Origin of the sequence: Arthrobacter sp. Alg241-R88, assembly GCF_900537115.1 — a bacterium.
Taxonomy (GTDB): domain Bacteria; phylum Actinomycetota; class Actinomycetes; order Actinomycetales; family Micrococcaceae; genus Arthrobacter.
This window is the reverse complement of sequence record NZ_UNRG01000009.1, coordinates 56,133-113,279: the sequence shown is the minus strand read 5'-3', so window position 1 is coordinate 113,279 and position 57,147 is coordinate 56,133. Positions and strand designations below refer to the sequence as shown.

Here is a 57,147-nt window from a genome sequence, read left to right as displayed (position 1 = left end):
GTACGCCGATGCTGTAGGCCCGCTGCCGACAATGGCGACGTCGACGCGGGCGGGGTAGCGGCTACCGGCCATGGCCCGCTACCAGTTCCTGGATGCGCCGGACGGACTTTGCCGAGTCGATGGTCGGGTAGTACTCCAGCCCGATGGGGCCGGCGTAGCCGCAGTTCTGCAGGTCCGCGATCCGGGCAGGCCAGTCGATGGAACCCGAACCGGGTTCCCCGCGGCCCGGAGCATCGGCGAGCTGCACGTACTTGATGAGGTCCCCGGCGTTGGCCAGTTCCGCGGCCACGTCCTCGCCCTCGATGGTGGAGTGGTAGAGGTCGTAGAGGACACCGAAGTTTGGTGACCCCACTCCCCTGGCGATGTAGACGGCTTCCGAGGTCCGGTCCAGGAGGGCTCCGGGGTGGTCCACACGGGTGTTCACCGGCTCGAGGACCAGGGTGATGCCCGAACCCTCGATGTGCGCCACGCCGCGGGTGAAGATTTCGATCAGTTCGTCCAGCTGGTCCTGCCGCTTGCGGCCGCCAAAGCCGGTGCCGCTGCCCACCACAATCCGTGGGCAGCCGAGCTGCTGGGCCACCTCGACGCCGGCATCGAGGCCGGTATAGAAGGGCGCGTGGTCCTTGGGCGGGATCATGAACTGCACGCGGGGTTCGGCCAGTTGGGCGGTGAGCTGGACTCCGGTTTCCTCGAGGGCTTCCTTGAGGGCGGGAATGTCCTTGCCGGTGGGGCCCCACATTTCCACGGCGTCGAAGCCGGCGGCGGCTGCTGCGCGGACCCGGTTTGCGGCGCTGTCGCCTGCTTCTGAGAACAGGAGGTCGATATTGGGCGCAAGCTGGTACATGGATTTCTCCTTGAAGTTGAAAGTTGAGCTGAAATTTTGGGGCGTCAGCGCCCGAATCCACCGGTTTTGGGGTGTGAAAGGCCGCCGCGCAGCGTTCGAAACGCTGAGCGGTGGTCAACCGTTGTGGGTCAGCCCTTCAGGCCGCCGGAGAATCCTTGGATGAAGCGCTTCTGCGCGAACAGGAACAGGGCGAGGATGGGGATCATGGAAACGATGACAATGGCGAAGATCGAGTTCCACTGGGAGACCAGGGAGCCGATGTAGTAGTACATCGCTACCGGCAGCGTCTGGTTGGCGGAGCCGCCCAGGAAGATCAGCGAGGTGAAGAAGTCGTTCCACACGATGAGCCCGGCGAAGATGGTCACCGTGCCTGTGGCGGGAGCCATCATGGGGAACACCACCTTGGAGAAGATCTGGGATTTGCTGGCGCCGTCGATGGTTGCCGCTTCTTCGTAGTCCGTGCCGAGGCCGCGGAAGAAGTTTGCGTAGAGGAAAATCGAAAGTGGCAGGAGCATGCCCGTGTAGAGGACGATCAGGCCCCAGGCGGATCCGGTGAGTCCAAGGGCGCGTGCACCCATGTACAGGGGTACGGCGCCGAGTTGGCCGGGCAGGATGATGGCGATCAGGAAGAGGTAGTACGCGCCCTTGCTCCAGCGTCGGGTGCTCCGTGAGATGACGTATCCGGTGATGGAGCCCAGTGCAATGAGTCCCACAATGCTGCCTGCGGTGATGATGAGGCTGTTGACCAGGCCCATCACCACGTTGGAGTTGCCGGTGGCGGTCAGGACGTCCACAAAGTTGCTGAAGTCAGGGCTTGTTGGCGGAGCCAGGGCAGAGGTGGTGAACAACTCGGTGTCCGGCTTCAGGGCGGTGGTCACCAGAAAGTAGAACGGCGCAAGGAACAGCAGGGCGAGTGCCCACAGGCCGACTTCGCGGAGCAGGGTGAGTTTGGTGTAGCGGAACATGGCTTAGTCCTCAGGGTTCGAACGCGTCAGCCGCTGCTGAAGTACGGCGAAAATCAGGATGATGGCGGCGAGCACCAGGGCCAGGGCGGCACCGCCCCCAAAGTTCCCGAGCGCAAAGGCCTGCTTGTAGACCTGCGTGGCCAGCGTTTCGGTGGCCCCCGCGGGTCCGCCGCCGGTGAGCGCCATGATGGGGTCGAAGACGCGCAGTCCCTGGACGATTCCCAGCGTGGTGGCGATGGCGACGGCGGGTCGGATGGCGGGGAGGATAACGTTCCGGAACCGCTGCCACAGGTTGGCGCCATCAATGGCGGCCGCTTCCTCGACTTCCACCGGGACACCGGCCAGGCCGGCCATAAAAATCACCATGGCAAAGCCGGTTGAAGACCAGACAAGCACCACCAGGACAGTCCAGATGGCCCACTGCGGGTCGGCCAGCCACGGCTTTGCCTGGTCGCCGGCACCTATTGCCGTAAGGAAGGCATTGAGCGGTCCGTCGAAGTCGAAGATGTATTTCCAGATGTAGGCCGTGGCCAGCGGGCTGAGCACCACCGGCATAAAGAAGAGGGTCCGGAGGATGTAGCGCGTCTTGAGGACCCGGTTCAGGCCCAACGCAATGACCAGTCCGGCGATATTGCCCAGGAGAACCGAGCCAAAGGCCAGGAAAAGGGTGTTGGAGAGTGCCCCCACTTTCGTGGGGTCCTTGAAGATGGCCTCGAAGTTGGCCCAGCCTGTGATTTTGAACGAGCCGATGCCCGTCCAGTTGGTGAAGGCGAAGAATCCGCCGATCCCGGTTGCCACGTAGTGGATGGCAAACACCAGGGCGATTCCCGGCAGGGCCCACCACCAGTGTCCGAACTCCAGGCCGCGGCCCCGGGAGCGGGTGTTCTGCCCCGCCCCCGGAGTGCGCCTGCCTCGCCGGGGTGCTTCTGCTGCTTCGCTTTTCGGTTGCATCGTCGCAGTCATGGTATTCCTTGCTTGTCCCTTTGAGTGGTCGGAACGTTGATGGGAACGGCTTACTGGCCCCAGGCGGCGTCCATGGCCTGCAGGACCTGGTCAGGGCTCTTCTGGCCGGTGATGATGCCCTGGACCCCTGTGGCCAGCGCGTCGTACACCGCGGAGTTCGGCCACTGGCTGTTGGGCAGGGGGCCGTACTTGCCGTTTTTGATCAGGTCGCCGATGTTCTTGTAGGCGCCGCCTTCGAAGTCGTAGGCGTCCAGCCCGGTGACCGGAAGGGCGCCGTCGATTTCTGCGAAAGCCTTGGTCTGCTCAGGTTCAGCCGCCCAAGCAAGGAAGGCTTTGGCCGCCTCCTTGTTCTTGGCGGCCGCGTTGATGGAGAAGGCGTAGTTGGCGCTGGCGTAGACGAAGCTCTTGTCCGGGCTCTCGGCCGGGAGGGCGCGCACGCCGAATTCGGAGCCGGCAGCAGCGGACTGCAGCTGCTTCCAGCTCGTGGCCGGGATAAATCCTGCCAGAGACGTACCGCTGGCAAGGCCCTTGGTGATGGCGTCAAAACCGGCACCTGCGGCACCCTTCTGGAAGCAGCCCGCGTCCTTCAGGGTGTTGACTGCTTCGAGTGCCGATTTCCAGCCCTCGGAGCCTGCGAAGGTGACTTCATTGGCCGCGCGCTTTTCGTTCCACTGGGGGTCTTCCCCGTAAACGCGGGAGGCTGCCAGGGACATCGCGGTAAGGCCCGTGTTGGGAGGCGCTGCACCGGCAAGGGCGAAGAGGGATTTCCCCGACGATTCGAGGGTTTTGCACTGCTCTTCAAGAGCCGCAAAGTCCGCGGGGAACTCGCCGGCAGCCTTAGCCGCAGTCTCGTTCGTGACCAGGGCGGACACGGTGATGGCCGTGGCCTGGCCGAAAACCTTGCCTTCCGGGCCGAAGGTGCTGGCGCTCCCTTCAGGCAGGAGTTCCTTGGCGGAATCGTCCAGCGGCTCAAGGAACCCGGCCTCCGCGAGCGGGAGGATACTGCGTCCCTGGCCGCTGCCGGGCGAAGTCACCACGATATCGGAGGCATTTCCGGCCTGGAGCTGAGTGCGCAGGGTCTGGTCATAGGAGTCGTTGGGCTGCGGGTTGAACGTGATCTTCACGTCCGGGTTTGCCTCCATGTACTTCTCCCCCAGGACCTGGAAGGGGCTTTCGATGGTGTTGGAGGTAGCAAAGGACAGGGAAAATTCCTTCGAGCCGCCGGAGGAGGCGTTGCTGCCGGCGGGGGCCGAGCAGCCGGTAAGGACGAGGGCTGCGATGGGGACGGCGAGGGCGCCGACCTTCAGGCCCGAATAGCGACGGTGCTGTGTCATGTCCAGCCTTTCTGACTTCGTTGTCGAAAAAATATCCGGGAGCCGTGACCCCGGTCACTCATCAGTATGCAGGAGATGTGCAGAAAAAGCACATAAGTATTGCCGATGACAGACATAAGTTTCATTGGGGTCTGCGAAAGCTTCCCCTGCATTGGAAAATGTGATGCACCACACCGTTCCTATTGATGCCGCTGATACACTGGCGGGACGAAAGTTCACCGTTGAAAGATCGCCGTGCCGTGACGAATAATGTCCTGCTTTCCCGGCTCGACCTCAACCTGCTGATCTCGCTGGATGCCCTCATTACCGAGCGGAGCGTGACGAGGGCGGCCGAGCGGCTCCATCTCAGCCAGCCGGCACTGAGTGCTTCGCTGGCGCGGCTCCGGTCCCATTTTGGGGATCCCATCCTGGCCCGCCGCGGCAACGCCTACGAACTCACCCCCTTCGCGCTGCGCCTGGCGGAACACACCACCACAGCGCTGGAAGCGGCCCGGCGCGTCTTCGAGAGCCAGGCCACGTGGGAGCCCAGCGAATCCGAGCGGGAGTTCTCCATCTACGGCTCCGATTATGGCTTCACCACCATCGGGCGGGTGGTTTCCGAGCTTGCGGCCGAGCACGCCCCCGGGGTCCGGTTCCGGTTTATGCTGCACAACCCGATGGTGGTGGAGGATGCCGCCAACCGCCTGCGTTCGGTGGACGGCATGGTGATTCCGCACGGCTTCCTGACCGGACTCCCGTACCTGGACCTGTGGCGGGACGGTTGGGTCGCCGTCGTCTCTTCCTCCAATAACGCCGTCGGCGAGAAAATCACCATGGAGAACATCGCCGAGCTTCCCTGGGTAATGACCTACCAAACGCGCTCGGCGTCAACTTCAGCGGAACGCCAGATCATGCAGCTCGGCATTGAGCCCCGCGTGGACGTAGTGGTGGAGAGCTTCCAGTCCTTGCCGCACTTTGTGGTGGGGACCAACCGCATCGCGCTCATCCAGGCCGCACTGGTGCCGTTCGCACTGCGGGTGGGCGGGGTGCGGATCCTGCCGCTGCCCTTCGATGCCACACCGCTGGTCAACGCCCTGTGGTGGCATCCCGTGCATAACCGCGATTCGGAGCACGAGTGGATGCGGGACCTGTTCAAGGAGGCTGGCGAGATCGTCGCAGCGGCCGCGGCCAAGGAAGCCCCGTAAACGCCGTGAGCGCTCAAACGCCTTTTCGCCCTTAAACGCCTCAGTACCCGCCGGCTGAACGGACGGGCACTGAGGCGTTCGGGCAGGGTCAGGCTGGCGCCAGCGCCGACCGCATGCTCTTGCGGATGAGGTCGTGCTGCTTGCGGACCAGCAGCAGCGGATCCACCTCGCCGAGCTCGGCGAACGCGTGGCCCTCCCACTCGCTGGACCAGTAGCCGCGGTACCCGCCCTCGACGAATACCCGGACGAGTTCCGGATAGTCGATGGCCGGCTCGTTGCCCTGCTCGTCGATATCGTAGAACTTCGCGTGGACGTGCATGATCTGCGGCATGATGTCCGCCCAGTCCTTCGGGCTGACGCGGCCGTGCATGTTGAAGGCAAGGTGTGCGAAGGAACCGAGACGGGCCGGATCGAAGTCCCGTCCGCGGAGGTAGCCGATGAACTCCTCCTGCCGGGCCCGCATCGGTGCGTCGGTGGCCCAGATTGCCTGGAGGGTTTGGAGGGCTTCGTCGTCGAGGCCGGCTCGGCGGACGGCCCGCAGGAGCGTCGGGGACATGCTGTGCATCGTGGAGGAGAAGTCCGCCACAAACCCCAGCAGTGGTGAGTCAAGCTCAGCGTAGACGTCGCGGACCTTCATGATCTCGGGCGAGTTGGGCCCCAGCGGTGCATGGATCTCGTAGGCCAGCTTGAGCTCCAGGTCCTCGGCGAGCGGCAGGAGCCGACGCAACAGCTCCGGCTTGGCGCTCTGGATGCGGACCAGAGGGAAGCCCAGCTTCTTGGCGCCGTGGAAGAGCGTCTCGGTGAACTCATACTCCTCGTCCGGGGTCATGTCGCGGTCGCGGCGCCGGCCCATGTCCAGGTTGGCGCCGAAGGAGCTGGCGGTAAAGCCGTGTTTGTCGAAGGCCTCCTGCCAGGATCGGGCGAAGCCATCCGTCACGTGCGGATACGTGGGCAGGACCTGGGATGCCACAATTTCGATTCCCGGGCCGATGCCCAGTTCCGCCACCCGGTTCAGCAGGCCGTCAAAGTCGTACCAGCCGGCCCGGAACTCGGCGCTGGCGGAGTACAGGGTGAGGCCCAGCGAGAACGGATCGTCCGCGGCCTTTGGCGGCGGCGGCGCGACCGCCGTCGTGAGTTCCGGAACCGCGGCAGCCCTGTCCGTGACGGTCAGCTCCAGCGTTTGGTTCACAAAGTTGGGGACGTACATGCCGGGGCCGCCGTCCTGGCCCGGGGCGATCTGCATGTAAGGCAGGCGCAGCTCCCCAATGAGCTGGATGGTGTGCTGCTCGCCCAGGGCCACAGGGGTATCCCGCTTGGCGATGAGCAGGGGGTGTTCCTGCAGGTACCAGAGGGTTTCGCTTTGCGCCGGCAGGTCGGGAAGGGTGTAGCTGACACCGCCCAGTTCAAGGGACAGGTCTTCCGGGGGAACTTCCTGGCCGTCAACAGTGAGCCGCAGGGCTGAGACCGAGGAGAGCCACAGGCTCCGGTACCACGGCAGCGTCAGGGCCAGGGCAAGGCCCTCGGGATGGGTGCGGAGGCTTGAATCGTCAAGAAGTCCGTTTGGCATGGTTGTTCTCTTTGCTGGGAGGAGGAAGGGGATCAGGGAAGTTCGGACGCGATGCGGCGGATGAGGGAGTGCTGCCGCCGCACCTGCTCAATGGCACGCCAGGGAGTGCGTTCGCCTTCGTACTCACTGGAAAGATAACCGGTGTAGCCCGAGTCTTTGAGAGCTTTCAGCACCGGGCGCCACGGAATCTGCTGGTCCTCCAGCTGCTCGTTGATGTCGTGGAACTTCGCTTGGATGAACACCACGTACTGGGCGATGTCCCCGAAGTCTGCGGAATCGACGCCGATGCCGTCCAGGAACGCGGGCCGGGTTTCGCGGGTCTCCCCTTCACGCAGCGGGATAGGCCGGTCCTGGAAGATTCCCGTGTCGATGAGCAGGCCGAAGTTCTTGGTTCCGGTCCGTTCAATGAGGCCGATGTAGTCCTCCACGACGGGGTGCTTGATGGGCGTGGGCGAGTGGATCTCGGGGCAGATAATAACTCCCAGCTCGTGCGCCAGGTCGAGGGAGCGTTCCACGGAGTCGGTCCAGATCGGGTCCGGAACCAGGTCACTGGAGACAACGCCGATCTTGGGCCGCACGAAGCCGAAGCCAAGCCGGTGGGCAAGCCTGAGGTCCCGCTGCAGAGCCTCGGCACCCTCGCTCGCTGTCATGCTCCGGCCCGGGTGCAGCCGGGTGTCAATCCAGGAGCCGTAGTTCGTCGGCTCCAGGGAGTACTTCTCGAGCAGGCTGAACCAGTTGTCGATCCACGCCGGGGAAGGTTCCGGGTAGCCGGGGACGTGGCCCTCGCCGAGGATTTCGACGCCGGTGGCACCCACGTCAGCGACGGCGGCCAGCGCGGTTTCCAGGTCCATCACGGTGCCGTAATCGCCCATAAAGCTGTAAAGGGAAACGCCGTAGCGGAAGGTGCCGTCGCCGCCTTCCGGTGCCAACGTTACTTTCCGGCTGACCCGGTGGGTGGTGGGCTGGTGTTCAACCGGGATGTAGGACATCCGCAGCCGCAATTCAATGGCGAGTTCATGGACGCCCTGCGGCAGGCCGCCGTCGAGCGGAACGGTGACCACTGCCGCCTCCTCAAGGGGCCAGCGGACGCCGTCGCCCTCCCAGAGCTGCTGCAGGGTGTAGGTCCGCCCGCCGAAAGTCCATAGCGGAACGGCCGGACCGACGTCGACGATGTTGCCCACGCGGACCGCGATACCGTCGATCAGCGACGCGGCCATGCCGCGGTAGGAAGGCATCCGGACGCGGAACTGGAAGCCGGTCACACGCCCGCCTTCGGTGACGTTGCGGAAGCCGACGGACTGGATGAGGTCTCTTTCGAGAAGCATCATTGCTCACTCTCTCTAGGTGCAAAACCAGCGTAACAGCATTATGTCGGTTTCGCGCCTAAGTTTGTGAGTAATCTGCCTAACTCTCCCCCGAGGCGCCGTTCAGCTCAGCCCTGGTGGGCGGGTTGGCGCCGGGCCGTGACACCGTGACTGCTGCCGCCTTGGCAGCATGAGCCAGGAGTTCGGCCAAGCCCTCCGCGGGAAGTTCACGCAGGTCCTTGCGGTTCTGGGCGCCGTCCAGTCCGCGGTCCACCAGGCCGGAGAGCAGCGCCGCCATAAAGGAATCGCCGGCGCCGACGGTGTCTGCCACCTCAACCCGCGTGGCCTCAACCTGCGCCTCGCCCGCCCTGGTCACTCCCCATGGTCCGTCGGCTCCGCGGGTGACCACCACCATGGCCGGCCCTTCATTGCCGCCCAGGTCAAGCCAGCGGCGTGCTGCGTCCAGCACGTCCAGGTTCGGGTAGAGCCAGGCCAGGTCCTCGTCCGATGCCTTCACCACGTCCGCCAGGGACACAAACTTCTCCGCGTGGCGGCGCGCGTAATCCACATCCGTGATGATGCTGGGCCGGCAGTTGGGGTCGAAGCTGATGGTGGCGCGCGGGTGGGCGTATTCGACGGCGGCGAGGACATCCGTGGCGCCCGGCGCCAGCATCGTCGCGATCGAGCCGGTATGCAGCAGAGTGGTGCCCTGCAGCATAAAGGCAAGCCGGTCGGCGATGCCGGGGAGCTCCCAGGTGAGGTCGAACGTGTAGGTGGCGGCGCCGTCGTCGTCGATCAGGGCGGTGGCCACGCTGGTGGGCAACTCATCGGGGCCGAGCGGAAGCATCACGGAACTGGCGCGCAGGTGTGCAGCGACGGAGTCGCCGTACGCGTCCCGGCCATACCGGCCGATGAACTGCACGGGGTGGTCAAGGCGGGCCAGGCCCACCGCGACGTTCAGGGGGCTGCCACCCACATGCGCTTCAATTCCTGAGGCGCGCTGGACAACGTCAACAAGGCCTTCGCCAATAACAGTGAGCATGGTCATACTCTGCCAGAAGAGGCCGTTCGGCGGCGGTCCGTGACGTGGGCGGAACAGCCGCTTAGTGCAGGGCGCCGTCCGGCTCCATGGCCCGCCAGGCGTGGAAGGGGACGGTAAGGCCGGCCCTGGTGGGCGCACAGGTGAAGGGCCCGGCGCCGGCTTCCGCAGCCGGATCCAGCGGTACTACCCGGACCAGCTGGAGCGGCCCGCCGGCTGCCCCCGCCCGGATGGTTAGGGCATCACCGCTCCGGCTGACCCGGATGAGGACGCGGGATCCGCTCCACGCGGGCACCGGCGCCAGGGACCAGTCGGACTTCCCGTCGGTGACCACTGCCCCCAGCTGGCACGCGCCGTCCGCAAACTCGACGCCCGCTTTGATCCAGTGCCCAGCTGACACCCGCACAAAAACGCCGGCCTGGTCGAACTGCTCCGAAAATGCTGCAGTAAATTCCACCTCCACCGCCGATCCGTCCGGGAACGGCGCCAGCAGCGCATGCTCGCTGTCATGGATGAAGCCGTACGAGGTGGTCCGCCACGCATCACTGCCCTCCTTCGCTGTGACCAGCAGGTCCGTTCCGCGCTCGACGGCGGAAGCGGGCGGGTGCGTCCAGGTGCCTTGCAGCCAGGGAATGTCCATGGCCGCCACTGTACGGCAGGACAACCCGCCGCTTCTGTCCGCCGCCCGCTTAGCGCAGGAACTCCTGGACCAGTTCCCGGCACCTTAGGTATGCGGGTGCTTCGGGATCGATCAATGCGAAGTGGTCCCCGGGTACCGTGACCAGCTGAGCGGGAGTGGACCCGGTCCGGCTCGCCTCAACGTAGGACAAAGACATGCTGAGCGGCACGTCCTCGTCCTCCGTCGTGTGGATCGCGTAAACGGGAACGGTCAGGGGCAGCGCTGCCATCGGATCCGCGTACCGGTGACGGCCAGGAAAGTCCGACGACGGGCCGCCCAGCAGGTTGGCCACCGCACCGTTGCTGAGGTTGAGCCTTTCGGCTTCGGCCAGGTTGAGCACCCCGGACTGGCTCACCACCCCGGTGAGGCGGACGCCGTCAGTACTCGCGCAGGCCTCGAGGTGCTCGGCCTCCAGCCCCAGCTCGCCCAATCGGTCCCGCCCTGCCGCCCACACCGCCAGGTGCCCGCCTGCCGAATGGCCAAGCGCCACCACCCTGGTCAGGTCCAGGGAATGCGGGACCGCCAGCTCCTGCAGCTTGTCGATGCCGGCAAGCACGTCCTGGAATGTATTGGGCCAGCCGCCGCCGTTTCCCGCACGGCGGTACTCCAAGTTCCACGCCGCTAACCCGCGCCCGGCGAGGTCCCGGGCCAGCGGTTCCCCCAGCTCGGCCCCGTACCGCGAGCGCCAGTAGCCGCCGTGGATGACCACCACAACGCCGCGATGCTTCCCGCCGTCGGACAGCTCGGGAAGGAACAGCTCGCCCCACTGGCTGGGGTCATCGCCGTACTGGTACCGGTGCCGCTGGCCTGCTGCTTCGCTGATGGGGTCCTCCGTTGCTCTTTCTTGTGGCTGGCCGGTTCGCGGCACCCCTGCGCAGGCGGCGAGGCCGGCACCTGCCCCTAGGAGGAAGGTCCGACGACGGAAGCCAGTCATGAGCCGAGACTACCCGCCGTAAAGATTCAGAACACCGATGTTCGAGTAGTGAACTTTTGTGCGTGGCTTGAACATGGCTGTACTCTTGTCGACGGACGAGGGCATGCCGTGGATCACGTATGGCTGTGGCAGAACTCTCGTTCGATCGCGCTTCCCTTTTCCCAAATCAATGAGGATTCCATGACAACTTCCCCTTCCGCCCGCCCGTCCCGCTGGCCGGTGTGGCTCTGCTGGCTGGCCATGGTCCTGGACGGCTTTGACCTCGTGGTGCTCGGCACCGTCATTCCCACCTTGATCAAGACCGGCGAGCTTGGCTTTGACGCGGTGGGCGCTACTTTCGTCGCCACGATATCCCTCGTGGGCGTGGGCTTGGGAGCGCTCTTTATCGCCCCGCTCTCGGACCGCTTCGGGCGCCGGAACCTGCTGGTTGCGTGCGTGCTCTGGTTCTCGCTGCTTACCCTCGCTGTGGTGTGGGCGCCCAATGTTGCCGTTTTTGGGGCTCTCCGGCTTTTGGCCGGGGCCGGGCTTGGGGCATGCCTGCCGGCCGCCCTTGCCTACATGAACGACTATGCCCCTGCAGGTTCCGCCGGTAAGTCAACCACCCGCACCATGACCGGGTACCACGTCGGTGCGGTGGCCACAGCGTTCCTGGCGATGATCGTCATTCCTGACTGGCGCATCATGTTCGTGGTGGGCGGCGTTTCCGGCTTGGTCCTCCTGCCGTTCCTGTGGTTCAAGCTGCCCGAGACCCTGCCCGCCGCCCGGGCTGCCCGGACAGAGGAGCAGACCGGGTTCCGGAACCTGGTGAAGAAGCCCTACCCCCTGATTGCCGCGGCGATCGGTGCAGCGTCATTCATGGGACTGCTGCTGGTATATGGCCTGAACACCTGGCTTCCGCAGCTGATGGCTTCCGCCGGATACCCGGTCAGCGCAGGGCTTTCCCTGCTCCTTGTCTTGAACCTCGGCGCTGTTGCCGGACTCATCATCGCCGGCGTCCTGGCTGACAAGCACGGAACCAAACCCGTTGTGTTGCTGTGGTTTGGCCTTTCGGCGGTGTGCCTTGGCCTCTTGAGCATCAAGGTGGACAACGCGGTCCTGCTGAACGCCCTCGTCTTCGTCACGGGAGTGTTTGTCTTCAGTTCACAGGTCCTCGTTTACGCCTGGGTCAGCCAGTTGTTCCCGGCCCGCCTGCGCGCAACGGCACTCGGCTTCGCTGCCGGCGTGGGCCGCGTCGGCGCCATCGCAGGACCTGCTGTGACAGGCGGCCTAGTGGCCGCCGGCATCGCCTACCCGTGGGGTTTCTACGTCTTCGCAGCAGCGGGTGCCCTGGCCGTGGTTGCCCTCCTGGCGGTCCCGCACGCCATGGCTGCCGCTGGCACCAACGCAGGGCTCAGCAAAGACCTGTCCCGCAGTTGATCCGACCGGGTGGGGCCTTCCTCAAGGCCCCACCCGAGGGCGGCTATCTCCCGAGCAGCCGCGCCACGTCAGCCGCCTCCGGGTACGCAGCCTGCGTTCCCTTCCGGGTGGTGGCCAGGGCAGCAGCCAGCGAGGCAAAGGCAGCGGCGTCGGCGAGGGCATCGCCGGCGGCGAGCCGGACTGCAACGGCCCCAGTGAAGGCATCCCCCGCCCCGGTGGTGTCCACGGCTTTCACCTTCGTGGGCGCAATCCGGTCCACCTGCCGGCCCTCGGCGGCCAGCGAATCCAGCACCACCGAACCCTGCGAACCGAGCGTCACCAGGACCTGCCGGATCCCCCGCTCCACAAACCGCATCCGAACCTTGTCCCATTCCTCGCCCGCCGCCTCCGGGCCGGGAACGGCGGCGCCGTCGCCCAGGAACAGCGCGGCCTCGTGAGCGTTGACCAGCAGGACATCGGTGAGGGCAGTCAGCGGCTCCGGAACCTCACCGTACGGCGAGAGGTTCAGCAGAACTGTTGCGCCGGCGTCGTGCCCTGCCTGCGCCGCTGCCAGCACTGTCTCCATGCCGACTTCCAGGCAGAGGGAGACGACGGCGGCGTCGTCCAGAACGTCCGAGGCCTCCGCCACGTCCGCCGGCGAGAGCGTGCCGTTGGCACCGGCGGAGATGATGATGTTGTTCTCGCCGCTGGCGTCCACGGCGATGACCGCGACACCCGTGGGCTCATGCGACGCCCGGACATGCCCGACGTCGACCCCCGAGCCGGCCGCGGAGGAGAGCAGCATGTCGCCGTTGGGGTCCTCCCCCACCGCGCCGACAAGGCTGACGTTTCCGCCCAGCCGGCTCGCGGCGACCGCCTGGTTGGCGCTCTTGCCGCCCGGGTTCACGGCGAACCCGTTGCCATGAACGGTCTCACCCGGGAGCGGGAGGCGTTCGCAGTAGATGGTCAGGTCCGCGTTCAGGGAGCCAACAACGACGATCCGGCCGGTCTTTTCGGCAGCTGCGTTCATTCGGCAACCTCGGCTTCAACCGGCTTGGGGATCAGCAGCGAGGCAGCGAAGGCTGCCACAGTGAGGGCCAGGCCCACCACGATCACCGTGAGGTAGGAGGCCCTGGCGTCACCCAGGGCGGAGGTGGCCACCAGGACGGCGGGGAGCACCAGGAAGCTGAGGCCGGCGCCGAGGTTGAAGGCGCCGGCGTTCATGCCGGGCAGGAAGCCGGGGTTCCCCGCGGGCGAGAGAACAACGCCGAGTCCGTTGAGCATGATGTTGACCGTACCGGCGTACATGATGCCCAGCAAGACCGTGCCGGCGATCATCAGGGGCAGGCTGCCCAGGCCAAGGAACGCCATGATGGCCAGCGCCGCGATGCTGCCGAGGAGGCCGAGGCGCAGCACCTTGGTGTAGCCCAGCACGGGGGCGAGCTTCCCGCTCAGCGGCCCCACAATCCACCCCAGCAGGGCGTACGGGGTGAGGATGATCAGCGACATTTCGGTGGGCCCGATGCCGAAGCCGTCGGCCGCCTGGACGTAGGCGGGGACGATTCCGTTGATGACGGCGAAGATGCCGGTCATGGTCAGGGTGGTGGTCAGCAGCGGCGCCCAGGTGGAGCGCTGGCGCAGGTGCACGGTTTCCACCATCGGCTGCTTCGCCCGCTTCTCCACGGTCCAGAAGGCATAGAAGGCGACGGCGGACACCAGTACCAGCGCCAGGCTCAGCATCAGGGTGCCGGACGAGAAGGCGCCCACCAGCTTGGCGCCTTCGTTCAGGGCAGTCAGCAGCGCACCCACGGCAACAACGATGAAGAACACGCCAAGCCAGTCCATCCGCGTGCCGGCGGCCGGCTTGCTTTCGCCGGCCAGGCAGGCGATCAGTGCGGTGGCCACCAGTGCCAGCACCACCATGAGCCAGAAGATGCTGCGGAAGCCGAAGTGCTCGGCGAAGTAGCCGCCTACAAAGGAGTCGACGCCGGCCACGCCGCCGTTGACGGCCGTAATAAGGCCCATCAGCGTCCCGTACTTGCGGGGGTTGCTCACCGCGGAGCGCAGCATGATCAGGCACAGCGGCACGGTGGGGCCGCTGACTCCCTGGATGATGCGGCCCACAAAGAGCCAGGTGACGTCCGGGGCGAGGGCTGCGATGACCGATCCGACGGCCATGAGCAGCATCATGCCCACCAGGATCTTCTTGCGGCCCACAATGTCGCTCAGGCGGGGCAGGAACAGGGAGAACAGCGCGGCCGCGGTAAAGAACCATGTCTGCGAGAGGCCAATAACGGCCTGGTCCGTGTTGAGCTCCTCGCCCATGGTCACCAGGGCCGGGCTGAGCATGGAAGCGTTGAGCTGGAAGGCCACGCAGGCCGCCAGCAGGGCGACCATCAGTGCCGTGACGTTGCCGCGGGTTGCCTTGGTTTCGAAAATGGTGGCAGTCATTTACTTGACGCCTCCCGCGGTGAGGTGGGCAGGTACCCGGCGTTCGGCGTCGGCCGCGTTGGCGGTGCTGCCGCCCTCACCGCCGAGGGGCTCACCGATGGCGACCAGTGCGTCGGTGACGAGGTTCCAGAACCTCTCGTGGTCGAGGTCGACTGCGACGCTGGTGTGGCAGTCGGCAGGCGCCGGGGCACGGAAGTCCGCCACCGTCATGCCGAGCGTCAGGGTTCCCTGCAGCTCGATGTTTACCGGCACCTTGCGGGTGCTGACGATGGTGGGGTCAATGACATAGGCAACGGCGCAGGGATCATGGACCGGCGGGGAGTCGAAGCCCTGGGCGTCCTTGTAGGTATGGGCGAAGAAGTCCATCAGTTCCGTGACGAACTTCGCCGGCTTCGTGCCGATTGCCGCGATCTTTTCCACCACCTCCGGGGTGGCGAGCGCCTGGTGCGTCAGGTCAAGGCCCACCATGACCACCGGCCACTTTTCATTGAAGACGATATGGGCGGCTTCGGGATCGATGATGATGTTGAATTCGGCCACGGCACTCCAGTTGCCCACGTGGTAGCCGCCGCCCATCAGGACAACTTCCTTCACCCGTTCAACAATGCGCGGTTCCTTGCGTGCAGCCATGGCGATGTTGGTCAGGCCGGCGGTGGGCACCAGGGTGACGGTGCCCGGTTCGTGGGCCATCACGGTTTCGATGATGAGGTCGACGGCGTGCCGCGGGTCCAGCTCGATGGTGGACTCGGGGAGGGCGGGGCCGTCCATGCCGCTGTCGCCGTGGATGTCCGGGGCGGTTTCGATGCTGCGGACGAGGGGCCGCCCGCAGCCGGCGGCGAAGGGAACGCCGGTGATGCCGGCGATGGTGCCGACGGCCAGCGCGTTGCGGGTGACCTTTTCGAGGGTCTGGTTTCCCACCACCGTGGTGACGGCCAGCAGTTCGATGTCCGGGTTGCCGTGCGCGAGCAGCAACGCCACAGCGTCGTCATGCCCGGGGTCGCAGTCGAGAATGATTTTCTTGCGGCTTGGGGATTGCCCTCTGAAGGACTGGGCGGTGGGTTCCACGATGATCTCCACGTCATTGGGGCCCGCGCCGGGGGTATTAGCCGCAGCGCGGGGAGCGAAAGCGTTCAGGAGAGATCATGGCACCGTTAGCAGCATCACGTCAAACGCTTGACGTAGCTGCAGGTCAAGCGTTTGACGCCCGCAGTCCATTGGACTGCCGGCTCTCCTTTCGGTCCGCTTCCCGGAACGGCGTCCTACGGCTGGACAGTGCCGGCCAGCCCCACCTCCGGGTCGCCCTCAACGGCGTGATGTTCGTGCTTTTGGCGTGCTTCCTGAAGGTGGTGTTCCAACTTCTCCTCGGCGTCCCGCCGGCGCTGCCCGACGGTCCTCATCTGCTGGGTACTGGGTGCCGCGTGCGCATGCTGGTGGGGACCAAGATCGCGCGTGCCCCCTCCGCTTATATCGCTCATAAGGGCATCGTCCCACCTGGCGTCCCCCTAAGGAAGGGCTCCGTCAACCCACACTCCCCCTCCTCGCCGCGCGTTCGGTGAGTGCACTAAAGGTGCAGTATGATGCACTAATGGATAAAAGCACATCAGCCCTGGCGGCGGCGATCGGCAGCCGGGTCCGGCAGGAACGCCAGTCGCGGGGCTGGACCCTGGACCAGCTGGCAGAAGCCGCGGGAGTGAGCCGCCGCATGGTGGTCAACGTCGAACAGGGCGCTGCGAATCCCAGCGTGGGGACCCTGCTTCGAATCAGTGACGCCCTGGGCATCGGACTGCCGGCCCTGGTGGACTCACCGCAGCCCAGGCCCGTGACGGTCACCCGGAGCGGCGACGGCGCAGCCCTCTGGAGTTCTGCCTCCGGTGGCCGCGGTGTGCTGGTGGCCGGGACCGAGTCCCCCGACGTGGTTGAGCTGTGGGACTGGACCCTAACGCCCGGTGACCGGCACGAGAGCGAAGCCCACGCAGCCGGCACCAAGGAACTGCTCCAGGTCCGCCGGGGATCCGTCACGGTTGTGGTTGCCAGCGAAACCTTCGTCCTCGAGGCCGGTGACGCAGTCTCCTTCCCTGGCGACGTCGGGCACTCTTATGCCAACCCGGCCAACGAACCGGCCACGTTCTCGCTGGCGGTCTTCGAACCGGGCGTTGGCTCGGGGCACCGCCCGGAGGTTAACGCCACGGCCCCAACAACCACCGAAGGAAACTGACATGCTCAAGCGAAACGTTCCGGTACCGCCGTGGGGGCTGGCCGTCACCGCAATCCTCTCGGTCCAGCTGGGCTCAGCCCTCTCCGTAGGCCTGATCGAGGACGTGGGCCCGGCCGGCACCGCCTGGCTGCGCCTGAGCATGGGAGCGATCATCCTGCTCGCGATTGGCCGCCCGCCGCTGCGCTCCATCCGGCGTCCGGACGTGCTGCCGCTGCTCGGCCTCGGGATCACCACCGGCGTGATGACCATCGGGTTCCTCGCCGCGGTGGAGCACATCCCGCTCGGGACCGCCGTCGCCATTGAGTTTCTGGGCCCGCTGACGGTGGCCGCCATCCGCAGCCACAACCGGAAGGCCCTCGCCTGGCCTGCGCTGGCGCTGGTGGGCGTGGTCCTGCTGACCCAGCCCTGGCAGGGCGACTTCAACCTGACCGGTGTCGCGTTCGCCGCGCTGGCAGCCGTCGCCTGGGGCTTTTACATCCTCCTCACCCAGCGGATCGGCGACCGGTTTACCGGCATCGGCGCGCTCACCCTCACGGTGCCCATCGCCGCGGTGACGGCCGCCGTCGTCGGAATCCCGCAGGCCGCAGGCCACCTCAGCCTTGACATCCTTGCTGCCGCCGCCGGGCTGGCCATTCTGTTGCCCGTGCTGCCGTTCGCGCTGGAAATGCTGGCCCTGCGCAGGATGACACCCACGGCGTTTGGAACGCTGATGGCCCTCGAACCCGCCGTCGGCGTCCTCCTCGGACTGCTCATCCTGCACCAGCAGCCCTCCGCCATCCAAGTGGCGGGAATCCTGCTGGTGGTCCTGGCCGGCGCCGCGGCGCAGCGCGGTGGCAGCCGCCGTTCGTCCAAAAAACAGGCAGCCAGCCCCGCCGACCTCGACTTTGTAGGTTGAGCCGATGTTCACTGGCTTGAGCGCCTTTCCCCTCACCCCGCTGGCACATGATGCCGTGGACGAGGCTTCGTTCGTCCGCCTGGTGGAACGGCTGAGGGAGGACGGCGTTGATTCCATCACGGCGCTCGGTTCCACCGGTTCCTACGCGTACCTGAGCGGGGAGGAGCGGAGCCGTGTTGCCCGGCTGGCGGTGGAGCATGCCGGTTCCACCCCGGTGATTGTGGGGATCGGGGCGCTGCGGACGTCGCAGGTGCTCGCCAACGCGGAGAACGCCGAGCGGGCCGGCGCTTCCGGCCTGCTGCTTGCGCCGATGACGTATCAACCGCTGACAGAAGACGACGTGTTTGAACTCTTCCGGACGGTCACGGCGCACACATCGCTGCCCGTCGTCGTATACGACAACCCGGGGACCACCCACTTCACGTTCAGCACCGAGCTCTACGGGCGGATTGCCGCGCTGCCGCGGATCGCGTCCATCAAGATGCCGGGTTTACCGGGCGCCCCGAAGCATGCAGCGGCCCGGCTCCAGGAGATCCGTGCTGTTGTCCCGGCATCCGTGACCATCGGCGTCTCCGGTGATGCACACGCCGCCGCCGGGCTGGCGGCCGGGTGCGATGCCTGGTACTCCGTCATCGGCGGCATTTTGCCCGGCCTTGCTGTGGGACTCACCAGGGCGGCACAGGAGGGCCGGTTCGCCGACGCCTTGGCCGAGTCCGGGCGGCTTGCGCCGCTGTGGAACCTGTTTGCCGAATTTGGCGGGAGCATCAGGGTGGTCGCCGCCGTCGCGGAGCAGCTTGGACTGGCGCCGGAGGCCTGCCTGCCCCTGCCGATCCAGGGGCTGAGCGGGGACCAACGCCGCCGGGTGGCAGGGGTCATCAAGGAACTGGGCCTCGACGGGTAGTGCTGTCCCCCGGCTGACCTGAAGCTGGCCCATCGCCTACTACGATCAAAGTATGGAATTCGCGGAACAGTCGCACCAGCCCGCGCGTTCGCGGCGGATCACGGCGGCGATGGTCGCTGCCCGTGCCGGCGTCTCCACCGCCACCGTCTCGCTGGTGGCCAACGGCAAGACTGCCGGCCGTGTTTCCGAGGACAACGTTTCCAGGGTCCGCGAGGCCATCGCTGAACTCGGCTACGTGGTGGACGGCATCGGCAGTTCCCTCGCCAAAGGCGTGAGCTCGATCGTGATCCTGGTGGCGCCGGACATCTCCAACCCGTTCTTCGCCAAGGTGATCGCCGGCGTGCGGGAGTCCCTGGGTTCGCAGTACCAGCTGCTGTTGTCGGTCACCGAGGCGGGCGAGTTCCCTCAGGCCGACGACGTCCGGCGGCTGATGTCCCTGCGTCCGGCCGGGCTGCTGGTGGATGCGCCCAGCGCCGGCTTCCTCGAAGACCTCGCGTCGCCGTCGCCGCTTGTCCTGCTGGACGCTCCCGGGCTGGAGGCGTACGCGCCGTCGGTGAACCTGGACGTGGCCAGCGGAGCGCGGGAACTCGCGGCGCACCTTGCGGACGCCGGGCACAAGGAGGCGGCGTACGTGGACAGCGTCACCGGCACGGAAACCTTCGCCCTGCGGCGGAAAGCCTTCCTGGAGGAGGCGGCCGCCCGCGGCATCAGCGTTGGGCCGGACCGCATCATCAGCACCACCATCGACGTCGGCACGGCGGCCGCCGCGTTCGCCTCCGCCTGGCCGGGGTGGCAGCGCGAGGGGGTGACCGCCGTCGTCTGCGGTACCGATACCCACGCCTACGGCGTGCTGCAGGAGGCGCGCGTGGCAGGGGTGCGGATACCCGAGGAGCTGGCGGTGGCCGGCTTTGATGACCTCCCCTATTCGGCCACGAGCAATCCCGGCCTCACCAGCGTCCATCTGCCCGCCACTTCGCTGGGCCTGAAGGCCGGGGAGCAGCTGCGCCGCCTGATGGAGGGGAAGGCGCTGGAGCAGACCGGGGCCACGCTGGAGAGTTCGCTCGTGGTGCGCGGATCCACTGTTGCCGCGGAACGCTGACGGTTCCAGCCGCCGTCGTTCTGTCTGTGCCCGGCCGTAAGCTGGGACTATGCCGAGTAACTGGGACAGCCTGGACCCTAGCCTGCGCGAATCTGTACAGCAGAACGTGGAGATCTATGAGCGCGTCCGGCCTGCCCTGAAACTGGTAACGCGGGATGTCCTGCTGCTGATGCGGGACATGCTGAAGGACAGCGAGGTCACCCCGCTGTTCGTCACCGGGCGCACCAAAACGGTGGAATCGTTCAAGGAGAAGATCTCCCGGATCGAGGAGCCGCTGGAGCCGGGCGGCCCGCCGGTGCTGAAGTTCCCGGACCCGTTCCGGACGCTGAATGACATGGTAGGCATCAGGGTGATCACCAAGCTGCCGGCCGAGAATGCCGCCGTGGCCAACATCATCAAGCGGCAGCGGCAGCTGTTCGACTGCCGTGGGGACCGGGAGAAGGACATCGGCTCCATCGAGTCCGGCACCTACGGCTATTCCAGCCGGCACCTGATCCTGCGGACCATCCAGAACGAGGCCGTCAAAGAGTACCAGCAGGTCTTCAACCCGGATGCCCAGCCCAACGGCAGCTACTTCTTTGAATGCCAGATCCGCACGATTTTTGCGCATGCCTGGAGTGAGATCGAGCACGACATCCGGTTCAAGGCCGAGGACCCGCGCGCCTGGACCCCGCACTTCGACAGGCAGTTCACCGCCACCGCGGCGATGCTGGAAACGGTGGAAACGGCCTTCGCGGACCTGCACGAACGGTACGAGGAAGTGCGCAGCTTCTGGGACACCGAGGGCGAGGGCGCGGCGCCGCTGACACCCAACCGGATCCGCGACGTGTGGCGCACCCTGCTCCCGCACGTGGACCGCAAGGTGGATGACGACTGGGGCTGGGCCGCGGAGCTCCTCGCCGCACACGGACTTAACCAGACCATGCAGCTCGCCGGGCTGCTGAGCGCCAACCGCATCACCGAAGTCCGCAAGGCCCTGGACCACCGCTACTCCCCCGGTCCGGACCGGCTGCTCGATGACCTGCTGCTGTGGCAGTACGGCACCAAACACATTGACCTCACCGCCGAAGCTGCCGACGCCGTCCCGCACCCGCGGCGCGACAGCCTCCTGCGGCGGCTCAAACAGATCGAGCGGTACCGGCTGACGAAGGCGTAGGGCTACTCCCCAAGCGGGAAGCGGACGTGTAGAGCAGCAATAACCGTAGCGGCGTCCTGGGGATTGGCGGGGTCGAAGCCGGTGAGCTGCTCGAAGCGGGCAAGCCGGTTCAGTACCGTGTTCCGATGGCAGTACAGCTCAGCGGCAGTTTCGGACACTGACCCGGAGTGAAGGTACGCCTGGATCGTCTCGGTGAGCCGGTCCCTCTCATGTGCGCTAATGACGGCGAGCGGCCCCAGCACGGCGTCCGCCAGGACGGTTCCGTATTCTCCGAGCCGAGTGGCGGCAACAGGCCCCCAGGCATCCCGCAGTGTATGCCGGCCCGGCCGGTCTGACGTCACGACCGGTAAGGATTCCACCGCGATTCGAAGCATCCGGGGCACCTCAGCCAATGACTGGGCGGGAGGGGCCACAAAGCAGTCCAGCGGGGCGAGCCAGGGACGTGTTCCCTCCGGTTGCCGTCCCGTCCGCGCGGGAACGTCCTCAAGAATGAGGATCAGCGCTCCGTCGCGCTCGTGCAGGAACTGCTCGGCGCCGGCGCGCAGGACTCCGGCCCGGAATGCCTCTTGCGCATGTCCCGCCGCAACAGCAACGATGAAGTTGCTCTCCGCCTTCACCCCGAGTGCACGGGCGGCCTGGCCCAGCAAGTGCGGATCCTTTCCGTCCGAGGTGAGGAGCCGCGACAGGAGAAACGCACGCCGCGTCTCCTTTTCCTGTGCCATGGTGGCTAGTTCGTTGAGGTAACCCGCATGCACGCGGATGGTGTGGTATTCGACTGCTTCCCAGACACGTACCGCGTCCTTGGTGAAGTTTGGCAAAAACTCAGCAGGAACCTTCTCCAGCATCGCGGTCCAGAGCACCCGGAAGTCCATCCGTACCGCACGCAGGAGGGACTCGAGCGGCAGGCCCTGCTGGGCGCGGCGGTGACCAAGCGCTTCGGAGATCCCGGCAAGCCGGCTGGGGATTGGAAGATTGCCAACCAGCCGCAGCAATAGTTCCATCGACGCGACCGCTGTCTCCTCCAGGTCCTGGTCGACCACCAGCGAGCCCGCGTAATCGTCTATTTTCCGCACCTCAAGCAGGTACTCGTGCGCGATCCGGTCGATGTCAGTCAGGCAGTCTGCCACGACTTCCGACACCACCGACCGTGCGGCCGGCCCACGGGGCGCAGGAAGGGCGTCCGCGGAGGCTTCGCTGGGCATATGCCCATTCTAGGACCGGACTGCACTGTGTTCATCCATTGTTTACGCGAGTGATCCGGACCACCATTGAATGAACCGGTTCTGTGCGGCTGCGCCCTCTAGCCAAGAAAGACGTGCTCGACGACATGCTTGATCTGAAACTTGTCAACGCCAGCATTTATACAATGGCTGATGCCGCTCCCACGGCCCGCGCAATGGGAGTGCTGCATGGGCGGATTGTCGGGTTCGACCACGACATCCTTCACCTCCCCGCAAAGCGCACGCTCGACTGCGCCAGTGCCGTCGTCGTCCCCGGATTTGGCGATTCCCACAATCACATGGCGTGGTTTGGACAGTCCCTTGCTGAGCTGGATCTGTCGGGGTGCCGGACCCTTGACGAAGTGTACGACGCCGTTACCCGGTTCGCGCTCGACCTTCCCGAAGACGCGTGGGTAGTTGGATCCGGCTACGACGACACCGTGATGGGCGGCCACCCACACCGCACCGGCCTCGATCAGTCGGCGGCCGGCCGTCCGGTTTGGCTCAAGCACCGCTCCGGGCATATGTGTGCCGTAAACACCGAGGTGCTTGAACGCACTGGCATTGTGGATGGATCAGTGGCCGCGCCTGAGGGCGGCAAGATCGTCCGGGATGCCGATGGACCGACCGGGCTGCTCGAGGAACAGGCCCAAAAGCTCGTCACCGCACTGGTGGTCCCCTACCCTGTAACGGATCTTACGGACGCCATCGGCGCGGCGAGTGCGGTGTACGCGTCCGAAGGCCTGACGCACGTGGTGGAGGCAGGCATTGGTTCCGGCTGGATCGGCCGCTCGCCCGTCGAACTCGCCGCCTATGTGGAAGCCCGGCGGCGCGGTGTGCTGAAGACCCGCGTCCAGCTGATGGCCGCCAGCGACGCGCTGCACCCGCTACAGTCCAATTCCGCAGACGGGATCACCTTTGGCCTGGACCTTGGCATCGCCTCGGGATTTGGCGACGACCACGTGCGGCTCGGTGCCATGAAAATCTTCATTGATGGCTCCCTGATCGGCCGCACTGCTGCCGTGACTGAGCCCTTCTGCGATCACGGCCACGGAACCGGCAGCTTTCAGCTCTCCCTCGAGGAGCTGACACAACGCATCGTGGACGCCCACTGTTCGGGCTGGAACGTCGCCGCGCACGCAATCGGAGACGCCGCCGTCGACCTCGCCTTGGACGCCTTCGCTGCCGCGCAGCAAAAGCTGCCACGACCTGACGCACGGCATCGCATCGAGCACGCCGGCATGGTGCGCCCTGACCAGCTTTCCCGGTTCGCGTCCCTGCGGATCACGCCGGTTCCGCAGCCGCACTTCCTGTTTGAGGTCGGCGATACCATGGCGGCAGCCGTCGGTACCGAGCGGGAACCATGGGTGTACCGCCACAAGTCCTTCCTCGACCTCGGGGTCCGGGTTCCCGGCAGCTCCGACCGCCCGGTGGCGTCCGGGGCGCCCCTGCTCGGTATGCAGTCAATGGTGACCCGCCGTACCTCCGGCGGAACAACGCTGGGCCCCCAGGAACGCGTGGATGCCGAGACGGCCCTCCGGGCGTACACGGTCGACGCCGCCTGGACGGCTGGCGAGGAGGACCGGCGGGGCACGCTGGAATCCGGCAAACTTGCCGACTTCGTCGTCCTCTCAGCCCACCCGGCAGAGGTGCCGCCTGACGAGATCGGCGAAATCACCGTGTTGGCCACCGTGCTTGAGGGCAGCTGCGTCTTCGGCCAGGACTACCTGAATGAGCTTCTGGCCACCCATCACACCACCGTGCAATCCCCGTCCCACCTTGAGAGGCAGAAAGGCTGATCATGCAACCACATGACACAACACAGGGAGACGAAGCTGCCGTACCAGCTGTCAGCGGAGCCGATGCGGGCAAAATCGCCCGCGCGGCCTTCGTCGGCACTGCCCTCGAATGGTACGACTACTTCCTCTTCGGCACCGCTGCAGCCATTGTCTTCAACCGGTTGTTCTTCACGTCGCTGGACCCTACGGCCGCAACGCTGGCAGCGTTCGCCACGTTCGGCGTCGGCTTCGCTGCCCGGCCGCTTGGCGCAGTTTTGTTCGGCTACATCGGTGACCGTATGGGCCGCCGCCCGGCGCTGCTGATCACCATTGTCGCGATTGGCGTGGCTACTGGCCTTATCGGCGTCCTGCCCGATTTCGGCACCATCGGCCTCGCAGCCCCCATCATGCTTGCCATCCTGCGCCTGGTGCAGGGCCTTGCAGTCGGGGGTGAATGGGGCGGCGCCATGACCATCGCGATCGAACACGCCCCGATCGAGAAGCGCGGGCGGTATGCCGCGCTGGTGCAGGTCGGCTCGCCGGTCGGTACGCTGATGTCCTCCGGAGCCTTTGCACTGGTACTGCTGATGCCGTCCGAGACGTTTGATTCCTGGGGCTGGCGCCTGCCGTTCCTGGCAGCGTTCCCGCTGCTGCTGGTTGCCCTGTACATCCGGTTGAAGGTCGAGGAATCACCGATTTTCCGGGAACTGGTCAAGCTGGAGGAACGCGCGAAGATTCCGGCGCTAGATGTGTTCCGCCAGGCCTGGGGCCGCTTGATCGTTGCGATCGCTGCCGCTTTCCTCGGCGTGGGCGGGTTCTACATCATGACCACCTTCGTCATCAGCTACGGCACCGCGAACCTTGGTTTGGAGCGCGGACTCATGGTCAACGCAACCCTGATTGCCGCCGTCGTGCAGATCGGAGTCATCCTGGTCATTGGCCGTATCAGTGAGAAAGTCGGACCGGGACGGATGACCTTTATCGGCGGCCTGGTGACTGCAGCCGCAGCATTCCCGCTCTTCTGGATGATCGATTCCCGCAACCCGTTCGCCGTCGTCCTCGCCGTTACTCTCGGCATTGCTCTGCTTTCCGTGGCCTACTCGGTCACAGGAGCCCTGCTGACCGAGATGTTCCCGCCCCAGCTCCGCTACAGCGGTGTCGCTTTGGGCTATAACCTGGCCGGTGCCTTGAGCGGATTCCTGCCGCTGATCGCCGTCGCCCTGCTCGGCGTTTCGGGTGGAGCGTCCTGGACGGCTTCCCTGCTGCTGATTGTCGTATCGCTGATTACTGCTGCCGGCGGATTCTTCGGCGAGCGCCTCCGCGTCAAGGACAAAGCGATCGTACGGTAGGGAGTGCCATGCTGAACCCGGAAACAGCGCGCCGGATCACCGACGCCGTGGATGCAGCTTTTGACCGCCAGCTTGAATTCACCGCGGAACTGATCCGGCATCCCTCGCTGAGGGCAGCGGAGGCCAGCGCCCAGGACCTCATGTTCGCTGAGCTTGAATCCCGCGGGCTGTCCATGGACCGCTGGACGCTCGACGGCGAAGCCCTCGCTTCGCATGTTGGCTACGGTCCCAGCACGGTGCCCTTCGAGGACCTCACCAACGTGGTGGGCACCTACACTCCCCTGGCGGAAAAGGGCCGGTCATTGATCCTGAACGGGCACATCGACGTGGTTCCCACCGGCCCCGAGGAGACGTGGGAACGCAGCCCCTGGGATGCCGCGGTGAAGGACGGCTGGATGTATGGACGCGGCGCCGGCGATATGAAGGCCGGGCTCGCCGCCAACCTCTTCGCGTTCGACGCCATCCGGGCCGCCGGGCTGGCTCCGGCATCAACCATCCACATTCAGTCTGTCGTGGAGGAGGAGTGCACGGGCAACGGGTCGCTGGCTGCGCTCCAGCGCGGCTACACGGCGGATGCCGTCATCATCCCGGAGCCGGAAGAGAACATGCTGGTGCGGGCAAACGTGGGGGTGATCTGGTTCCGCGTGCGTGTTTCCGGCAAACCAACCCATGTGCGGGAAATGGCGTCGGGCTTCAACGCCATCGACGCCGCTTACACCGTCATGGGTGCATTGCGGGAACTCGAAGCCACGTGGAACGCCGATAAGGGCAGCCACCCGTACTTCGAGGACGTTGACCACCCGATCAACGTCAATATCGGCATGATTTCCGGGGGCGACTGGCCCTCAAGCGTGCCGTCCTGGTGTGAGTTCGACGTTCGTGCCGCTCTGTATCCGGGGATCTCGGCCTCCGACGCATGGGACGAGATCCAGGAGTGCCTCCGCACCAGCGGAGCCGGGGCATCGGTGTCGGCCGAACGGACGGGCTTCTTCTCGGAGGGCTACGTCCTGGAGGAGGGATCGGACGCCGAGGCGGTGCTGGCCTCTGCGCACCGCGAGGTGTTCGGTTCTGCGTTGCAGAGCTTCACGACGCCCGGTTATCTGGATGGCCGGGTCTTCACCCTGTATGCAGGGATCCCGGCGCTGGTTTACGGGCCGGTGTCTGAGGCGATTCACGGGTTCGATGAGCGTGTGGACATCGAGTCGGTACGTCAGGTGACCAAGACCATCGCCCTGTTCATCGCCGACTGGTGCGGCGTGACCGAGGCAGCGTAATCCTTTCTTTCCGTGCGCGGAAGGCGCCCGGCCATTGGCCGGGCGCCTTCTTCCTTATGTGGATGTCTACCGCGCGTCAAGCTCCCCGAGGCAGAGGCTGCGGACGACGTCGGTGAGCACGTGCAGCCCGCTGACGATGTCCTGGTCAGTGGTGTACTCGTGCTCGTTGTGGGAGATGCCCTCAACTGACGGGACAAACAGCATCACCGTGGGAACGACGTCCTTCAGGTTGGTGGAGTCGTGTCCGGCCAGGGTTTTGATCCGCGAGTAGGTTAGTCCGCGATCTGCCGCCATCTTCTCAGCGAGCGCCACTCCTTCCGGCTGGTAGGGGGTGACAGGCCAGCAGTGGGATCCGGTCTTGCTGATCTCCACCCGGGCCGCCGCTTCGATCTGGCCGATGCGGTCATGGAGGATCCGGTCGGCCTCGGCAAGCAGTTCCTCGTCCGCGGACCTCAGGTCAAGGAGCAGGGTAACCAGCGAAGGTACAACGACGGGCGAGTTGGGAGAAACGTCGAGCTGGCCCACCGAGGTGTGGACGGCGCCATCTGGAAAGTGGTCTGCAATTTCCCTCGCGGCGACCACGAGCATCGACGCACCAAGGAGGGCGTCGTGCCGGTCGGCGATGATGGTCGAGCCGGTGTGCGACTGTTCTCCGCGGACCTCAAACTGGTACTTATTGGCCGCCCAGTTGGAGTCGACAACGCCGATCGTGATGCCATCGCGTTCCATGCTTCGCCCCTGTTGGATGTGGATTTCGGCGGCGTAGGCGGCTTTCGGCCCGGTGCCCTCGCCGAGTGCGGCGGTGGCTTCCAGCGCCTCCCGGACGCTGATGCCTGCCGCGTCCGTGATAGCGAGGACGTGCTCGGGCGCCGCCTTTCCGGTGTAGACGGAGCTGCCCATCATTGACGGCTTAAAGCGGGAACCTTCCTCGTTAAACCAATTCACGACGGCCAGGTTGTACCGGGGAATTATCCCGTCTGCATGCCATTCCTCTGCGAGGAGGAACGCGGCGTGGGCGGCGGCGAGGACACCGTAAGCGCCGTCGTAGCGTCCGGCTGTCGGCTGGGAATCGAGGTGGGACCCTACCAGCACGTAGGGTGCACCGGGATTCAGTTCCAGCAAACCAAACTGGTTGCCGACCTGGTCGAAGGATACGTCGAACCCCTTGTCCCGAAGGATGCCGGACAGCCAGGCCCGCTGCTCCCCGTCTGCAGGTGAACCCGCCTGACGCTCGACTCCCCCGCCGGCGGTGGCGCCAAAAGTGTTCAGGGTGGCGAAGTCTTGCAGGAACAAGGCGTCGGTTCCAGTGAACTTGGAGGGATCGGGTTGGGGCACGGCACCATTGCTCATGATTGCTAGTCCTTTGTGGCTTGATCGGTGGTTTAACAATCGTTGCAGGACAGCGTGATGCAAGCACTGGCTTCGGACAACCAATTCAATTGCCTGAATTGTGGTTCTGCCCATCGGCCGGGGATCTCCGGAACGTCACCTGGATTGGTTTCCAACAGCCGGTTGCTGGGTTGCCGGTATACGACGTCGGAAATGGCCGCTTCCCCGCCGTGTCCGTAGCGTCACCGGTCTTCGACGCGCAGGGAACGCACTCCGAGGGCAACGCTCTCTCACTTGACGCGCCTTTTCCGGCAACGCTCTTGCACTGCTCCGCCTTCCCTACCCGCCGAACAGCGGTGAAAGGGAAGTCCAGAACTGGCGGATGCCCAGGACGACAAACAGCAGGGCGCACACTCCCAGCGCAATGTTGGAGTGCAGCTTGTTGGCCCAGGCCTTGGGAATCCGGCTGCCGTTGAGCAGGCCGAGCAGGGTCAGCGCCAGGAACGGCATAAACAGCGAACCCAAAGCGCCGTAGAGCAGGATCAGGCCGATGGGTTGGCCCAGGGCGAAGAGGATCATGGGCGGGAACGTGAGCCACAGAATGTAGAACTTGAAGTATTTGCCGCCCACCCGGGTATCAGGGTGTCCGGATTCCTTGCCCCGCATATTGCCCCAGAAGTCGGCGAACATCAGCGAAACGCCATTCCAGACGCCGATGATGGAGGAGAAGGAAGCGGCCCAGAAACCGACGAGGAACCCCGTTCCCACCACGTCGCCGTACTCCGCTTTCAGGACATCGTAGAGATCCAGCAGCCCTTCATCGCTTGCACTGAGGGAAACACCGGCGGAGCGGACAACCTCGGCGCCGACGATGAGCATGGCGATCACGAAGATCCCGGTCATGACGTAGGCCATGGAGTTATCGATCCGCATGACCTTCATCCACTTGGGGGTGTACCAGCCCTTTTCGCGGAGCCAGTATCCATAGGCGGCGAGCGTGATGGTTCCACCCACGCCGCCGGCCAGGGCGAGCGTGTAGAAGATGCCGCCGTCGGTCGAGGGAATCATCGGGATCAGGCCGGTGAGCATTTCCGGGATGTTTGGGGCGGCAATGATGGCCAGGCCCACTACGGTCACGAACATCATGCCCACCAGCACGGCAGTGATCTTCTCGAAGGTGGCGTACTTGCCCCACCACACCATCGCGAAACCGGCCAGACCCATCAGGATGGCCCACGCCCACAGCGGCAGGACCGGGAACACGGCCGCGAGTGGCAGGGCGGCGGAGGACATGGCAGTTGCTCCGTAGACGAAGCCCCAGATCATGATGTAGGGCCCGAAGTACCAGGTGGTCCACTTGCCGAGGGAACGCCATCCCTCGAAGATCGTCTTTCCGGTTGCCAGCGTGTAGCGTCCGGCGCCTTCAACGAGGATGATCTTCAGGACCACGCCAACGATGACAGCCCAGAACAGGCCGTAACCGTACCGGGAACCCGCCACCAGAGTGGCCACCATGTCAGCAGCGCCCACGCCGGTGGCTGCGACCACCAGGCCGGGCCCGATGATGCGCCATTTGGCGGGGCGGCCGCCGTCGTCATCAATCCGGTCGGCGTGGCCTGCCTTTGAAGCAAGCTGCTCCTGCGCGGCCGCTGCCGGCCTGTTCGTTGGGCTGGTGCTGTCCATGGCGCCGTCGCTCATGACCCCTCCTCGGTGTGGGCTGGTAGACAAAGAACTCCTGCCAACCTATGCGCCAGTGGCGTCACCACCAAGGCAACCCGCCCCGGAAGTCATAAGTAGCCTGTCAGTCGTCCTTCGCGCCTGTTTGCCGATGAGTGAGCTTGTCCAGGAGCCGATCCACCATGCCAACGCCCGGTCCCACCGTCTTATGGAACAGCTCCGAATGCGGTGCGCTTGGATGCGGCCTGGTGGGTGCCAGCTTTTTCGCTTTCTCTACTTTTTGCCCCAGATCAACCAGTTTTTCGCGGGGAATGTGCAGGCGGAGCTTCGGGAACTGCTCGGTCTCCTCGTCGCCGGCGTGGTGGGTCAGTTGCGCCTCGAGTTCCTGCACCAGTTCCATGAAGTTCTGGTCGGCCGGCTCCACCTTTTCCAGCCGCTTCATGAGCTTGACGATCTCGTCGTGCTCCTTTTTGTCGTGTTCGACTTCCTCTTTCCCGTTGGGTACGTGGTCCTCAATGGCGGGGTAGACGTACATCTCCTCGGCAACGGCATGACGCATTATTTCCGCAATCAGGGTGTCCGCGAGATCTCGGCGCTGCCTTGCGTCGGGCGTGCTGTGGATCTGCCCGATCAGTGCAATCATCTCCTGGTGGTCGCTGGTCAGGATGTCCACGACGTCCACGTTCGTTCCGGCGGAATTGGTATCACTCATGAGCTGGCCTCCTCCTGGATCGCTTCCGGTAAGCGACGTAAGAGGGTCAAAATACCATGCGGCAATAACACGATCCATAGGGAAAAATCCGCTGGGCCGCCAGGCACAGGTGCACGAGGCGCAGCAAAATGAAACCAGGGCCAGCAAGGCACCCCAGCCGGCCTGACCGCCGTCGCGCGCATCAGGCCCGGAGCCTAAACACAGCTCAAACGCAGCGGAAAGACCCGCCTAGCGTGCGTTGAGGAGGTGTTCGATGGCGAGCTGGTTGAGGCGGACGAAGGCGAAGGAGCGTTCGGCTGCTTTGTCGGCGTCGAAGTCTTCGAACGCGGTGGTGTCGTTGAGCAGGTCGGTGGCGGTTTCGCCGGCGGTGAGGGTGGTTTCGCCGAGTTCGAAGACGCCGGAGGCGGCGAGGGCTTCCTGGACCTGGGGGTCGGCGCGGAACGCGGTGGCGCGTTCTTTCAGGAGCAGGTACATGGCCATGTTGGCTTTGGCCGATTCCCAGACGCCGTCGTAGCCGTCGGTGCGGGARGGCTTGTAGTCGAAGTGCCGCGGGCCCTCGTAGCGGGGGCCGCCGTTGGGGAAGCCGTTTTCGAGCAGGTCCACGGTGAAGAACGCGCTGGTGAGGTCGCCGTGGCCGAAGACGAGGTCCTGGTCGTACTTGATGCCGCGCTGGCCGTTGAGGTCGATGTGGAACAGCTTGCCGGCCCACAGGGCCTGGGCGATSCCGTGGGTGAAGTTCAGCCCGGCCATCTGCTCGTGCCCGGTTTCGGGGTTCAGGCCCACGATGTCGCCGTGTTCGAGCTGGGCGATGAACGCCAGGCCGTGCCCGACGGTGGGCAGGAARATATCGCCGCGGGGTTCGTTGGGCTTGGGCTCCAGGGCGATCCGCAGGTTGTAGCCCTTGTCCTTRATGTACGCGGCGRCGGTGTCCACGCCCTCACGCATCCGGTCCAGGGCCGCGGAGAGGTCCTTGGACCCGTCGTAYTCGCTGCCCTCACGCCCGCCCCACATCACAAACGTTTCGGCGCCGAACTCGGCGGCGGAATCGATGTTCCGCAGGACCTTGGACAGGGCRAAGCGGCGGATGGAACGGTCGTTGGAGGTGAACCCGCCGTCCTTGAAYACCGGGTGGCTGAACAGGTTGGTGGTCACCATCGGGACCTTCARCCCGGTCTCGGCCAGGGCCGCCTTGAAGTTCTTCAGGATCAGCTCCCGCTCCGAGGCCGTGGCCTCAAACGGGACCAGGTCATTGTCATGGAAAGTAATGCCGTACGCGCCCAGCTCCGCGAGCCGGTGCACCGCCTCCACCGGATCCAGCGCCGCACGGGTSGCAACACCGAACGGGTCAGCACCGGTCCAGCCAACAGTCCAAAGACCAAAAGTGAACTTGTCAGAAGGGGTCGGGGAAAGAGTCATGATGCGTCCTTGCAGTCAAAGAGTATGGCCGGAACAGCCAATTAGTTTATGAATTGAACTATATTGTTGCGGCAGCGGTGCCGTCAAGGGCGCGGGTGACGGATTGCGCCTGGCGAGGAGGTCAGCCGCGGCGGGCAGGCCGGTCGAAGCGCCAGCCTTCGGACTGCAGTTCCGAAATGACCTGGTCCACCGCTTCCACCGTCTGGCTCCTGTCCCCGCCACCGTCGTGCAGGAGCACCACTCCTCCTGGCGTGACGCCATCCCTGATGCGGCGAACCAGTTCTGCGGTTCCCGGCGGATCCCAGTCACCCACCACCGTGGCCCAGCCAAGGGGCTGCATGCCCATGCTTGCGGCGACCTCGGGAGTTTGTCCCCAGCTTCCGTAGGGAGCGCGGAAGTAGTTGATTTTCGCCTCTGGAACGGCCTCGCGGATAACCGCACTCGTCTCTTCAAGATCCGCCCTGATGGCCTCAGCGCTCCAGCCGCCCATGTTGTCGTGATGCATCGTGTGGTTGCAGAGCAGGTGGCCCGCGTCCGCGATTTGGCGGACGATCTCCGGGTGCTGCTTCACGTGGTCTCCCCAGAGGCAGAAGGTGGCCTTGACGTGGTGCTTCTCCAGCACGGCCAACAGCTTTGGGGTGTTGACGGGATCGGGACCGTCGTCGAAAGTCAGGCTTAGGTACTTGCCCTCGTGCCTGGTCGAATCGACGATCGCGGGGGTGGCCTGGTCGGCCTGGGCAGGAGCGGCGCCCGCAAGGCCTGCCGGGACGGCAGCACCAAGTGCCACAACGGTGGCAGCGAAAGGCAGCGCCGCCTTACGCAGAAATGACGGGCGGCGAAGTGGGAAGTTCATGTCTACCTCATCGGAGTCACGGAATTTCCGGAAATTTCCGGAACGCGCTCAGCGTAGGCTTAGGCAGCAGGTGGCGTCAAGGGTGGCGCAAAGGCTTACCGTGCGCGTCAGCCGTTGCGGGGCGTCGTGGTGCTCTCCCTGACCACAAGCCTGGTGGAGAGTTCCACGCGGGGGCTTTCAACGCCCTCCCCCTGGAGCATCCGAAGCACGGTGCGCGCGGCGAGTTTGCCCATCTCCGCCAGCGGCTGCCGGACGGTGGTCAGCGGAGGAGACGCCCAGCGTGCTTCAGGAAGGTCGTCAAACCCAACCACGCTGATGTCCTCGGGCACCCGCAGCCCCTTCTTTCGCACTGCCTCATAGACTCCGAGGGCCATCTGGTCGCTCGCGGCGAAAACGGCAGACGGCGGGTGGGGCAGCTCGAGCAACGTGCACCCGACACGGAAGCCGGACTGGTAGTCGAAGTCCCCCTCCACCACCAGGTCGGGATCGAAGGAAATCCCCGCTGCGTCAAGGCCCGCGCGGTAGCCGTCCAGCCGGGCCCTGCTGCACCACAGGCCAGGGGTGCCGGCAACAAATCCGATCCGCCTGTGCCCCATTCCAGTGAGGTGCTCAGTGGCGCCGACCGCTCCGGTCCAGTTGGTGGCACCTATCGTGGGCACGTCCAGGTCCGGTACGCCGGCGGGGTCGACGACGACTGCTGGAACGTGCAGGCGCTGCAGTTCGGCCCGCAGGAAGGAATCGAGGTCGGTGGTGACAAGGATGGCACCGTCACTTGCCCTGGCACTGACGTTGTCCAGCCACTGCCGGGTGGAGGTGGGACTTGTTTTGCGGTGGATCGCGGACACCACAGTGGAGGCCCCCGCTTCGTTGGCGGCTTCCTCCACCCCACGGATGATTTCCACCGCCCAGGGGCTGTCCAGATCGTTGAAAACGAGGTCGATAAGGCCTGACCGGACTTCCGGACGTGTCCCCCGCCGCTGGTAGCCGTGGTCCCGCAGCAGGGCTTCCACCCGCTCGCGGGTCCGTGCCGAAACATCGCCCCTGCCGTTGAGCACGCGGGAAACTGTTGGCACTGACACCCCCGCTTCGGCAGCAATAGCCGAAATCGTGACTGCCGGGCGCTGGCTCTCGGGCACGCATTCCTCCTGGGTCGCTGCCAGTATAGGCCTTCCTGCCGCACCGCCCGCCACGGCTTTTTCGGCAAAACCCTTGACGCGCTCTCCCAAACGCTCCTAATCTACAACAACCAACTTCCGGAAGTTTCCGGAAAGGTCCGATCGGAATCAGGTTCCCAATCGGCTCGTACTCAAAGGAGAGCTCTTAATGAAGGTTGCACAAATGGTTGCTGCCGCTGTCATGGCGTCAGCGTTTGTCCTCCCCACGGCACTGCCCGCAGTTGCCGACGGGAATGACAAGCCGCAGCCCCCGGGCCTTGCCAAGCAGGACACCCTGCGCTGGGCCGCCCCAAAGGACGTCCGGATTGGCACGGCAGTTGCCGGCGGCGGCCACCACGAGACGATGCCCTATGCCAACCCTTTCACTTCAGACCAGCAGTACCGTGAGGTACTGGCTGCAGAGTTCAGTTCGGTTTCGCCGGAGAACCAGGCGAAGTGGGAGTTCATCCACCCCCAGCGCGATCAGTACCGCTTCGCCGAGATGGACGCCATCGTCGAGTTTGCCCAGCAGAACGGCCAGGTGGTCCGCGGCCACACGCTGTTCTGGCACAGCCAGAACCCGGCCTGGCTGGAGCAGGGCAACTTCAGCAAGGACGAACTGCGCTCCATTCTGAAGGACCACATCACCACCGTTGTTGGCCGGTACGCAGGCAAGATCCAGCAGTGGGATGTCGCCAACGAGATCTTCAATGACAACGGCACCCTCCGGACCACGGACAACATCTGGATCCGTGAACTTGGTCCCGAGATCATCGCTGACGCCTTCCGCTGGACGCACGAAGCCGACCCGAAGGCCAAGCTCTTCTTCAACGACTACGGCGTGGAAAGCATCAACCCCAAGAGCACGGCCTACGTCGGACTCATCTCGAAGCTCCTGTCCCAGGGCGTCAAAGTGGACGGCTTCGCCGTGCAGGGCCACCTCAGCACGCAGTACGGTTTCCCCGGCGACCTGCAGGCGAACCTTCAGCGCTTCGATGACCTCGGACTGGAAACCGCTGTCACGGAGATCGATGTCCGCATGAACATCGCGGCAGGGACCAAGCCGACCCCAGCGCAGCTGGCCAAGCAGGCGGACTACTACCAGCGCGCACTGGAGGCCTGCCTGAACGTTGAGGACTGCAAGTCCTTCACCATCTGGGGCTTCAACGACAAGTACTCCTGGGTGCCGGTCTTCTTCAGCGGCCAGGGCGAGGCAACGGTGATGTGGGAGGACTACACGCGCAAGCCTTCCTACGACGCACTGCAGTCCACGCTCCTCAAGGCCAACCCGGGCGGTGAGCAGCGCGCCGGCCACCACCCCGCCTACCAGCAGTAACACCGCCGGCAGTTACACATAAGAATGCGGCCCGGAACCACATGGTTCCGGGCCGCATTGTCGGTTCCTGCCACTAGCCCTTCACAGCACGGATCCGGAAGGCGAGGGAATGTGACTCACCTGGTTCAAGGGCAGCAAGGTCCTGGCCGGAATTGAAGGCATCGGGCGGGCAGGTCATGGGCTCAACGGCCAAGCCCTTCCGGCCGCGCAGCTCTCCCGAGTAGAGCTGCAGCCAGGGCGCGTCGGTTCCGCTGGCTTCCACCACCGCGGAAAGGTTGAGGGCGGGGCTGTGCAGCGTGACGTTCCAGTCCCCTCGGGGGAGGTCCGTAAAAGCGTGATCGAGCGACTGTGAACCCAGCATGCGGGCCTCGGAGAATTCAAAGTCCGTGCCTTCAGTGTCCAGGAGCCCGGCGGGCTGGAGCTTGTGGTCAGTCAGGAGGACTTTGCCGGCCCGGAAGCTCAATTCGCAGTTGTCCACGTCCTCGCCGCCCACCGTGATGTAAGGGTGCGAGCCGCAGCCGTAAGGGGCAACTGCCGTCCCACAGTTGACGGCCTGAAGCTCCACCTGGAGCCCCGTGCCCGCGTCCAGTGCGTAGCGCACGGAGAGCGCGAGCTGGAACGGGTAGCCAGGTTCTCCGTGCAGGAGATGGGAGAGTGCCACTTCGCTCTCCGAGCGCCGCGCCACCTGCCAGGCATTCCACAGCGCAAGCCCATGCAGGGCGCTGCCGGTAGAGGCCTCGTTTACCGGCAGCTCATAGCGCTGGCCGGCGAAGGTGTAGGCGCCGCCGGCCACCCGGTTGGGCCAGGGCATCAGCACCTTCCCCGCATAGGCTGGCGGCAGTTCGCACCCGGGAAAGGGCAGCACAATATCATGGCCCTGGAATGACAGGCTGACGAGTCCGGCTCCCACGCTGGTGACAGTTGCCTTATAGTCCCCCGCCTCCAGGATGATCAGCTCTCCGTTGGGCCCCGCATTGGACATGGTGTTCCTTTCAGGAAGATACTGCCCACGAATCAGTCGGGGCAGATTGCAGTACTTTGGCGGACAACAAGGGATGTTGCCAGGTCAAGGCGCAGGTTGTTGGGCCGCTCACCTTCCCGGAGCCGCAGGACCATGCGTGCCGCCTCTTCAGCCATTTCTATCAGGGGCTGGTGCACGGTGGTCAGTGCGGGGCTGGACCAGCGTGCCACCTGGAGGTCGTCATACCCCACGATGGACAGCTGGGCCGGGACGGAAATTCCCAGCTGGCGGGCTGCGTCCAGCACACCGAGCGCCTGGAGGTCACTCCCGGCGAAGATGGCGGTAGGCCGCTGCTCCCTTTGCAGCAGCTCAAGGGCGTGTTTCCGGCCGCCGTCCACGTGGAAGTCACCGTATCTGATGAGCGTCCGGTCGATGGGGATGCCCGCGGTGTTCAGGGCGGAGCTGTACCCGTCAATCCGGGCGAGGGAGCACATCATGTCCTCAGGACCGGAGATGGCGGCAATACGGGTGTGGCCAAGTTCGATGAGGTGCCGGGTTGCCATCATGCCCCCGGCCCAGTTGGCCGAACCAACCGAAGGCACATCGGGGGCAGGGTCACCCGCCGGGTCTATGATCACGAACGGGATGGATCGGGCGTCCAGTTGCTGCCGGTACTCCTGCGGCAGGTCGGAAAAGACGAGTACCACCCCGGCGGGCCGGCGGGCCATTACCCCTTCGATCCAGTCCGTTCCGGGAGCATGCCTGGTGCCGCTCTCGGTGAGGATGACGCTCATGCCGTTGGCCTTTGCGACGTTCTCTACACCGCGGATGATTTCCAGGGCCCAAGCACTCTCAAGTTCATGGAACACAAGTTCCAGGAGGGCCGATTTAGAGGCGGTGGTCTTCCGCCGCTTATAGCCGTGCTCCTCGAGGAGTTCCTCAACTTTCGAACGGGTTTTACGAGAAACATCAGAGCGCCCGTTGAGAACCTTCGAAATTGTGGACAACGATACGCCAGCCTCCTCTGCCAACTGAGCGAGGGTAACGCGCGAGTCTGAGGATACTGGGCTGGACATGACCCCAGCATAGCGGGAGTTTCGGGCGGGGATATCAAAAAAACGCGCGCCTTGCGCCCTCGGTGTAACGCAACTTACACTTGCAAACGTCAAATAACTTTCGATCAAAGTATCGAAACTTTCGAGAGGCGTTCGAAGATGAACAACCATGGATGGGTCGCCCGCACTATTGCAGGCGGTGCGGCACTTGCCCTTGGCCTGACAATGGCAGGCTGCTCCGGCGGGTCCGGCGCGTCAAGCCGGCCCGAGAATGAACTCCACGTCGCGATGTACGGCGACGCAGGCAACGTAGTTGAACAGAAGATGATCGACGCCTTCAACGCCACCTCCGAGGTTAAGATCGTCCTCGACAAGATTCCGGGTGCCGAATACCAGTCCAAGCTGCAGACGATCATGGACACCCCCACCGCCCCGGATATCTTCTTCAACTGGGGCGGCGGCAGCATCAAGAGCTTCGTGGACGCCGACCTGGTGCTTCCACTGGACGACTTCATTAAGGAAGATCCGCAGCTGAAGGATGCTTTCCTGCCGTCTGTGTTTGAAACTGCGGTTATCGACGGCAAGTCGTACGGGGTTCCCATGCGGGGAACCCAGCCGGTCATGCTTTTCAACAACTCCAAGGTCCTGGCTGACGCCGGCATCAGCAACCCGCCGGCCACCTGGGAGGAACTGCTCGAGGACGTCAAGATCCTCAAGGACAAGGGCATCACCCCCATCGCCCTGGGCGCCGGCGACCGGTGGCCCACGCTGATGTGGTTTGAGTACCTTTACGACCGCGTCGCAGGCGAGGGCCTGTTCCAGAAAGCGCTGGAAGGTGACAGCAGCGTCTGGGAATCCGAAGAAAGCCGCAAAGCGCTTGGGATGCTCCGCGAACTGGTGGATGCAGGGGCCTTCGGCACCAACTTCGACTCCGTGAAGTTCACCGACGGCGGTTCGCCTGCCCTTCTTGCCAGCGGCAAGGCCGGTTTTGAGCTTATGGGTTCGTGGGAGTACTCCACGCAGCAGAGCAATGATGCGGCGTTCGCCGCGGATGTCCTCGGCTACAGCGAGTTCCCGAAGATCGAGGGTGGAAAAGGCGACGAGGACAACCTCGTGGGCAACACAAACAACTTCTACTCCATCCACAAGAACACCCGCTATCCGGAAGCCGCCCGGGACTTCCTGAAGCTCATGTACTCGGACCAGTTCGTGCAGGAACAGGTGGCCATCGGCAACCTGCCCACCACCACGAACACGGAAAAGTTCCTCGACAAGGCTGCAGACCCCGAGTACGCCAAGTACCAGTTCAGCCTGGTGAAGGAAGCGCCGTCGTTCCAGCTTTCCTGGGACCAGGCGTACCCGCCGGAGGCAACTGTCACCATCCTCACCGCCGTCTCCCAATTCTTCAGCGGACAGATTGATGAAGACGGCTTCATCAAGGCCATGCAGAGCCTTTAGGAAAAATCATGACGACGACGCTTGCAAACCGCAGGCGCCCGGCACGTGCGGGCGGCCCTGAAAAGGGCCGTCCCACACGCCGGGGCGGCTCCACCTCGAGCCGCCCCGGCTTTGTCTGGGCCCTTCCTGCCACCATCTTCTTTGGGCTTTTCGCGCTGGTGCCGCTTGTTGCCGTAGCGGTGCTGTCCTTCACTACGTGGAGCGGCCTCGGCGATCCCAAATTCGTGGGGCTCAAGAACTGGGAGGCTCTTTTTGAGGACCCGGTGATGCTCCAGAGCCTCTGGCTGAGCCTGCTGTTTATAGCGCTCGGCATCATCACCCAGACTCCGCTGAGCATCCTGCTGGGCGTCTGGGCAGCCGGGAACCAGAAAAACCGCGCCATCCTGAGCGCCATCTACTTCGTTCCGCTGCTGTTGTCCTCGGCGGCAATTTCCGTCCTGTGGCGCGCACTCCTTGACCCCAACTTCGGCCTCCCCGGCCAGTTGTCCTGGCTGTTTGGGGACGGCAACGTCCTCGGCACCCAGACCGGCGCCATTGCCGTGCTGATCTTTGTGGGCATGTGGCAGTTCACGCCGTTCCACACCCTGATCTACCAGGGTGCCGCCCGCCAGATCCCCCCGGTCCTGTACCAGGCTGCATCGATCGACGGCGCCGGCACCGTCAGGCAGTTCTTCAGCATCACGCTGCCGCAGCTTAAGAACAGCATCATCACGTCGGTGATCCTTATGGTGGTCGGCGGCCTGACGACTTTTGAAACAGTCCTCATCCTGACCAACGGCGGACCGGGTACCGGCACCACCATCACCGCTTTCCACATGTACCAGGAAGCCTTCCGCAGGTTCGATTTCGGCACCGGCAGCGCGATTGCGCTGGTCCTCGTGGTCATCTCCACGGCGATCTCCTTCGCTGTGGTCCGCGTTTCCGGGTACGACAAGATGCGCAGTTCCATGGAGGGGCTCTAAATGAAAACGCGTCCGAACTACCTCGCCGGCGTCGGAGCCTTCATCTGGCTGGCCATCGTTGCTGTTCCGCTGTACGTCATGCTGTCCGCCACCTTCCAGACGCGGGCCGAGTTTGGCGACAACGGGCCCCTGTCCTTCCCCACCAGCTTCACCCTGCAGAACTATGTGGATGCCATCAGCAGCGGATTCGGCAGGTACTTCCTCAACACCGTTATCGTCACCCTGGGTGTGGTGGGCCTCGTCCTGCTGCTGGTACCTCCGCTGAGCTATGCCATTGTGCGCAGCCAAAGCCGTGCCGCAACGGCCATCTTCCGCCTGTTCCTGCTGGGCCTGGCGATTCCCGCCCAGGCTGTCATCGTTCCGGTGTTCTACCTGATCAACACGGTAGGCCTCTATGACAACCTGCTCGGCGTCATTCTTCCGACGGCGGCCTTCGCCCTCCCGATCTGCACGATCATCCTCAGCGGCACCATGCGGGACATCACTCCCGAGCTTTACGAGGCCATGGCCATGGACGGCGCCTCCCCCGCCCGTTCCTTCCTCCGCCTGGTGCTGCCGTTGTCCAAGGGCGGTTTGTCCACCATCGCCGTGTTCTCGGCACTGCAGGCCTGGAACGGCTTCCTCTTCCCGCTGATCCTGACGCAGTCTGAATCCACCCGTGTGGTCACGCTCGGCCTGTTCAACTTCCAGACGCAGTTCGGCATCAACATCCCCGGACTCCTGGCGGCCGTGACCCTTTCCATGGTGCCGGTACTGCTCGCCTACCTCTTCGCGCGCCGCGCGCTTGTCCAGGGCCTCATGGGCGCTGGCGGAAAGTAATCATGACAGAAACCACAATTCACAGCGCGCCCTGGCGCGACACCGCGTCCACCCCGCAGGAGCGCGCCGACAGCCTGATCGCAGCCATGACGCTTCGGGAGAAAACCGCGCAGCTCTTCGGCATCTGGGTAGGTGCTTCCACCGAGGGCGGCGAAGTAGCCCCCCACCAGAATGAGATGAACCCGGCGGTGGACCTCGATGAGATCCTGCCGAACGGCCTCGGACAGCTCACCAGGCCGTTCGGCACCGCCCCCGTGGATCCGGCGTTGGGCGCCCTGTCGCTTCAGCGCACCCAGCAGCGCATTGCCGCCGCCAACCGCTTCGGCATCCCGGCTTTGGTCCATGAAGAATGCCTGGCGGGCTTCGCCGCCTGGCAGGCCACCGCCTACCCCGTGCCGCTGGCATGGGGCGCCACCTTCAACGCTGAACTCATCCGTACGATGGGTGCCTCGATCGGAGCCGACATGCGCTCCGTCGGCGTGCACCAGGGCCTTGCCCCCGTCCTTGATGTGGTCCGCGATGCCCGCTGGGGCCGCGTGGAGGAAACCATCGGCGAGGACCCGTACCTGATCGGAACCTTGGCCACCGCCTACATCCAGGGTTTGGAAAGCAGCGGCATCGTCGCCACGCTTAAGCACTTCGTTGGCTACTCGGCCTCAAAGGCAGGCCGCAACCTTGCCCCCGTCTCCGTTGGCGCCCGCGAGCTGGCAGACGTCCTGCTTCCGCCCTTCGAGATGGCCGTCCGGGAGTCGGGCGTACGCTCCGTGATGCATGCCTACACCGACCTGGACGGTGTCCCCTCCGCCGCCGACGCTTCCCTGCTCACTGACCTGCTGCGCGACACGTGGGGCTTTGACGGCACTGTGGTCGCTGACTACTTCGGCGTCGCCTTCCTGAAAAACCTGCACGGCGTCGCCGGGTCCCTGGGCGAAGCCGCAGCAGCCGCCCTGGCCGCGGGGGTCGACGTCGAACTTCCCACCATGCACGCCTTCGGTGAGCACCTTTTGGCCGAGGTTGAAGCCGGGCGCGTTCCCGTCAGCCTCATCAACCGTGCCCTGCGCCGGGTGCTCGTGCAGAAAATCGAGCTGGGCCTGCTGGATGAGGACTGGTCGGCGGTTCCCCCTGCCTTGCAGGACACCGATTTGCAGAACAGTGCCGGGCTGGAGGGCAGCGTCACCCTTGACACCACGGCCAACCGGAAGCTCGCCGCCCGGATTGCCGAAGAGTCGATTGTCCTGGCCAGCAACAACGGCATCCTGCCCCTGCACAACCCCGGCCGCATCGCCGTCGTCGGGCCCAACGCCGACAACACCGCGGCTTTCCTCGGCTGCTACTCCTTCCCGGCACACGTCGGCGGGCAGCACCCGGACGTTCCGGTTGGCATCGAACTGCCCACCGTGGCGCAGGCCCTGCGGGCCGAATTCCCGGACAGCCCCATCACGGTGGCGGCCGGCTGCTCCATTGATGGCCTGTCCACCGAGGGATTTGACGACGCCGTTGCTGCCGCCAGCGAGGCCGCCGTGGTCATCGCGGTGATGGGTGACCGCGCCGGCCTGTTCGGCCGGGGAACCAGCGGTGAAGGCTGCGACGTGGAATCCCTGGTGCTCCCGGGCGTCCAGCAGCAACTGCTGGACCGGTTGATCGAAACCGGAGTCCCCGTGGTGGTGGTGCTCCTCACCGGCCGCCCCTACGCTGTGGGATCCGCCGTCGAAAACGCCGCCGCAATCGTGCAGGCATTCTTCCCCGGCGAGGAAGGCGGGCCGGCCGTGGCGAAGGTCCTCAGCGGCAGCGTCAACCCCAGCGGCCGCCTGCCGGTAAGCATTCCCGCCCGGCCAGGTGCCCAGCCTTCGTCATACCTGGCTTCTCCGCTGGCCCAGGCCAGCGGCGTTTCCAACATCGATCCTGCCGCCGCCTACCCCTTCGGCCACGGCCTGAGCTACACCACGTTCGAATGGAGCGGCCTGGAACTGGACGGACCCTCGACCGTTGCGGTGGATGGTGCGGCGAACGCCAGCATCATGGTCACGAACACCGGTGACCGGGCCGGCGTCGAGCTTGTCCAGCTGTACCTGCACGATCCGGTGGCCTCAGTGGTCCGCCCCGTGCAGAAACTGGTGGGGTATGCCCGCGTGCCGCTTGAGGCGAAAGCGTCTGCGAGGGTTTCCTTCATGGTGCCCGCCGATGTCGCATCGTTTACGGGCCGCGATGGCAAGCGGATCGTCGAGGCCGGCGATGTGGAACTCCGCTTCGGGGCTTCCAGCGGGGATATCCGCCTGCGGGCCGGGTTCCAGCTGACGGGTGAGACACGCATCGTTGACCACACCCGCCGGCTGCACTGCGATGTCACGGTGACACCAGGCAACTGAGACAAGAGGCAGGCGGCCGTGCCCTTGGTACGGCCGCCTGCAACCCCGAAAGGAATTCCCATGGGATCGCCGCACTGCCTGACCGTCCTTGCCACAACCAGATCCGAGGTTGACGACAAGCTGAACGTCTCCATCCAACAGCTCCGGGCGCTGGCCCAGGAAAACCCCCTACGGGGCATCCTCGTGACCAGGCGCGGCCCGGGCAGCTTCACCGTCGAACTCAGCGATCAGGTGCCCTATGGGGAGACGTGGGAGTCCGTGCAGTTCACAGCCGTTGACGGCGAGGGCCCGGTTTCCAGCCGGGAAAGGTAGCTGAACAAGGCGTTGATCCCGAAGGTCCAGGGCTCCAGGTCTTCGGTGTTCTGCGTCCGGTTGATCAGCGTCCCGAGCTGTGGGCTGCTGATGGTGACGACGTCGCCGGGCTTGTGTGTGAAGCCGAGCCCTTCGGCATCGCGGTCCTGGGTTGGAGCGAACAGCGTTCCGGTGAAGAGGGCGAAACCGTCGGGGTACTGGTGGTGCCGGCCGTGGGCTGCTGCCATGAGTTCCTCGAAGGGGCGGCTGATGCGGGCCAGGCTGCTGCGGCCCTCCAGGCGGTAGCCGTCCATGCCTTCCACGGTGAGGGTGATGTCCTCGTTCCGCAGCGAGTCCAGGTTGAAGTCCTGGTGGAAGAGGCGGATCAGCGGACCGATGGCGCACGAAGCATTATTGTCCTTGGCCATACCGAGGAGGAGTGCGCTGCGGCCCTCCACGTCCCGCAGGTTGACGTCGTTCCCCAAGGTTGCACCCCGAACCGTGCCGGCTGAGTCGGCAACGAGCACAAGTTCCGGCTCCGGGTTGTTCCACGAGGAGAAGCCGGGGATGCCGACGCCGGAACCGAAACCAACGGAGGAGAGGACCGGGGCTTTGGTGAAGACCTCCGGGTCAGGGCCCAGTCCCACTTCCAGGTACTGCGACCACATCCCCTGGCTGGACAACACCTTCTTGATCTCCCGCGCCTCTTCGGACCCGGGGCGCAGGGCATCCAGGCTGCCGCCCAGGGCCTCAGCCACGACTTTGCGGACTTCCGCCGCCCGGTTGGAATCACCCCCGCACCGTTCCTCGATGACCCGCTCGAGCATGCTCTCCACAAACGTGACCCCGCAGGCCTTGATGACCTGGAGGTCGATCGGGGACAGCAGGTGGGGCCGGTTCCGGTCCGCATCCAGCGAGGCTTCGCCTAAGTCCGCCAGGTTCCAGCGTGGACCGCCGGTTGCTTGCAGGACGAAGTCCACCGGGTTCCCGTGCTCCATCAGCCCGGCAACAGTGCGGACACTGGGGGTGAGGTCATGGACCTCGTCACCCCGCACACACACCACCCTTGGGCCACCGGAGGCCGGATCCCACACCCGGCCAACGAGGATCGCCTCTGCCGGGTCGGCCGGGAGGAAGTGCAGCGATGCCGTGGCAGTCATGCGCTGTCCGCGCTCACCGGGGCGGGTTGGAGGTTGAAGTAGGAGCGGGCGTCCGGCGGCCTGATGTCGGCCACGGCGTCGTTGAAGATCCTCATGGGATGCGGTGTGTACGGGTGCTCGGCGATGGCGTCGAAGTCCAGTTCGATGCCCAGGCCCACACCGTCAGGGATGAGGATGTCCCCTTCCTCCGTCAGCTGGAGACGCTCGTTGGAGATCTCACTCCGCCACGGGACGTCCGAAGCCATGATTTCCAGGTACCGGAAGTTGGGCAGCATGGCGCCCAGCTGCAGGGTGGCCGCAGTACTGAGGGGCCCGCTCGGGTTGTGCGGGGCGAACGGAATGTAATGCGCTGCAGCGAGCGTGGAAATAAATGACAGCTCCAGCAGGCCGCCGGCGTGCGTGACGTCCGGCTGGATATAGTCGACGGCGTTCCGTGCCAGGACGGGCACGAAGGTGTTCCGCCCGAACCAGCGCTCCCCGGCCGCGATCGGCACAGGCGATTTGGACCGGATCTCGATAAGCGAGTCGATTCCGTCCGGCGGGCATGGCTCCTCGAAGAACACCGGCTGGAACTGCTCGATTTCGCGCGCCACCCGGATGGCCGTGGGCACGTCGAACCGGCCGTGTCCTTCAATGAAGATCTCAACATCATCGCCCACGGCCTCCCGCACGGCGGCGACGGGCTCGAGCATCCGCCGCAAACCCCCCGGTTCGAGGGTCAGGTCCGCTGCCTCGAACGGATCCCACTTGAGTCCGCGGAAGCCCTGGGCAACTGTCTGAACAGCGGCTTCAGCGAAGTCCTCAGGGGTTTTGGCTCCGGAGAACCAGCCGTTGGCGTAGGCGCGGACCCGATCGCGGACCTGGCCGCCGAGCATGCGGTGCACAGGCACGCCCAGGGCGCGTGCCGAAACGTCCCACATCGCCATCTCGAGGGCGCTGAGAGCAGTCATGGTCACAGGCCCGCCACGCCAGTACGCGTCGCGGTTGAGTTCGTAAATGTTCTGCGCGATCCGGGTAGGGTCCTTGCCCCGGACCGCATCCGCAAGGACAGCGACGGCGCCCCGTACAGCGTGCTCCTGGCCCTCGAGGGTTGCCTCCGCGACGCCGGTGAGGCCGGAGTCCGTGTGCAGGCGGACGAAGATCAGGTTTGTCCGGTAAAAATCGACCACAACGGTGTCGAGGTTCGAGATGATCATCTTCGCCGAACTCACCCCTTGGCCTGGCCCGCGGGAGGGGCTGTGGAGTCGCGGACAATCAGCTGGGTGGCGAGTTCCACCCGGTGGGAATCGAGGACTTCTCCCCGCGCCTGGCGCAGGAGAGACCGTAACGCCGCGCGCCCCATCTCCTCCAGGGGCTGGGCTACGGAACTGAGCGCCGGGATGGATTCCTCGCCCTGTTTTGTTCCATCGAAGCCGATGAGGCTGATGTCTTCGGGAACCCGGATACCGTGGCGGCCTGCTTCCCCGAGGACACCCAGGGCGATGCTGTCACTTCCGGCAAAGATGGCCGTAGGACGCTGGTCGAGCTGAAGCAGCGCCTTGAGCCCGGTGATCCCGCTTTCGCGGCGGAATTTGCCGCCGGAAATAATGTACTGGGGCTCCACGGGTACGTCTTGCGCCATCAAAGCCGCCATATACCCATGCAGCCGCGCCTGGTTGCATTCAGCCCCCGGGATACCGCCAATGTAGGCGATACGCCGGTGTCCCAACTCGAGCAGGTGCTCTGTCGCGGCCTTGCCGCCAGCCCAGTTGGTCGCTCCTACGCTCACCACATCGGCTGAGGGCGGATTGAGCGGATCGATGACGACGACGGGGATGTGGCGGCGGCGGAACGCATGCAGCTGCGTCTCGCTGAAAGCGGACGTCACCACAATCATCCCCGCCCTGCCTTCGTCCATCATGCGCTGGGCGCGGCGCTCCGGGCCGCGGGGGCTCGAAGGCGCCGGACCCGTGACGCTCAACAAAACCTCAACATCGGCAGCCGCCGCGGACTGCAGTACCCCGTTGAGAACCTCGATCATGTAGGCGGAGTCAAGCACGTCAATGACCACCTCCACGACGTTCCCTGCCTCCGCAGTGGCACGGCGCTGCAGGGGCGACTGATACCCCGCCTGCTCCAAGGCGGCGAGTATTCGAGCCCGGGTTTCAGGCGCTACATCTTCACGCCCGTTGACCACCTTGGAAACGGTAGGCGCCGAGACACCGGCCTGCCGCGCCACGGACGCGAGCGTCGGCTTGGCCCGCTCCGGCATTTTGACTGCCATAGGTTCGCTACCTTTCGAAAAGTTTCGGAGGTTTCATTCTTCCCATGCCCCGGCTGGCGGTCAAGGGTGGGATTTCGGGCTTCCCAAGAAAGTCCGGGATAGCTCTTGACCTTCACCAGTTCGGCCCTTTAGTTTAGACCGTGACCTAAATCACGTGTTCGAAATGTTTCGAAACACCACCAAAGCTCACGCCCCAACATTTGCAAAGAAGCAATTTCAGATGGAGAAGCAATGAAGCAACCCCAGACCTCCCGCCGCTCTTTCCTCGCCCTTGCTGCCCTGACTCCCTTCGCCGCCATGACGGCCACTGCCTGTGGGACGTCGGGACCGGGCACCTCCAGTGCCGGCGGGGGTGCCAGCATGTGGTACCTGTCCGGGGAACCGAACCAGACCACCATGCAAAAGGCAGTGGACGCGTTTACTTCGGCAAACCCGGACAACAAGATCGAAGTGACGTACTTCCAGAACGATGCGTACAAAACCAAGATCAAGACCGCTATTGGCGCCGGCCAGGCCCCCACCATCATCTACGGCTGGGGCGGCGGCACGCTGAAGACCTACGCCGAGGCCGGCCAAGTGGACGACCTGACCGGCTGGTTTGATGAGAACCAGGACCTGAAGGAAAAGTTCTTCCCGGCCTCCTTCGGTGCAGCCACGGTGGACGGGAAGATTTATGCTCTGCCTAACCAGTACGTGGCCCCGATCGTCCTGTTCTACAACAAGGAACTGTTCGACAAGGCAGGCGTCCAGCCGCCGAAGACCTGGGACGACGTTATGTCCCTGGTGAAAACCTTCAACGACATGGGGGTGGCACCTTTCTCGCTTGGCGGACAGTCACGCTGGACGTCCATGATGTGGCTTGAATACCTGCTGGACCGTATCGGCGGCCCTGAAGTGTTCAATGCCATCTTCGAAGGAAAGCCCAATTCCTGGCTCGATCCCGCCGTCATCGAGACCGGCACCAAAATCCAGGAACTCGTCTCGGCGGAGGGTTTCATCAAGGGTTTCTCCTCGATCGCTGCGGACTCCAACGCAGACCAGGCGCTTCTGTTCACCGGCAAGGCAGCCATGATGCTGCATGGTTCGTGGACCTACGGTGCCATGAAGAAGGGCGGCCAGAACTTTGTCCAGGACGGCAAGCTGGGCTTCGTCCAGTTCCCCACCGTCGCCGGCGGCAAGGGCGACCCCAAGAACGGCGTGGGCAACCCTGCCCAGTACATGTCGATCTCCTCCAAAGCCACCGACGCGGAGAAAGAGACGGCAAAGAAGTTCTTCAAGGAAGGCATCCTGACCGAAACGGTGGTTGATACCTACATCAATTCCGGATCCGTTCCCATTGTTAACGGCATCGAGGACAAGCTCAACACCTCGCCGGACAAGGACTTCCTGAACTTCGTCTACGACCTGGCCAAGAACGCGCCGAGCTTCCAGCAGTCGTGGGACCAGGCCCTGAGCCCCACTGCCGCCGAAGCCCTGCTGAACAACATCGACCAGCTGTTCCTGAAGTCCATCACGCCGCAGCAGTTTGCCGAGAACATGAACGGCACCCTCGGAAAATGAGCAACGCCGTCTCCACCGCCCGTACGGCTGCCGCCCCCGCCACAACCGGCGGCGGGCACAACGGGCAGCGAAACAGTGCCCTCGCCTGGCTGACACTGCCGGCGTTGTTCTTCTTCCTGGTTTTCGCCGTTGTACCGCTGGCCGGTGTCCTCATCCTGAGCTTCACCAGCTGGGATGGCATCGGTGCCATCGGGGCAGCGGGCATGGGCAACTGGTTCTCCGTGCTGGCGGACCCGGGCCTGTACAACGCCTTGGGACTGACCTTCCTGATCATGATCGCCTCCTGGCTGGTCCAGACTCCGATCAGCCTCCTCCTGGGCGTTTTCACGGCGGGAAGCCAGCGCTACCGGGCCGCCCTGGCGGTGCTGTACTTCCTGCCCTTGCTGCTCTCCTCGGCAGCAGTGGCCATTGCCTTCAAGGCCCTGCTGGACCCCAACTTCGGTTTGGCAACGGGCCTGGGCCTGCCCTTCCTGGCCCAGGACTGGCTTGGCGTCCCGCACCTTGCCCTGGGTTTGGTGATCTTCGTGATTGCCTGGCAGTTCGTGCCGTTCCATACCCTCATCTACCAGGGCGGCGTGCGCCAGATTCCCAAGTCGCTCTACGAAGCGGCGGAGATCGACGGAGCGGGAACAATTAAGCAGTTCTTCCACATCACGCTCCCCCAGCTGAAATACACCATCATTACCTCGTCCACCCTGATGGTGGTCGGATCGCTGACGTACTTCGACCTGATCTTCGTCCTCACCGGCGGCGGTCCGGGAAACTCCACGCGGATCCTGGCCCTGGACATGTACCTGCGGGGTTTCCGGGCCAACCTCATGGGCCCGGCAAGCGTCATCGCCGTCATTCTCGTACTCATCGGCCTTGCTCTTGCCTTGTTCCTCCAGCGCCTTGGAGGCAAGGACAAGCAGGGCAGCCAATTGGAAGGTATGTAGGGTGAGCACCGCACTGAAAAGCAGCACGGAGGAAACTCCCACCGGTTCCCGGGCCAACTCCACCGCCGTCCAGCGGGGGCCCGGCTTCCGGATGAGGCGGCTGAACATCCCGGCAGGCCTTGGCGGCTGGATCTGGCTCGCCATCATCATCATCCCGGTCTACTACGTGGTCATCACCAGCCTGAAGACGCAGGAAGGCTACTTCGGCCAGAATCCGCTCGCTCTTCCCACGTCACCCACGCTGGAAAATTACCAGCTGGTTCTTGAGGCCGACTTCGCGAAGTACTTCATGAACAGCACCATCGTTACGCTCGGGGCCGTCATCCCGACGGTGCTGATTTCCTTCATGGCCGCGTTTGCCATCGTTCGGGGGAAGGGCAGGTTCCTCAAGCTGGTCAATGGCATGTTCCTGATGGGACTGGCGATCCCGCTCCAGGCAACGATCATCCCCATTTACCTGATGATTATCCGGCTCAACCTGTACGACACCCTGCTGGCACTCATGCTTCCCTCCATTGCCTTCGCCATCCCGCTGACGGTCCTGATCCTGTCCAATTTCATCCGCGATGTGCCGAACGAACTGTTCGAGTCGATGCGGCTGGACGGCTGCAGTGAATGGCAGACCATGTGGCGGCTTGCCCTGCCGCTGACCCGCCCTGCAATCGTGACCGTCGCCATCTACAACGGCCTTCACGTCTGGAACGGATTCCTGCTGCCGCTGGTCCTCACCCAGAGCCCCGGCCTGCGCGTCCTTCCCCTGGCTTTGTGGAACTTCCAGGGCGAGTACAGCGTCAACATCCCGGCCGTGCTCGCTTCGGTGGTGCTCAGCACGCTGCCGATCCTGGTGCTCTACGTAGTAGGCCGCCGGCAGCTGCTCAGCGGTCTCACCGCCGGCTTCAGCAAGTAACACCAGGAACTCTTAGAAAGGACAACTAACATGACCACCGCAAAGCCCCTGCGGGTCGGCATGGTCGGCTACGCCTTTATGGGTGCAGCCCACTCCCACGCCTGGCGCACGGCTCCACGGTTCTTTGACCTGCCGCTGCGGCCCCGGCTCACCGCGGTCGCCGGCAGGAATGGCGCCGGCGTGCGGGCCGCGGCAGACAAGCTCGGCTGGGAATCGGTCGAGACGGACTGGCGCCGCTTGATCGAACGCGACGACATCGACCTGATCGATATCTGCACCCCCGGCAACACCCACGCCGACATCGCGATCGCCGCACTGGAGGCCGGCAAGCACGTGCTGTGCGAGAAGCCGCTGGCGAACTCCGTCGAGGAAGCCGAACGGATGACACTGGCCGCGGAGACGGCCGCCAAACAGGGCATCTTTTCCATGTGCGGCTTCAGTTACCGCCGGACGCCGGCCTTGGCACTGGCTAAACGGTTCGTCGACGAGGGCAGGCTCGGCGACCTTCGGCACGTCAGGGCGCAGTATCTGCAGGACTGGCTCTCCGATGCCAATGCCCCCATGACGTGGCGGCTGGACAAGAGCACGTCAGGGTCCGGTTCCCTCGGCGACATCGGGGCGCACAGCATCGACGCTGCCCAGTGGGTTACCGGCCAGAACATCACCGGCGTCTCGGCGCTGCTGGAAACGTTTGTCCCTGAGCGTCCGCTTGCCGGTGACCTGGTGGGGCTGGGCGGCCATGGCGACATCAGCAGCGACGCGCCGCGCGGGAAGGTGACTGTAGACGACGCCGCCGTCTTCAGTGCAAAGTTCGACGGCGGCACTGCCGCCACAGGCGCGATCGGTGTCTTCGAAGCCACGCGCTACGCGCTGGGCAGGAAGAACGCGATGCGCCTGGAGCTGAACGGCACCAAGGGCTCCCTTGCCTTTGATTTCGAGGACATGAACGTCCTGTCCTTCTACGACGTGGCCGGGTCCCCGGATGCCGGCTTCCGGCGGATCTTCGTCACCGAACCCGAGCACCCGTACGTGGGCAACTGGTGGCCCACCGGCCACGGCCTGGGCTACGAGCACGGCTTCACCCACCAGGTAGTGGACCTCGTCACTGCGATCGGCGAGGGCCGCCAGCCGGAACCGTCCTTCGCGGACGCGCTGCAGGTCCAGCGGGTATTGGCTGCCGTGGAGGCCAGCGCCGCCAACTCCAGCCAGTGGCAAAAGGTTTAGGAACGTGACCGCAGGAGAAGGAACCCCCATGACACGACCAATTACGCTGTTTACCGGCCAGTGGGCCGACCTGCCCTTTGAGGAGGTGGCGCAGCTCGCCGGTGAGTGGGGCTTTGACGGGCTTGAGATTGCCTGCTGGGGCGACCACCTGGACCCGCGCCGTGCCGCGGAAGACGACAGCTACCTCCAGGGCCGGCTGGACATCCTGGAGAAGAACCATTTGAAGGTCTTCGCCATTGCCAACCACCTCACCGGCCAGGCTGTGTGTGACGATCCCATTGATGAACGCCACCAGGGCATCCTGTCCCCGGAAATCTGGGGCGACGGCGATCCCGAGGGGGTCCGCCAGCGGGCCGCCGAATCCATGAAGGACACGGCACGGGCTGCTGCCCGCCTCGGCGTCAAGACCGTCACAGGGTTCACGGGGTCCTCTATCTGGAAGGCCGTGGCGATGTTCCCGCCCGCCCCGGAGTCGATGATCGACGCCGGCTACCAGGACTTTGCGGACCGCTGGAACCCCATCCTGGACGTCTTTGACGAGGTGGGTGTCCGCTTCGCCCTCGAGGTGCACCCGTCCGAAATCGCCTATGACTACTGGACCGCCAAGCGCACCCTGGAAGCCATCGGGCACCGCAAGAGCTTCGGGCTGAACTTCGACCCGTCCCACTTCATCTGGCAGGACCTGGACCCGGTGATGTTCCTGCAGGACTTCGCAGAACACATCCTCCACGTGCATGTGAAGGAATCGGTCCGCCAGTTGGACGGCCGCAATGGCCGCCTTGGCTCCCACCTGGCCTGGGCTGATCCGCGCCGCGGCTGGGACTTCGTCACCGCGGGGCACGGCGACGTTCAGTGGAACCGCATCTTCAGGAGCCTGAACGCCATCGGCTACAGCGGGCCCACCAGCATCGAGTGGGAGGACGCAGGCATGGACCGGCTCGTCGGCGCACGGCAGGCACTGGCCATGGTCCGCGAACTCGCCCGGATCGCCCCGCCGGCTGCTGCCTTCGACGCAGCCTTCGCCAGCCGCTGACCCGACTCTGGCCGGCCCTGACGCGCCGGTCAACCAACCAAAGGAACCCACAATGACAGAACGCAAGAACGCCCTGGTGGTCCGTGGCGGCTGGGACGGCCACCAGCCCTACGAAGCCACCGAACTCTTCATTCCCTACCTCCAGGACAACGGCTACGACGTCCGCGTCGAGGAATCCCCCAAGGTGTATGCCGACGCCGACTACATGGCCGGGGTGGACCTGATCCTGCAGTGCATGACCATGAGCACCATCGAAAAGGATGAGTTCGCGGGGTTGCGGACAGCCGTGGAAAACGGCACGGGCCTGGCAGGCTGGCACGGCGGGATCGCGGACTCGTACCGGAACAACTCGGACTACCTGCACCTGATCGGCGGCCAGTTCGCCTGCCATCCAGGCAAGCACCCGGACGAACGCACCGGTGAACAGTCCGACAACTACGTGCCCTACACCGTGAACATGCTGCCCGCAGCCGCCGAGCACCCCGTCACCAAGGGCCTTCCCGACTTCGACCTCGTCACCGAACAGTACTGGGTGCTCTCGGACGACTACATCGACGTCCTGGCCACCACCACCCAGAAGGTCCGGGAGTGGGATCCCTGGAACCGGGAAGTCACCTCCCCCGCCATCTGGACCCGCCAATGGGGCAAAGGGCGCATCTTCGTCGCCACCCCGGGCCACCGCGTCGAAATCCTCCAGGACGCCAACGTCCGCACCATCATCGAAAGGGGCCTGCTGTGGGCAAGCCGTTGAAAGTAGGAATTGTCGGCTGCGGAGCCATCATCGCGCAGTACCTGGCGAGTTTCCGGAAGCTCGGGGACATCGAGCTTGTAGCGGTAGCGGACCTGGACCCGTCGCGGGCCCGGGCGGTAGCGGAGCAATACGAGGGTGTCCGTGCCGTTTCCGTCGAGGAGCTCCTCGCCGCGGACGACGTCGAACTGGTCCTGAATTTGACCATCCCCGCCGCGCACGCCGAGGTAGCGCTGAAGGCCATCGCCGCAGGCAAAAGCGTGTACGGCGAGAAACCCCTCGCCGCAACAACTGCCGAGGCACGCGAGGTGCTGGACGCAGCGCGCCAGGCAGGCGTCGTCGTTGGATGTGCGCCTGACACGGTACTTGGAACCGGCATCCAAACCGCCCGCAAAGCCATCGACGACGGGCTGATCGGCGCCCCCATTTCCGCCTCCGCCACCATGGTGACACCAGGGCACGAGCGCTGGCACCCAAATCCGGATTTCTACTATCAGCCCGGGGGCGGCCCCCTCTTGGACATGGGCCCCTATTACGTGACCGCCCTGGTAACCCTGCTGGGCCCGGTCGTCTCGGTGATGGGCGCAGCGAGCCACACCCGCAATGAACGAACCATCGGCTCCGGGCCCCGGCAGGGCGAAAAGGTGCCCGTTGCCATCGACTCGCACGTCACCGGCGTCCTGACCCACGCCTCGGGTGCGCTTTCCACCCTTTTGATGAGCTTCGACGCCGTAAAGTCCAAATCGCCGAACATCGAAATCCACGGTGAACGCGGATCGCTGGTGGTGCCGGACCCGAACCACTTTGATGGCGAAGTCCAGCTGTTCTCCCTGGGCGCCGACGGCTGGGAAACCCTCCCGGTGTCCGCGGGATACGTGGACTCCGGACGCGGCTTCGGCATCGCCGACCTCGCCTCCACCCCACAGGGCGCCGAGCCCCGGGCGGGAGGTACCCTGGCCTACCACGTTCTGGACGTTATGGAGTCAGTCCTCGAATCAGCGCACAGCGGTTCACCCGTGCGCATCACCAGCACGGTCGAACGGCCGGACACCGTGGAGTTAACGGTCCTGGCCGAGCGTGCGGACGTGCTCCAGACCCAGGAAGCTGTTTCCTAGCCATGGCCTACACAGCGGAAAACTGGCCCATCGCCGCCGCCATGCTGCCGTTTCCGGGCACCAACGCCGCGGGAACGCACATCAATGACGCCGATCCGTCGGCGTGGGCGGAAGCGTTCACCGAGGTCAAGGAAGCCGGGTTCGCGAATGCAGACCTGACGGACAGCTGGGTCCGTCCCGGCGACCTCAGACGGGACCGCCTCGCGGAGTTCAAGCAGGCGGCGGCGGAAGTTGGGATCGGTATTCCAGCCATTTCCGCCATCCGCCGCAGCGTCATAGACGAGGCCAACTGGGAAGCCAACCTTGCGTACAGCCACCGGACCATTGACGCGGCGGCGGAGCTGGGTTGCGAGGTGGTGTCCATCGGCCTCCACCAGGCCATCACGCCGGAGCAGCAAAAGCAGCTGTGGTTCTGGACAGTGGAAGGCCACAAGGACCCGGTGGATGACAGGGAAACCTGGGGCAAGGCAGTAAGCCGGATCCGTGACCTTGGCCGGCACGCTGCCGAGGTGGGGGTCCTGCTTTCGCTCGAGATGTATGAGGACACGTACCTGGGCACCGCGAACTCATCCGTGAACCTTGTCCAGGACATTGGACTCCCAAACGTCGGGCTTAACCCGGATCTCGGCAACCTGATCCGGCTGCACCGGCCGGTGGAGGACTGGCGGGAGCTGGTGGCCAAGACCCTGCCGTTCTCCAACTACTGGCACCTGAAGAACTACTTCCGGGACGAGGACGTGGCCCGCGATATGTACGTGACCATGCCGGCACCCATGGAAAGCGGCCTCATCAATTACCGCGAGGCCTTCAAACTGGCTTTGTCCGTCGGTTTCCAGGGCATCCTCTGCACCGAGCACTACGGCGGAGACGGCCTGAGCGTGGCGGCAAGCAACCAGGACTACCTCCGCCGGCATGTGCTCCCCAAGGCAGACGGCTACGCGCTGGGCACAAGCCAGGTGGCCCAGGGGCGGCAACAGCCGGCGGCGAAACTCGCCCCGGTGTAACCAACCCGCGTAAATGCTCAACGGCCGCAAGCCCGGCCTTCCCAACCAAGGATTCAATGAGGAAACCATGACCCAAATCTTCGACGACCCCGCAGACTTTGCGGAGGAGGCATTGGACGGCCTGGTGGCGGCCAACCGCGGCTATGTTGCCCGGGTGGACGGCGGCGTGGTCCGCTCCACCGAAGTGCCTGCCGGCCAGGTGGCTGTGGTGGTGGGCGGCGGTTCCGGGCACTACCCGGCCTTCGCCGGCCTGGTGGGGCCTGGCCTGGCAACAGGTGCGGTGTGCGGCAACATCTTCACGTCGCCGTCTGCCGGGCAGGCCTACCGGGTGGCGAAGGCTGCCAACGCCGGTGGCGGCGTGCTGTTCAGTTACGGCAACTACGCCGGGGATGTGATCCATTTCGGCGAAGCACAGCAGCGGCTGAACGCCGAAGGCATCGACACCCGGACCGTCCTTGTTGCGGATGACATCGCCAGTGCCCCACTGGACCAGATCGAAAAACGCCGCGGCATTGCCGGTGACCTCACGGTCTTCAAGATCGCCGGCGCGGCCGCCGAAGCGGGGCTGGACCTGGACGCCGTCGAACGGCTCGCCGTCCGCGCCAACTACCGCACGCGTTCCCTCGGTGTTGCCTTTGACGGCTGCACGCTGCCGGGCGCTGCCGAGCCGCTGTTCCAGGTTCCGGCCGGCCAGATGTCGCTGGGCCTGGGCATCCATGGGGAACCCGGGATCTCCGAACACCCCCTGCCCACGGCTTCCGAACTTGCGGAACTGCTCGTCTCCCCGCTGCTCAAAGACAAACCGGATGATGCCGGAAACCGTGTGGTGGCCATCCTCAACGGCCTGGGCAGGGTCAAGTACGAGGAACTGTTCCTGCTGTTCGGCAAGGTGGAGAAGCTCCTCACCGCTGCAGGCCTGACCATCGTGGAGCCGGAGTGCGGCGAGCTGGTCACCAGCCTGGACATGTCCGGCCTGTCCCTGACGCTGCTGTGGCTGGACGAGGAACTGGAGCGCTACTGGTCTGCCCCGGCCGATACCCCCGGATTCCGCAAGGGGAACATGGCCGGACGGGAACGCCGGACACGGGTCCAACTGGCTGTTCCGGAGGATGTTGCTGCCGCTGAAGTGGAAGGCACGACGGCGGCAGCGGCTGACCTGGGCCGGCTGGCAGCCGCGGTGCTCGCCCAGATGCAGGACGCCGTCGTCGAACATGAGACGGAACTGGGCAGGCTGGACGCGATCGCCGGCGACGGCGACCACGGCATCGGCATGCGCCGGGGCGTGGACGCCGCGGCGGCGGCAGCCCGGGATGCCTCGTCAGACGGGGCGTCCGTTCAGCGGGTGCTCACCGCGGCCGGGGAAGCGTGGAGCGAACGCGCGGGAGGAACGTCCGGGGCGTTGTGGGGATCCGCCCTGGCGGCCGCCGGACGGAGCCTCGGCAACAAGGACTCGTACCGCTGCGAGGACGCGGCGGCGGCCGTGACCGCATTCGCGGACGCCGTCACCACCCTGGGCAAAGCGGAACCGGGCGATAAGACCATGGTGGACGCGCTGCTTCCCTTCCGGGACGCCTTCCTGGCCGCGCTCGACGCCGGGGCATCCGTGACCGGGGCGTTGGCCGCCGCGGTCACCGCCGCCCGCCAGGCAGCCGACGCCACCGTATCCCTGCGCCCGCTGAAGGGGCGCGCCCGGCCGCTGGCCGAGAAAAGCCTGGGCCACCCGGACCCCGGAGCGGTTTCCTTTGCCCTGATCGCGACCCGGGTTTCTGACTACCTCGATTTTTTGGAGCAGCCCCTGCCCGATCCCCGGGTGGCGGATTCCCGGCTGGCCGGACACGGAGCACGCGCATGAGCGGCGCAGCACCAGGATGGCGCATCGTGATTGGCAACGACGAGGCGGGCGTCGAATACAAGGAAGCGCTGAAGGCCCTGCTGGAAGCGGACAACCGCGTCGCGTCCGTGCTGGACGTAGGTGTCGGTGCCGGCGACACCACCGCCTACCCGCACGTGGCCGTCGATGCCGCACGCAAAGTGGCCGACGGCGGGGCTGACCGTGCCCTGCTGATTTGCGGCACCGGGCTGGGCGTGGCCATAGCGGCCAACAAGGTCCCGGGGATCCGCGCCGTCACCGCCCACGACGGCTACTCCGTTGAACGGTCCGTGCTGAGCAACAACGCGCAGGTACTCACTATGGGCCAACGCGTCATCGGCCTGGAACTGGCCAAAAAGCTGGTGGGCGAATGGCTCGACTACCGCTTCGACG

The 57,147-nt window shown here is 65.0% G+C and carries 52 protein-coding genes (2 of these 52 running past the window's edge); 26 read left to right on the top strand and 26 right to left on the bottom strand.

Annotated elements, in window-relative coordinates; all coding sequences use genetic code 11:
* The 5 genes from G6R19_RS17050 to G6R19_RS17030 form a co-directional block, all read right to left on the bottom strand.
* Positions 1-72, bottom strand: partial view of a GMC oxidoreductase gene (locus G6R19_RS17050; RefSeq protein WP_163167115.1) — the beginning only. Its footprint begins 1,488 nt before the window's first position; 72 of the gene's 1,560 nt are visible here — the first part of the coding sequence; the start codon lies at positions 70-72; its stop codon lies beyond the left edge, outside the window.
* Positions 62-844 (bottom strand): TIM barrel protein, encoded by a 783-nt coding sequence (locus G6R19_RS17045; protein ID WP_163167113.1) that lies wholly within the window; start codon positions 842-844, stop codon positions 62-64. Before G6R19_RS17045 ends, G6R19_RS17050 begins: the two co-directional genes overlap by 11 nt.
* Before the next feature lie 128 nt (positions 845-972).
* Positions 973-1,809, bottom strand: a complete 837-nt coding sequence (locus G6R19_RS17040; RefSeq protein WP_163167111.1) for a carbohydrate ABC transporter permease — start codon at positions 1,807-1,809, stop codon at positions 973-975.
* Between the two features lie 3 nt (positions 1,810-1,812).
* On the bottom strand, positions 1,813-2,772 hold the full coding sequence (locus tag G6R19_RS17035) for a sugar ABC transporter permease (protein ID WP_163167109.1): 960 nt from the start codon (positions 2,770-2,772) through the stop codon (positions 1,813-1,815).
* A 50-nt stretch (positions 2,773-2,822) separates the two neighbouring features.
* Positions 2,823-4,106, bottom strand: coding sequence for an ABC transporter substrate-binding protein (locus G6R19_RS17030; protein WP_163167107.1), 1,284 nt, complete (start codon positions 4,104-4,106; stop codon positions 2,823-2,825).
* Between the two features lie 239 nt (positions 4,107-4,345).
* Here G6R19_RS17030 and G6R19_RS17025 point away from each other — a divergent pair, with 239 nt between their 5' ends.
* Positions 4,346-5,290, top strand: coding sequence for a LysR family transcriptional regulator (locus G6R19_RS17025; protein ID WP_163167105.1), 945 nt, complete (start codon positions 4,346-4,348; stop codon positions 5,288-5,290).
* A gap of 88 nt (positions 5,291-5,378) precedes the next feature.
* Here G6R19_RS17025 and G6R19_RS17020 read toward each other — a convergent pair whose 3' ends face one another.
* From G6R19_RS17020 to G6R19_RS17000, 5 genes are all read right to left on the bottom strand, one after another.
* The gene (locus tag G6R19_RS17020) at positions 5,379-6,857 is read right to left on the bottom strand and encodes a DUF6379 domain-containing protein (protein ID WP_163167103.1); all 1,479 of its coding nucleotides are present in this window, start codon (positions 6,855-6,857) and stop codon (positions 5,379-5,381) included.
* A 32-nt stretch (positions 6,858-6,889) separates the two neighbouring features.
* Positions 6,890-8,182: a DUF6379 domain-containing protein gene (locus G6R19_RS17015; protein ID WP_163167203.1), complete on the bottom strand. Its 1,293-nt coding sequence runs from the start codon at positions 8,180-8,182 to the stop codon at positions 6,890-6,892.
* Between the two features lie 79 nt (positions 8,183-8,261).
* Entirely contained in the window at positions 8,262-9,203 is a 942-nt protein-coding gene (locus tag G6R19_RS17010) for a carbohydrate kinase (RefSeq protein ID WP_163167101.1), read from the bottom strand.
* Positions 9,204-9,264: 61 nt separating this feature from the next.
* Positions 9,265-9,840 (bottom strand): DUF1349 domain-containing protein, encoded by a 576-nt coding sequence (locus G6R19_RS17005; RefSeq protein WP_163167099.1) that lies wholly within the window; start codon positions 9,838-9,840, stop codon positions 9,265-9,267.
* Positions 9,841-9,889: 49 nt separating this feature from the next.
* Complete coding sequence (locus tag G6R19_RS17000; RefSeq protein WP_163167097.1) at positions 9,890-10,813, bottom strand: alpha/beta hydrolase; 924 nt, start codon at positions 10,811-10,813, stop codon at positions 9,890-9,892.
* A gap of 180 nt (positions 10,814-10,993) precedes the next feature.
* On the opposite strand from G6R19_RS17000, the gene G6R19_RS16995 reads away from it, so the two are divergent.
* Complete coding sequence (locus G6R19_RS16995) at positions 10,994-12,229, top strand: aromatic acid/H+ symport family MFS transporter (protein ID WP_163167095.1); 1,236 nt, start codon at positions 10,994-10,996, stop codon at positions 12,227-12,229.
* A 43-nt stretch (positions 12,230-12,272) separates the two neighbouring features.
* Here the strand turns inward: G6R19_RS16995 and G6R19_RS16990 are convergent, their stop codons facing one another.
* The 4 genes from G6R19_RS16990 to G6R19_RS16975 all read right to left on the bottom strand — a co-directional run bounded on the left by G6R19_RS16990 (position 12,273) and on the right by G6R19_RS16975 (position 16,134).
* Positions 12,273-13,238: a ribokinase gene (locus G6R19_RS16990; RefSeq protein WP_163167093.1), complete on the bottom strand. Its 966-nt coding sequence runs from the start codon at positions 13,236-13,238 to the stop codon at positions 12,273-12,275.
* Positions 13,235-14,659: an MFS transporter gene (locus G6R19_RS16985; RefSeq protein WP_163167091.1), complete on the bottom strand. Its 1,425-nt coding sequence runs from the start codon at positions 14,657-14,659 to the stop codon at positions 13,235-13,237. Before G6R19_RS16985 ends, G6R19_RS16990 begins: the two co-directional genes overlap by 4 nt.
* Entirely contained in the window at positions 14,660-15,724 is a 1,065-nt protein-coding gene (locus G6R19_RS16980; RefSeq protein ID WP_163167089.1) for a nucleoside hydrolase, read from the bottom strand. It lies immediately after the preceding gene.
* Between the two features lie 194 nt (positions 15,725-15,918).
* Positions 15,919-16,134 (bottom strand): hypothetical protein, encoded by a 216-nt coding sequence (locus G6R19_RS16975; protein ID WP_163166947.1) that lies wholly within the window; start codon positions 16,132-16,134, stop codon positions 15,919-15,921.
* Positions 16,135-16,244: 110 nt separating this feature from the next.
* Between G6R19_RS16975 and G6R19_RS16970 the strand changes: the two genes are divergently transcribed.
* Genes G6R19_RS16970 through G6R19_RS16950 form a run of 5 tightly spaced genes read left to right on the top strand, consistent with a single transcriptional unit; the run spans position 16,245 to position 20,925 of the window.
* Complete coding sequence (locus G6R19_RS16970) at positions 16,245-16,874, top strand: XRE family transcriptional regulator (protein WP_163167086.1); 630 nt, start codon at positions 16,245-16,247, stop codon at positions 16,872-16,874.
* Position 16,875: 1 nt separating this feature from the next.
* Positions 16,876-17,769, top strand: coding sequence for an EamA family transporter (locus G6R19_RS16965; RefSeq protein WP_163167084.1), 894 nt, complete (start codon positions 16,876-16,878; stop codon positions 17,767-17,769).
* 4 nt (positions 17,770-17,773) lie between these two features.
* On the top strand, positions 17,774-18,670 hold the full coding sequence (locus G6R19_RS16960; protein ID WP_163167082.1) for a dihydrodipicolinate synthase family protein: 897 nt from the start codon (positions 17,774-17,776) through the stop codon (positions 18,668-18,670).
* Between the two features lie 52 nt (positions 18,671-18,722).
* Positions 18,723-19,769: a LacI family DNA-binding transcriptional regulator gene (locus G6R19_RS16955; protein WP_163167080.1), complete on the top strand. Its 1,047-nt coding sequence runs from the start codon at positions 18,723-18,725 to the stop codon at positions 19,767-19,769.
* Between the two features lie 49 nt (positions 19,770-19,818).
* Complete coding sequence (locus G6R19_RS16950; protein ID WP_163167078.1) at positions 19,819-20,925, top strand: (p)ppGpp synthetase; 1,107 nt, start codon at positions 19,819-19,821, stop codon at positions 20,923-20,925.
* Between the two features lie 2 nt (positions 20,926-20,927).
* Here G6R19_RS16950 and G6R19_RS16945 read toward each other — a convergent pair whose 3' ends face one another.
* The gene (locus G6R19_RS16945) at positions 20,928-22,127 is read right to left on the bottom strand and encodes a PucR family transcriptional regulator (RefSeq protein WP_163167076.1); all 1,200 of its coding nucleotides are present in this window, start codon (positions 22,125-22,127) and stop codon (positions 20,928-20,930) included.
* Between the two features lie 164 nt (positions 22,128-22,291).
* On the opposite strand from G6R19_RS16945, the gene G6R19_RS16940 reads away from it, so the two are divergent.
* Genes G6R19_RS16940 through G6R19_RS16930 form a run of 3 tightly spaced genes read left to right on the top strand, consistent with a single transcriptional unit; the run spans position 22,292 to position 26,546 of the window.
* On the top strand, positions 22,292-23,944 hold the full coding sequence (locus tag G6R19_RS16940) for an amidohydrolase (RefSeq protein ID WP_240341932.1): 1,653 nt from the start codon (positions 22,292-22,294) through the stop codon (positions 23,942-23,944).
* A gap of 2 nt (positions 23,945-23,946) precedes the next feature.
* On the top strand, positions 23,947-25,272 hold the full coding sequence (locus tag G6R19_RS16935) for an MFS transporter (RefSeq protein ID WP_163167072.1): 1,326 nt from the start codon (positions 23,947-23,949) through the stop codon (positions 25,270-25,272).
* Positions 25,273-25,280: 8 nt separating this feature from the next.
* Positions 25,281-26,546, top strand: coding sequence for an ArgE/DapE family deacylase (locus tag G6R19_RS16930; protein WP_163167070.1), 1,266 nt, complete (start codon positions 25,281-25,283; stop codon positions 26,544-26,546).
* Positions 26,547-26,612: 66 nt separating this feature from the next.
* Here the strand turns inward: G6R19_RS16930 and G6R19_RS16925 are convergent, their stop codons facing one another.
* From G6R19_RS16925 to G6R19_RS16900, 6 genes are all read right to left on the bottom strand, one after another.
* Positions 26,613-27,896, bottom strand: a complete 1,284-nt coding sequence (locus G6R19_RS16925; RefSeq protein WP_163167068.1) for a M20 family metallo-hydrolase — start codon at positions 27,894-27,896, stop codon at positions 26,613-26,615.
* 318 nt (positions 27,897-28,214) lie between these two features.
* Positions 28,215-29,573 carry an Nramp family divalent metal transporter gene (locus G6R19_RS16920; RefSeq protein WP_240341931.1) on the bottom strand — a complete coding sequence of 453 codons (1,359 nt, stop codon included), beginning with the start codon at positions 29,571-29,573 and terminating at the stop codon, positions 28,215-28,217.
* A gap of 103 nt (positions 29,574-29,676) precedes the next feature.
* Positions 29,677-30,264 (bottom strand): hemerythrin domain-containing protein, encoded by a 588-nt coding sequence (locus tag G6R19_RS16915; RefSeq protein WP_163167066.1) that lies wholly within the window; start codon positions 30,262-30,264, stop codon positions 29,677-29,679.
* A 228-nt stretch (positions 30,265-30,492) separates the two neighbouring features.
* Positions 30,493-31,680 (bottom strand): xylose isomerase, encoded by a 1,188-nt coding sequence (xylA, locus tag G6R19_RS16910; protein ID WP_163167064.1) that lies wholly within the window; start codon positions 31,678-31,680, stop codon positions 30,493-30,495.
* 121 nt (positions 31,681-31,801) lie between these two features.
* Positions 31,802-32,533, bottom strand: coding sequence for a polysaccharide deacetylase family protein (locus G6R19_RS16905; RefSeq protein WP_163167062.1), 732 nt, complete (start codon positions 32,531-32,533; stop codon positions 31,802-31,804).
* A gap of 107 nt (positions 32,534-32,640) precedes the next feature.
* Positions 32,641-33,669, bottom strand: a complete 1,029-nt coding sequence (locus G6R19_RS16900) for a LacI family DNA-binding transcriptional regulator (RefSeq protein WP_163167060.1) — start codon at positions 33,667-33,669, stop codon at positions 32,641-32,643.
* Between the two features lie 187 nt (positions 33,670-33,856).
* Here G6R19_RS16900 and G6R19_RS16895 point away from each other — a divergent pair, with 187 nt between their 5' ends.
* Positions 33,857-35,023, top strand: coding sequence for an endo-1,4-beta-xylanase (locus G6R19_RS16895; protein WP_163167058.1), 1,167 nt, complete (start codon positions 33,857-33,859; stop codon positions 35,021-35,023).
* 73 nt (positions 35,024-35,096) lie between these two features.
* Here G6R19_RS16895 and G6R19_RS16890 read toward each other — a convergent pair whose 3' ends face one another.
* Together G6R19_RS16890 and G6R19_RS16885 are read right to left on the bottom strand one after the other, a co-directional pair.
* Positions 35,097-36,005, bottom strand: coding sequence for an aldose-1-epimerase (locus G6R19_RS16890; protein ID WP_163167056.1), 909 nt, complete (start codon positions 36,003-36,005; stop codon positions 35,097-35,099).
* 32 nt (positions 36,006-36,037) lie between these two features.
* Positions 36,038-37,060, bottom strand: coding sequence for a LacI family DNA-binding transcriptional regulator (locus G6R19_RS16885; RefSeq protein WP_163167054.1), 1,023 nt, complete (start codon positions 37,058-37,060; stop codon positions 36,038-36,040).
* 138 nt (positions 37,061-37,198) lie between these two features.
* Between G6R19_RS16885 and G6R19_RS16880 the strand changes: the two genes are divergently transcribed.
* The 5 genes from G6R19_RS16880 to G6R19_RS16860 are packed head-to-tail and all read left to right on the top strand — an operon-like array spanning position 37,199 to position 42,956.
* On the top strand, positions 37,199-38,497 hold the full coding sequence (locus tag G6R19_RS16880) for an extracellular solute-binding protein (RefSeq protein WP_163167052.1): 1,299 nt from the start codon (positions 37,199-37,201) through the stop codon (positions 38,495-38,497).
* 8 nt (positions 38,498-38,505) lie between these two features.
* A complete protein-coding gene (locus G6R19_RS16875) occupies positions 38,506-39,459 on the top strand; it encodes a sugar ABC transporter permease (protein WP_163167050.1) in 954 nt (317 codons plus the stop codon).
* On the top strand, positions 39,460-40,278 hold the full coding sequence (locus G6R19_RS16870) for a carbohydrate ABC transporter permease (RefSeq protein WP_163167048.1): 819 nt from the start codon (positions 39,460-39,462) through the stop codon (positions 40,276-40,278). It begins immediately after the preceding gene.
* Positions 40,279-40,280: 2 nt separating this feature from the next.
* The gene (locus G6R19_RS16865) at positions 40,281-42,644 is read left to right on the top strand and encodes a glycoside hydrolase family 3 N-terminal domain-containing protein (RefSeq protein WP_163167046.1); all 2,364 of its coding nucleotides are present in this window, start codon (positions 40,281-40,283) and stop codon (positions 42,642-42,644) included.
* Positions 42,645-42,704: 60 nt separating this feature from the next.
* Positions 42,705-42,956, top strand: a complete 252-nt coding sequence (locus G6R19_RS16860) for a hypothetical protein (RefSeq protein WP_163167044.1) — start codon at positions 42,705-42,707, stop codon at positions 42,954-42,956.
* Here G6R19_RS16860 and G6R19_RS16855 read toward each other — a convergent pair.
* The 3 genes from G6R19_RS16855 to G6R19_RS16845 are packed head-to-tail and all read right to left on the bottom strand — an operon-like array spanning position 42,881 to position 46,358.
* Entirely contained in the window at positions 42,881-44,095 is a 1,215-nt protein-coding gene (locus G6R19_RS16855; RefSeq protein WP_163167042.1) for a fumarylacetoacetate hydrolase family protein, read from the bottom strand. The genes G6R19_RS16860 and G6R19_RS16855 overlap by 76 nt on opposite strands.
* Positions 44,092-45,306 (bottom strand): mandelate racemase/muconate lactonizing enzyme family protein, encoded by a 1,215-nt coding sequence (locus G6R19_RS16850; protein ID WP_240341930.1) that lies wholly within the window; start codon positions 45,304-45,306, stop codon positions 44,092-44,094. The genes G6R19_RS16855 and G6R19_RS16850 overlap by 4 nt, the downstream gene beginning before the upstream one ends.
* Entirely contained in the window at positions 45,303-46,358 is a 1,056-nt protein-coding gene (locus tag G6R19_RS16845) for a LacI family DNA-binding transcriptional regulator (RefSeq protein ID WP_163167040.1), read from the bottom strand. The genes G6R19_RS16850 and G6R19_RS16845 overlap by 4 nt, the downstream gene beginning before the upstream one ends.
* Positions 46,359-46,589: 231 nt before the next feature.
* On the opposite strand from G6R19_RS16845, the gene G6R19_RS16840 reads away from it, so the two are divergent.
* The 10 genes from G6R19_RS16840 to G6R19_RS16795 form a co-directional block, all read left to right on the top strand.
* Positions 46,590-47,918 (top strand): extracellular solute-binding protein, encoded by a 1,329-nt coding sequence (locus tag G6R19_RS16840; protein ID WP_163167038.1) that lies wholly within the window; start codon positions 46,590-46,592, stop codon positions 47,916-47,918.
* On the top strand, positions 47,915-48,853 hold the full coding sequence (locus G6R19_RS16835) for a sugar ABC transporter permease (protein WP_163167036.1): 939 nt from the start codon (positions 47,915-47,917) through the stop codon (positions 48,851-48,853). The genes G6R19_RS16840 and G6R19_RS16835 overlap by 4 nt, the downstream gene beginning before the upstream one ends.
* 1 nt (position 48,854) lies before the next feature.
* Positions 48,855-49,760, top strand: coding sequence for a carbohydrate ABC transporter permease (locus tag G6R19_RS16830; RefSeq protein WP_163167034.1), 906 nt, complete (start codon positions 48,855-48,857; stop codon positions 49,758-49,760).
* A gap of 30 nt (positions 49,761-49,790) precedes the next feature.
* The gene (locus tag G6R19_RS16825) at positions 49,791-50,984 is read left to right on the top strand and encodes a Gfo/Idh/MocA family oxidoreductase (protein ID WP_163167032.1); all 1,194 of its coding nucleotides are present in this window, start codon (positions 49,791-49,793) and stop codon (positions 50,982-50,984) included.
* A gap of 28 nt (positions 50,985-51,012) precedes the next feature.
* Entirely contained in the window at positions 51,013-52,017 is a 1,005-nt protein-coding gene (locus G6R19_RS16820; protein WP_163167030.1) for a sugar phosphate isomerase/epimerase, read from the top strand.
* A gap of 52 nt (positions 52,018-52,069) precedes the next feature.
* Complete coding sequence (locus G6R19_RS16815) at positions 52,070-52,768, top strand: ThuA domain-containing protein (protein ID WP_163167029.1); 699 nt, start codon at positions 52,070-52,072, stop codon at positions 52,766-52,768.
* Positions 52,753-53,880, top strand: a complete 1,128-nt coding sequence (locus G6R19_RS16810; protein WP_163167027.1) for a Gfo/Idh/MocA family oxidoreductase — start codon at positions 52,753-52,755, stop codon at positions 53,878-53,880. The genes G6R19_RS16815 and G6R19_RS16810 overlap by 16 nt, the downstream gene beginning before the upstream one ends.
* A 2-nt stretch (positions 53,881-53,882) precedes the next feature.
* Positions 53,883-54,884 carry a sugar phosphate isomerase/epimerase family protein gene (locus G6R19_RS16805; RefSeq protein WP_163167025.1) on the top strand — a complete coding sequence of 334 codons (1,002 nt, stop codon included), beginning with the start codon at positions 53,883-53,885 and terminating at the stop codon, positions 54,882-54,884.
* A gap of 67 nt (positions 54,885-54,951) precedes the next feature.
* Positions 54,952-56,736, top strand: coding sequence for a dihydroxyacetone kinase subunit DhaL (gene dhaL, locus G6R19_RS16800; protein WP_163167023.1), 1,785 nt, complete (start codon positions 54,952-54,954; stop codon positions 56,734-56,736).
* Positions 56,733-57,147 carry the 5' portion of a ribose-5-phosphate isomerase gene (locus tag G6R19_RS16795; RefSeq protein WP_163167021.1) on the top strand. 71 nt of this gene lie beyond the right edge of the window, so only the first 415 of its 486 coding nucleotides appear in the window; its start codon is at positions 56,733-56,735; its stop codon lies beyond the right edge, outside the window. Before dhaL ends, G6R19_RS16795 begins: the two co-directional genes overlap by 4 nt.

Coding starts and splice junctions, on each gene's coding strand:
- G6R19_RS17045 (WP_163167113.1), bottom strand. CDS start 844: ATGTACCAGCTTGCGCCCAATATCGACCTCCTGTTCTCAGAAGCAGGC.
- G6R19_RS17040 (WP_163167111.1), bottom strand. CDS start 1,809: ATGTTCCGCTACACCAAACTCACCCTGCTCCGCGAAGTCGGCCTGTGG.
- G6R19_RS17035 (WP_163167109.1), bottom strand. CDS start 2,772: ATGACTGCGACGATGCAACCGAAAAGCGAAGCAGCAGAAGCACCCCGG.
- G6R19_RS17030 (WP_163167107.1), bottom strand. CDS start 4,106: ATGACACAGCACCGTCGCTATTCGGGCCTGAAGGTCGGCGCCCTCGCC.
- G6R19_RS17020 (WP_163167103.1), bottom strand. CDS start 6,857: ATGCCAAACGGACTTCTTGACGATTCAAGCCTCCGCACCCATCCCGAG.
- G6R19_RS17015 (WP_163167203.1), bottom strand. CDS start 8,182: ATGCTTCTCGAAAGAGACCTCATCCAGTCCGTCGGCTTCCGCAACGTC.
- G6R19_RS17010 (WP_163167101.1), bottom strand. CDS start 9,203: ATGCTCACTGTTATTGGCGAAGGCCTTGTTGACGTTGTCCAGCGCGCC.
- G6R19_RS17005 (WP_163167099.1), bottom strand. CDS start 9,840: ATGGACATTCCCTGGCTGCAAGGCACCTGGACGCACCCGCCCGCTTCC.
- G6R19_RS17000 (WP_163167097.1), bottom strand. CDS start 10,813: ATGACTGGCTTCCGTCGTCGGACCTTCCTCCTAGGGGCAGGTGCCGGC.
- G6R19_RS16995 (WP_163167095.1), top strand. CDS start 10,994: ATGACAACTTCCCCTTCCGCCCGCCCGTCCCGCTGGCCGGTGTGGCTC.
- G6R19_RS16990 (WP_163167093.1), bottom strand. CDS start 13,238: ATGAACGCAGCTGCCGAAAAGACCGGCCGGATCGTCGTTGTTGGCTCC.
- G6R19_RS16985 (WP_163167091.1), bottom strand. CDS start 14,659: ATGACTGCCACCATTTTCGAAACCAAGGCAACCCGCGGCAACGTCACG.
- G6R19_RS16975 (WP_163166947.1), bottom strand. CDS start 16,134: ATGAGCGATATAAGCGGAGGGGGCACGCGCGATCTTGGTCCCCACCAG.
- G6R19_RS16970 (WP_163167086.1), top strand. CDS start 16,245: ATGGATAAAAGCACATCAGCCCTGGCGGCGGCGATCGGCAGCCGGGTC.
- G6R19_RS16965 (WP_163167084.1), top strand. CDS start 16,876: ATGCTCAAGCGAAACGTTCCGGTACCGCCGTGGGGGCTGGCCGTCACC.
- G6R19_RS16960 (WP_163167082.1), top strand. CDS start 17,774: ATGTTCACTGGCTTGAGCGCCTTTCCCCTCACCCCGCTGGCACATGAT.
- G6R19_RS16955 (WP_163167080.1), top strand. CDS start 18,723: ATGGAATTCGCGGAACAGTCGCACCAGCCCGCGCGTTCGCGGCGGATC.
- G6R19_RS16950 (WP_163167078.1), top strand. CDS start 19,819: ATGCCGAGTAACTGGGACAGCCTGGACCCTAGCCTGCGCGAATCTGTA.
- G6R19_RS16945 (WP_163167076.1), bottom strand. CDS start 22,127: ATGCCCAGCGAAGCCTCCGCGGACGCCCTTCCTGCGCCCCGTGGGCCG.
- G6R19_RS16940 (WP_240341932.1), top strand. CDS start 22,292: ATGGCTGATGCCGCTCCCACGGCCCGCGCAATGGGAGTGCTGCATGGG.
- G6R19_RS16935 (WP_163167072.1), top strand. CDS start 23,947: ATGCAACCACATGACACAACACAGGGAGACGAAGCTGCCGTACCAGCT.
- G6R19_RS16930 (WP_163167070.1), top strand. CDS start 25,281: ATGCTGAACCCGGAAACAGCGCGCCGGATCACCGACGCCGTGGATGCA.
- G6R19_RS16925 (WP_163167068.1), bottom strand. CDS start 27,896: ATGAGCAATGGTGCCGTGCCCCAACCCGATCCCTCCAAGTTCACTGGA.
- G6R19_RS16920 (WP_240341931.1), bottom strand. CDS start 29,573: ATGAGCGACGGCGCCATGGACAGCACCAGCCCAACGAACAGGCCGGCA.
- G6R19_RS16915 (WP_163167066.1), bottom strand. CDS start 30,264: ATGAGTGATACCAATTCCGCCGGAACGAACGTGGACGTCGTGGACATC.
- G6R19_RS16905 (WP_163167062.1), bottom strand. CDS start 32,533: ATGAACTTCCCACTTCGCCGCCCGTCATTTCTGCGTAAGGCGGCGCTG.
- G6R19_RS16895 (WP_163167058.1), top strand. CDS start 33,857: ATGAAGGTTGCACAAATGGTTGCTGCCGCTGTCATGGCGTCAGCGTTT.
- G6R19_RS16890 (WP_163167056.1), bottom strand. CDS start 36,005: ATGTCCAATGCGGGGCCCAACGGAGAGCTGATCATCCTGGAGGCGGGG.
- G6R19_RS16885 (WP_163167054.1), bottom strand. CDS start 37,060: ATGTCCAGCCCAGTATCCTCAGACTCGCGCGTTACCCTCGCTCAGTTG.
- G6R19_RS16880 (WP_163167052.1), top strand. CDS start 37,199: ATGAACAACCATGGATGGGTCGCCCGCACTATTGCAGGCGGTGCGGCA.
- G6R19_RS16875 (WP_163167050.1), top strand. CDS start 38,506: ATGACGACGACGCTTGCAAACCGCAGGCGCCCGGCACGTGCGGGCGGC.
- G6R19_RS16870 (WP_163167048.1), top strand. CDS start 39,460: ATGAAAACGCGTCCGAACTACCTCGCCGGCGTCGGAGCCTTCATCTGG.
- G6R19_RS16865 (WP_163167046.1), top strand. CDS start 40,281: ATGACAGAAACCACAATTCACAGCGCGCCCTGGCGCGACACCGCGTCC.
- G6R19_RS16860 (WP_163167044.1), top strand. CDS start 42,705: ATGGGATCGCCGCACTGCCTGACCGTCCTTGCCACAACCAGATCCGAG.
- G6R19_RS16855 (WP_163167042.1), bottom strand. CDS start 44,095: ATGACTGCCACGGCATCGCTGCACTTCCTCCCGGCCGACCCGGCAGAG.
- G6R19_RS16845 (WP_163167040.1), bottom strand. CDS start 46,358: ATGGCAGTCAAAATGCCGGAGCGGGCCAAGCCGACGCTCGCGTCCGTG.
- G6R19_RS16840 (WP_163167038.1), top strand. CDS start 46,590: ATGAAGCAACCCCAGACCTCCCGCCGCTCTTTCCTCGCCCTTGCTGCC.
- G6R19_RS16835 (WP_163167036.1), top strand. CDS start 47,915: ATGAGCAACGCCGTCTCCACCGCCCGTACGGCTGCCGCCCCCGCCACA.
- G6R19_RS16825 (WP_163167032.1), top strand. CDS start 49,791: ATGACCACCGCAAAGCCCCTGCGGGTCGGCATGGTCGGCTACGCCTTT.
- G6R19_RS16820 (WP_163167030.1), top strand. CDS start 51,013: ATGACACGACCAATTACGCTGTTTACCGGCCAGTGGGCCGACCTGCCC.
- G6R19_RS16815 (WP_163167029.1), top strand. CDS start 52,070: ATGACAGAACGCAAGAACGCCCTGGTGGTCCGTGGCGGCTGGGACGGC.
- G6R19_RS16805 (WP_163167025.1), top strand. CDS start 53,883: ATGGCCTACACAGCGGAAAACTGGCCCATCGCCGCCGCCATGCTGCCG.
- dhaL (WP_163167023.1), top strand. CDS start 54,952: ATGACCCAAATCTTCGACGACCCCGCAGACTTTGCGGAGGAGGCATTG.